A 43,550-nucleotide genomic window follows, 5' to 3' on the forward strand; every position below is an offset into this window, starting at 1 on the left:
CATGACCAGATCATCCGCCGCGCGCAGGCCATCGTCGCGATGGCGCAGGGTCAGCTCGTACTGGCCCGGCGCGTATTCGGAGATCAGCGTCTCGACCGGCAGCTTCTGCACCGCGGCGCAGTCGTAGAGCGCTTCGGTGAAGGGGGTGAGTTGGTCGAGCGCGTCCACGCTGTAGACCTGGTTTCCGCGCGGATGCTCCCCCGTCAGCGGCATTCGCGCGGCCCTCGGCTTGCCGAAGGCGTCAGGCTCCGGGTCGAGGAGATAGAACTCCAGCTCGAACGCCAGGACGGGGGACAGACCCATCGACCGGCACCGCTCGATCTGGCCAGCCAAAGCGTGGCGCGGGTCGGCCGCCATCGGCGAGCCGTCGAGCTCGTACAGGCTGACCCGGACCTCGCCGCGCCGGGGCGAGGTCCAGGGCAGTTCCACCAGGGATCCCGGAATGGGCCAGGCCGAGCGGTCGGCGTCGCCATCATCCCACACCAGCCCGGTCTCCTCGACGTCGGCGCCGGAGATGTCGAGCCCCAGGATCGACCCCGGCAGGTGGCGGCCGGAGCGGTAGAGCGGCAGGAGCTCGTGCCGCCGGATGATCTTGCCGCGCGCCACGCCGTTGGCATCGATCAGGACGAGGTCGAAGGCCGCGATATCTTCATGCCGCGCCAGGAAGGCTTCGGCTTCCTCGATCGGTGCGGCGCCGATGGGCCGGGCACCGCTCACTTGGCCACCGCCCCGGCCGCCAATCGCGACAGGATCTGCCCGAAGCAGGCGACCAGCCCAGTCACCTGTGGTTCGGAGGTCGTCGGCGCCACCAGGACCATGTTGTGGAACGGGGTCAGAAGATAGCCGCGGTTGAGCAACGCGAGATGGATCGCCTTCTGCACCACGGGAATGGCCGCGGCGCGGGCTTCGACCGCATTCCTGACGAGGCTGGGTGCGAACACGACCTCCAGCCTGGCGCCGACGCGGCTGACATGCCAGGGCAGCCCGGCGTTCCCGATCGCGGCGGAGAACCCCGCTTCGATCCGGTCTGCGAGCCTGTTCATCGTCTGGTAGGCCGCACCGGTCATGACCGTCTCCAGGCACGCCCGCAGGCACGCCAGCTGCAGCGCGCTTCCCGACAGCGTCGTGCCGATGCCGGAGTGGCCGATGCCGCTCTTGGCGGCCCGGACCGCGTCGAGCCGGCCCGCGATCGCCTCGGTCATTCCCCAGACCGCAACGGGCACGCCGCCGCCGACGGGCTTGCCGACGACCAGGATGTCGGGCTCGAGTCCATGGGTCTTCGTGTAGCCGCCGAGCCCGGTCGAGATCGTGTGGGTCTCGTCGATGTGCAGCAGCGTCCCATGGGCCCGGGTCAGCTCGCGCAGCGCCGTGTGGAATCCGGCCTGCGGCAGGATCATGCCGCAATTGGTCATGACCGGCTCGGCGACGACGCATGCGATCTCACCCGTCGCCAGCGCGGCTTCGAGGGCGGGCAGGTCGTTGAACGGGATGCAGACCGTCGTCTCGGCCAGGTCGACCGCCTGGCCCAGCAGATTCTCCCGGCCGACCGTCCGCCCGTCCTCGAGGTCCACCAGCGTCTCGTCGGCCGCGCCATGGTAGCAGCCGTCGAACACCAGGATCTTGCGCCGGCCGGTGACGGCGCGCGCGACCCGGAAGGCGAAGCGGTTGGCGTCGCTGGCCGTGGCCGTCACCTGCCACCGCGACAGGCCGAAGATCTGCGACAGCAGGCGGCCGACCACGCCCACATCCGCGGAGGGCAGCATGGTGGTGAGGCCGATCTCGGCCGTCCGCGCCAGCGCTTCGACAATGACCCCGGGCCCATGCCCGAACATGGCGCCGGTGTCGCCGAGGCAGAAGTCGACGGCAGCGTTGCCGTCGATGTCGGTCACGTCGCTGCCTTTGGCGGTGGCCAGCACCACCGGGAACGGCATGGGCCAATCGCGCATCCAGTGCAGCGGCACCTGGTTGAGGAAGCCGGACGAGGTGTCGTCGAACACGGCCTTGCTGCGGGGGTGCCGGTCGACGAAGGTCGCGGTCTCTTCGACAAGGATCCGGTGCGCGGCGGCGGATATCGCAGCGACGCTCCCGCAAGAGCCGTGCTGCGGGGTTGGCTGGCTATCGGGCACTCGGATCTCCTGTATCGCCAAATTTGTGATCACATTGTCTTGGAGGCGTGATGACTGTCAACCTCGGGCCGAGGTTATTTCGTCATGGAATGGCGGACTTGCTGAGGCGCTGTTGTGGCGGCCCTGTTGGGCGGCGGCGTTGCAGAAAAATGTGATCACAAAATGAGGATTGCCGATTTCAGTGATGGTAACTCAAGGTCTGCCGCAGCAGATGCATGGCATCCAGGATGTCGGCCCGGATCGCGACCTCGAGCGCATCCGGGTCGCGTCGCCTGATGGCCTCGAGGGCCATCTTGTGCTTGTCCACGATTTCCGACGTCTCGCTCATGTCGTAGACGCTGCGCATGAATGGGCCGAACTGCATCCAGACGCTTTCGAGCAGCGGAACGAAGACCTGCGAGCCGCCGGCGCGATAGAGCTCGAAGTGAAACCGGTAGTTCTCCATCATGTACGCGTCGGCGTTGCCCGAGCCGTAGTTCGAATTCATGCTGGCGTCGGACGCTTCCATCCTGGCGAGACGGTCCGCATCGACATGGGGAAGCGCCCAGCGGGCACAGGGCGGTTCGAGCTGAAGCCGGGCCTGCATCAGCTCCTCGAACCGCTGCCGTGTCAGGTCCGGTACGCTGACACGCCCGTTGCGCCTGACCTCGAGGGCCCGCTCGCCCGCGAGCCGGTTGATGGCTTCGCGCACCGGCATCAGCCCGACGTCGAGGCTGGCTGCGATGCCGCGCAGGCTGACGCCGGTGCCGGGCTTGAACCGGCCGGCGATCAGCTGCTCGCGGAGCGTCTGGTAGACCTGCTGCTGCTGCGTCGCGAGATCCCGCATAGGCCATGCACCGTCGATGTTCAGGTCACTTGAGCCGGATCGGTTCCATCATTGGCTAGCAGACCAGCGAGGACGCCCACAACTCTGCGGTGGATGCCGGGCTTGCGCGCCGTGCCGCACTACCGGTGCGCGGACAGGACGGCCTCCCGCGATAGGTATCCGATCCGCGAACCGTCGGCGGCCTTGACGTCGAGGCCGGGAAGATCGCCGGCCAGAATGAGGGCCAGGGCATAGTGGAGGCTGGCGGTGGGGGCGACGGAGTCGCCGGAGTCCTGCGACGCCGGCGGTGCCATGGCGCCCGCGACCTCGATCAGGCTCAGCCGCTTGATCGCCCGGTCGGGGCCGAGGAAGCTCTCGACGAAATCATCGGCGGGACGGGCCAGGATCGCCGCCGGCGTGTCGTATTGCAGCAGCCGGCCGTCGCGCATGATCGCGATCCGGTCGCCCATCTTGATGGCTTCGTCGAGATCATGGGTGACGATGACCACGGTCTTGCTGACCTTCCGCAGGATCTGCCGGAACTCGTCCTGCAGCCTGACGCGGGTGATCGGGTCGATCGCGCCGAACGGCTCGTCCATCAGCATGATGGCGGGATCGGCGGCGAGCGCGCGGGCAAAGCCGACGCGCTGGCGCTGCCCGCCGGACAGCTCGTGCGGCAGGCGGCTGCGCATGACCGCGGGGTCGAGGCCGACCAGATCGAGCAGCTCGTCGATGCGCCGGTCGGTCCTCGGCCGGTCCCAGCCCAGCAGCCGCGGCACCGTCGCGATGTTCCGCGCGATCGTCATATGGGGGAACAGCCCGACCTGCTGGATGACGTAGCCGATGCTGCGCCGCAGCGCCTTCGGGTCGGTTTGGGCGACATCGCGGCCGTTCACCAGCACGCGGCCGGAGGTCGGCGTCTCCAGCCGGTTGATCATCCGCATCGTCGTCGTCTTGCCGCAGCCGGACGGGCCAATCAGCGCGACCGTGGTGCCGGCCTCGATCTCCAGATCGAGCGTGTCGACGGCATGACGGCCGCTGCCTTCATAGGTCTTGGTGACGTGATCCAGTCGTATCATCGGCGTCTTCCGAAGGATCGTTCCAGCCAGCCGAACAGCAGCTCGGCCAGGATGGCGAGCAGGGCGATGGGCAGCGCGCCGACGAGCAGGCGCGGCATGTTCATGATGGCGATGCCGGCGTTGATGAAGTCGCCGAGGCCGCCGCCGCCGATGAACGATGCCAGCGCCGCGCCGCCGATGACCTGGATCGCGCTGGTCCGGACCCCCGCCAGGATCGAGGGGACGGCCAGCGGCAGCTCGATCTGCCACAGGATGTCGCGCCGCCCCATGCCCATGCCGTGGGCGGCATCGAGCAAAGCGGGATCGATCTCCCGGATGCCGATGATGGTGTTGAGGAGCAGCGGCGGGACCGCGAGCACGATGAGCGCGACGACCGAGGGCAAGAGGCCGATGCCGAGGAACGGCATGGCGGCCGACAGGATCGCGAGGCTCGGGATCGACCGCAGCGAACCGGCGACATTGACTGCGACGAAGGCGGCGCGCGGCGCCCTGGCGACGAGGATTCCGAGCGGAATGGCGATGACCAGGGCGATCCCGAGCGAGATGGCGCACATCAGCAGATGGCGGTTGAAGGCGCTGAAGAAGACGCCCGGATTGGCCGTGATCCAGTGGAAGGCGTCGACCAGGATCATGCCGCCGACCTGCCGCTGCGGCGGCGCAGGATCTTCTCGATCGACGCGAACAGGTAGTCGGTGGACAGCGCCAGCGCCGAGGTCAGGAGGCCGCCGGCGATGATCTTTTCCGGAAACCGCTGGTCGATGCCCTCGAAGATGATGACGCCGAGGCCGCCGGCATTGATGTAGGCGGCCACGGTGGCGATGCCGATCACCGTGACCGCGGCGATGCGGATGCCGCCGACGATGAAGGGCATGGCCAGCGGCAGCTCGACCTCCCAGATCCGGCGGACGGCGCCGTATCCCATGCCGTGCGCGGCATCGAGCACGTCACGGGGAACCGCCTGGAAGCCGAGCCCGATGTTGCGGATCAGGATCATCAGCGAATAGGCGGCGAGGCCGGTGATGGCCGGTTCCGCGCCGATCCCCATGACCGGGATGAACAGGGCGAACAGCGCCAGGCTCGGGATCGCGAACAGGATTCCGGCCATGATGACGATCACGCCGAACGTCCTTGGCCGGCGGGCGGCCCAGATGCCGACGATCAGCGAGATGACCAGCGCGATCCCGACCGAGGAGAAGACCAAAGCGAGATGCTCGAGCAGGGCTTCGAACAGCCGGTCGATGTTCTTCGGCACCCACTTCATCGGGCGGCGTCTTTCACCATGATGCCGCCAGCAGCCGGTCGGATTCCTGCGCCCGTTTCGGCAGGGAGTCGTAGGCCGCGACATCCGGCGCCGCGAAGCGCGAGAGGCCGAGCGACGCCAGGATGCTTTGCCCCTGGGCGCTGCGATGCGCCCGCAGCAGCGCTTGCCTGAGCGCCGAAACCGTCTCGGCCGGCTGCCGGCGCGAGGCGACGAGCAGGGGGATGGGGGTCGCCGGGGTCGTCGCGATGATCCGCAGCGGCGCCAGGACCTCCGGCTCATGCATCTCCAGCAGCTGCCAGGCATAGGCGTCGATCGCGCCGACATCGATCCTGCCGGTCGCGATCGCGTCGACGACACCGTTCGGATTGAGCAGCGGGCCGACGGTCGTCACCGGCGTCCTGGGCCGCGGCAAGCCGGCCAGGAAGCCCCGCGGCGCGTGATAGCCCGACTGGGAATCGCGCACCGTCCAACCCCAGCGCAGGGATGGGAGATCGGCGGGGTCGAACACCGCATGCCTGGCGGCGACGATATGGCTCGCATAGGCCGGCCAACCGCCCGCCCAAGGGGCGGTCGACACCGGCGCCGCAAGGGCAACCGGCCGCTCATCGGCAGGGAGTTGGGAGAAGGGGTAGCCGCACATGAAGGCCGCGCCCAGATCCGGCCTGGCCCAGAGCTCCGACAGGGGGGCGGGAGCGGCATGGGCGATGACCTCGAGCCGGATGCCGGACTCCTCGGACAGCCAAGCGAACAGGCCGTCCCAGAGTCCACGGACCTTCGGGCCGACATTGTACATCCGGGAGCAGGCCACGAGCGCCATGCCGGTCACGCGAACCGCAGCCGCTGGCCGATCTTCAGCGCCCGGGCCTTGTCGACCATGGCCGCGCCGAGCGCGACATCGGTGGTGCTGAGGCCGCGGTGCCAGAACAGGATGGTCTCGCCGTCGCTCTCGCGGCCGGGCTTCAGGCCGCAGACGATCTGCCCGATCTCGGCATGCAGCGTTTCCGCCGTGACCTTGCCCTCGTCGACATGGCGGCGCAGCGCCCCGAACGGCCGTCCGGGGCCGCATTGCCCCCAATCGTCGACCACGACCTTGTCCATGATGTCGGTGAGGTCGAATTCCAGCGCGCTCATCGTGCCATAGGGCACGACGAAGGCGCCTTTCCTGACCCACTCGGTCTTGAACAGCGGCGTGGGCTCCGGCAGCCGGCTGGCCTCGACCATGATGTCGGCGCCCTCGAGGCAATCCTGCCAGGTGTCGGTGACGATGATCGTCTTGCCGAGATCCCGTTCGAGGCGCTCCGCGAAGGCGTTCCGGCTTTCCGGGCGGCGGGAATGGATTCGGATCTCGGCGAAATCGAACAGGTGGTCGAGCAGGCGGACATTCCAGTACGACGTGCCGCGGGCGCCGATATGGCCGAGGACCTTGCTGTCCTTGCGGGCGAGATATTTCGCGCCGAGTGCCGTCACCGCGCCCGTGCGCATGTCGGTGATCGCCGTCGCGTCGACGATCGCCTTCGGCATGCCGGTGTCCGGATCGAACAGGTTCAGCACCGCCATTTCGGAGGGCAGGCCGAGCTTGTAGTTGTCGACGAAGTCGCCGACGACCTTGACCCCGGCGTAGTTCAGCGATTTGACATAGCCGCGCAGCACGTTGAAGTGCCCCTTGTCGGAGCTTTCGGGCACCAGGTGAACGCGCGGCTCGATCACCGTCTCGCCGCGGCCCTGCGCGTCGAGCGCCTTCTCCACCGCCGCGAGGATCTCGTCATTGCTGAGCGCGAGCGCCTTGGCATCGAGCGCGTTCAGATAGTCGATCCAGATTTCCTGCATTCCCGTTCTCCAGCGATGGCGCGCTCCGCGAAGCGGCAGGATCGGCTCCTGCCGCTTCGTCGGACCTCAGGGCAGCAGCCCCTTTTCCTTCAGGAAGGCCTCGGCGACGTCCTTGGCCTCCTCATGGTCGTTCTCGACCTTGGCGTTGAGGACCCGCATGGTGGCGTTGTCCAGATGGGACCCCAGCGAGTCCAGGATCCCGGCCACCTTCGGGTTGGCGTCCAGAACCTGCTGGCGGACCACCGGGGCGACGTAGTAGGGCGGGAACAGACCCTTGTCGTCCGCGAGCGCGACGAGATCCTGGGCGCCGATCTGCCAGTCGGTGGCGGCGCCGTTGACGACATCGACGTCCTTCTGGGAGAGCGCGTCATAGCGCAGGCCGAGCTTGGCGAACTGCTTGAATTCCTTGAAATCCGCATCGTAGACGCGCTTCAGGCCGGGCAGGCCGTCGGCCCGGTCCGGGAATTCGGCGCCACCGCCGAACACCAGCGTTGTCGAGACCTTGGCGAGGTCCGACAGGCTCTTCAGGCTGTCGGCATCGGCGGTTTCCTTGCGGACGACGATGACATAGCCGTTGTTGATGCCGGTGGGCTTCAGCCAGGTCAGGTTGAACTGCTTGGCGTAGAAGGCCTTGACCTCGTCATAGACCTTCCCGGCATCGGTGGACATCGTGCCCTTGACCACGGCGGAGAGGGCAGTGCCGGTGTATTCCGGATAGAGGTCGATCTCACCGGTGGTCAAAGCCTGATGGGCGATCAGGGTGCCGCCGAGGTTGATCTTGCGCTCCACCTCGAAGCCGGCGTGTTCCAGCAGGGCCGCATACATCTCGGCCAGGATGTACTGCTCGGTGAAGTTCTTGCTGCCGACCTTGATCGGGTCCGCCGCGGCAGGCTTGAAGGCAAGGGTGGCCATCACCGCGGCGGCGACGGCGGACAGGATCGACAGTCTCATCTTCATTCTCCCTGTTTGTTGTGCGTGAAGGGGCCCTAGGCGTTGCGGATGAGCTCCGCTATTCGTTGGAAATCGGTGCTTTGGGAGCGGTCCTCGACCAGCGGCGGCACATGCTGGCGGACCACCCGGTAGGCCTCTCCCGTGCCGGCGCCCAGCTCAGCCTCCACGCCGCGCAGCTCCGCGGCCTGGGCGGCAACGATGAGCTCGATGGCGACGAGGAAGCGCAGCCGGTCGATGATCGCTTCCGTCTTCGCCAGCACGGCGGGCGCCAGCGACGCCTGGTCCTCGACCCCGTCCGCCACCGGAATCGGCGTCAGCGAGGCCGGCAAGGCGAGGTGGCGGATCTCCGCTTCCAGGGCCGAGACCGTCTTCTGGACGGTGCCGAACCCGGTCCGGCTGCCGCCGAGCGGAGTCAGGAACCGCGGCAGCTCCGACATCCCGGCCGACATGATCTTCATCGTGCGCCAGGCGGTCGCCGCCGCACCATGCGCCATCGCCTGGCCCAGCCGCTCCCAGGCCAGCACGAAGGCGGTCATGTCGAAATTGCCATGCGACAGGATCAGCCCTTCCGGCTCCAGCACCACCGGGTTGTCGCCCGAGCTGGCGATCTCGATCTCGGTGGCCGTCCGTGCTTCGCCGATGGCGTGCAGCAGCGCGCCCCAGACCTGCGGCGCGCAGCGATAGCTCAGCGGATCCTGCACCCGCCGCGCCGCACCCTCGGCCAGCAGGGAGCTGCCGGCCAGAAGCGCGCGCAGCCGGTCCGCCGCCGCGCGCTGGCCGAAGGCCGGCCGCGCCGCCAGGGCACGGTCGTGGAGCGCCGTCACATTGGCGCGGAAGGCCTCGTAGTTGAGGGCGACGGCCGCCAGCGACCAGTCGAACAGCCGCTCGACATCCGCCAGGCAGAGGCAGGCCTTGCCGACCGACAGGCTGTTGGCAACGACGATGGCATGGCCGTCCTTCGGGGCCAGCCGGAGCGGTTCCAGCCCCGCCCGGCGCAGCGCCTCGCCGGCGGCCATCACCTCGCCGCCGAACTCCGCCTCGCCGTCGCCGAGCAGGGCGCGGCCTAGATGCGCCAGCGGCGCCAGATCGGCCGCGCCGATCGAACCCAGCGACGGCACCACCGGATGGAACCCGGCATTCAGCGCCGCGACGATGCCGGAGAACACCGGCAGCGACACCCCGGCGCCGCCGGCCGCCATGCCGGCGATGCGCACCGCCATCATGGCCCGCACCGCCTCGCGCGGCAGGGCCGGGCCGACCCCCACGGCGCGGCCCTGCGGCACGCGCCGCTGGAACGCCACCAGGTCTTCCGCCGCGAGCCGCGTGTCGACGCCGGCGCCGAGCCCGGTCGTCAGGCCGTAGACCGGCACGTCCGACGCGGCATAGCGGTCGACCACGGCGCGGGCGGCCAGGATCCTCGCCTCGACCTCGGCGGAGATCACCACGCGGGCATCGCGCCGGGCGATGGCGACGATGTCGCCGACCGTCGGCGCTGCGGTGGTGAAGGACACGATGGGGGCGGCCGCGGTCACTCGTCTCTCCCGTTCAGCAGGGCGGCCGTCCTGGCCGGGCCCGAGCGCGCTTCCAGCCGGTATTTGTCGCCGGGGTAGGACAGCAGCGCGCAGGTCACCACCGCCGCGCCGGACCAGGTGCGGCGGAAGACCCTGAGGCAGGGCTGGTCGGGCTTGCTGCCGAGCAGCTTCCGCACTTTGGCATCGGGCCGGACCGCTTCGACGAAATGCTCGAAGGCGGTGATCGGCGCCACCTTGGTCAGGTATTCGTTCGGGGTGATCCGGGTGAAGTCATTGGCCAGATAGTCCGGCGCCACGATCGGGTTGACGTAGCGCTCCTCCACCTGGATCGGCTGGTCGTCCTCCAGATGGACGATCAGCGAGTGCATCACCTCGATACCCGCCGCGAGATCCAGGGACTGCGCGATCGTCGCATCCGCCTTGATCCGATCGGCGATCAGGACCTTCGCCGTGTGGCGGCGGCCGCGGCCGGCAATCTCGTCGGCGATGTTCCGGATCTGCAGCAGGTCGATATCCTGCCGCTGCGACGAGACGAAGGTGCCGAGGCCGGTGGCGCGGGTCAGCACCCCTTCGAACATCAGCTCCCGCAGCGCCCGGTTGGCGGTCATGCGGCTGACGCCGAACGAGGCCACCAGCTCGCTTTCGGAATAGACGCGGTCGCCCGGCTTGAACGTGCCTTCGGCGATCCGCGCCAGGATCGCCTCCTTGATCCGCAGATAGTGCGGCGCCTCGCCCGCCGGCTTGGTCATGCCAGCCTCGCCGTGCCGAAGTCGAGGACGGTCACGCCGCGCGCGGGAACCCGGGCGCGGAACCCGATGTCCGGGCCCTGCCGCCAGATGTCGAATTCCAGCCCGTCGCCCGGCAGCACCGGCGCGGTGAAGCGGGCGGCGATGAAGCCGACATCAGCGATGGTTCCAGCCCCGGCTGTCCGGCCGATCGCATAGCCCGCATAGCCGAAGGTGCAGAGACCGTGCAGGATCGGGCGCGGGAAGCCGGCGCTGGCGGCATAGGCTGGGTCGGAATGCAGCGGGTTGAGGTCGCCGTTCAGCCGGTAGAGCAGGGCGGCATCGCCGGGCACGGCAATCGCGAACACGGCATCGGGCGCGCGGGCCGGAACCGGCGCCAGCGGCTCCGGCGGCGTTCCCGCCGATCCGCATCCGCCGTCGCCGCGGCAGGCATTGGTCTGGACGATGGTGGCGACGGGGGCCTCGTCCGCCAGCGTGACGATCGTCCGTTCGGCGGTCGCGAACATGCCCTTCTCGGGGCCGCGGTCGACGACAGCGAGCATGCGGTTCCGCGACAGCAGCGGGGTGTCGATCGGGACGGGCCGATGGATGGTCAGGCGGTGCTCGGCATGCACCAGGCGCTGCCAGTCGATGCCGGCGTCCTGCAGCCACGGGCCGGGATGGGCGACGACATTCGCCAGGGTCGGGGCCGGCAGGAGATTCCGCTCCTGGGTCCGCCGCAGATGGGCTTCGTCCAGCGGCTCGGTCCCATAGCCGACGGAGAGCGCGTAAAGGATGGCGTCGCGCGCCGCCACGGTTTGCCGGGCCTCGGGGGCCGGAAACTCCATGATCGCGCGGGCGGACACGGCCATGATCAGCTCGCGCTCCCGGCGGCGGGCTTGCGCGCGCCGCCAGCGAGGCGGATGCCGCCATCGACCGACAGCAACTCGCCGGTGACGAACTCCGCGCCCTCGACCAGCCAGATCACCGCGCCCGCCACATCATCCGGGGTCGCCACCCGCCCGAGCGGCGCGGTGGCGGCAAAGCGGGCGGCCAGCGCGTCATAGGCGTCGGTGCCCAAGGTCTGGCGCATCCAGCGGGTGTCGATGATTCCGGGGCAGACCGCATTGACGCGGATCTCCGGGCCGCAGATGCGGGCCAGCGCCTTGGTCAGCGCGTTCAGCGCCCCCTTGGACGCCGTATAGGCCAACGACGAGCCGCCGCCGGTGAAGGCGACATTGGAAGAGACGTTGACGATCGCGCCGCCGCCGCCCGCGCGCATCGCCGGAAGCACCGCGCGGCACATCTGATAGGCGCCGACGACATTGACGCCGAACACCTTCTGGAAATCCGCCGCCGACAGCGTCTCCAGATCGAAGGGGTCGGACGCCACGGTCGCGGCGGCGTTGTTGACCAGCGCATCCAGCCGGCCCCAGCGGTCGACGGCCTTCGCCGCCATGGCCCGGCACGCCGCATCCTCGGCGACATCCGCCTGCACCACCTCGACCTCGGCGCCGAGCGCCCGGCAGGCGGACGCGGTCTCCTCGGCCTCGTCGCGGCTGCGGCTGTAGTTGACGACGACCCTGGCGCCGCGTTCGGCGAACATCCTGGCGCAGGAGGCCCCGACGCCGGTCGCCGAGCCGGTGACGATGATGACGGCCCCATCAATGTTCATCGGGGGACTCCCTCATGGCGGATTCGCGGAACAGGCGGGCGTCCATCTCCGCCAGCCGGTCCGCGATGGCGACGCCCGGCGGCAGGCGCTCGATCACCTGCGCCTTCGCATCGATGCCCGGCGCCACCTCGGTCAGGGTCAGGCGGCCGTCGATGACATGGAACACCGCGCGCTCGGTGACGACGACCTGCCGCTGGCCCGCAGGGGCCGCGGCGGGGTCGGAGCTGACCTGCCCGACCCGTTCGACGATCTTGCAGGACCGTCCGTCGGCGGCAATCGAAAGCCTGCCGTCCGTGACCGCGATCTCGGCGCCGCCATGCGAGAACGAGCCCATATAGACGACGGCGCCCGCCGTCTGGGCGATGTTGGTGAAGCCGCCGACGCCGACGATGGTCTGGCCGAAGCGGCTGACATTGACCGCGCCGCGCACATCGACCTCGGCCATGCCGAGGAAAGCGATGTCCAGCCCGCCGCCGTCGTAGAAGTCGAACTGGGACGCCTGCGGGATGATCGCGCTCGGGTTGACCGCGGCGCCGAAGGACAGCTCCTCGGCCGGAATGCCGCCGATCACGCCGGATTCGATGGTGACGGTGTAGTCGTCGAACCCTTCTTCGCCGGCGATCCGGCCGATCCCGGCAGCAATGCCGATGCCGAGATTGATGGTGGGGCGGTCCCGGCCGAGCAGTTCCAGGAAGGCACGGCGCTGGATCACCTTGTCGACCGACAGCGGCGACGGCGCGAGGCGGCCGGCGGCCGTCCGGTGCCGGCCGGTATAGGCGATGTTGTCGGTCTCGCCGAAGCTCACCCCGTGCTCGGCGGGGTCGTCGCAGACCACCACATAGTCGACCAGCATGCCCGGGATCCGCACATCCGCCGCCGGCAGCGAGCCACGTTCGGCGATGCGCTTGACCTGGACGATGACGATGCCGCCGCAATTCCGGCCGGCCTGGGCCATGGCGAGCACATCGACAGGGAAAGCCTCGTCCTCCAGGGTGATGTTGCCGTCCTCATCCGCCGAGGTGCCGCGCAGCAGCACGCAGTCGAGCGGCATCGCCGGATACAGCAGCCACTCCCGGCCGCGCAGGCTGACCCTCTCCACCAGCTCGGCCGTCGTCCGTGCATTCAGGCGGCCGCCGCCGTGACGCGGATCCATGAACGAGCCGAGGCCGATGCGGGTGACCACGCCGGGCTGGCCGGCGGCGATGGCCCGGTACAGCTGGGCGATCACTCCTTGCGGCCAACAATAGGCGTCGATCTTGTCCTGAAGCGCCAGTTCGCCGAGGCGAGGGGTGCCGCGCCAGCCGCCGGCGATCACGCGCTCGACCAGGCCCTCATGGCCGAAATGGCCCATGCCGCGGGTCTTGCGGTCGCCGGTGCTGGCGGCGAACAGCAGCGTCAGGTCACGCGGGGCGCCTTCGGCCAGGTAGCGCCGTTCCACGGCCGCCGAAATCGCCTCGGGATGGCAACACCCGCCGAAGCCGGACGCGGCGACGGTCATGCCGCTGCGCAACAGCCCCGCCGCCTCGATGGATGTGATGACCTGCATCGCGCCGACCCATATGTCCGACAACCTGTATATACAGGCGCGGTCCGTGCCCATTTGCAAGGCACAAAAATGCATTGCTTAAAAATTCATCTATCGTGAGTCAAACGCAGCGGGCCGGCCGTCCTATCGAGGTCGGCCGGCCTGTTGCCGAAGCTGCCGCCGTCAGGCCGGCAGCTGGAACGCCCAGTTGGCGATGAGCACGATCGCCAGCCCCCCGGCGAGGGTCAGATAGGGCAGCATCCCGGCCTTTTTGGCCCCGAGATCCTGGCCGATCAGGCCGAGGTCCTCCATCGCGCCGGCCGGGAATTTGCCGCCATCGCGTACATAGTGGCGGAAGGCGAACACCGGCAGGATCAGGGCGGCGAAGGCGAAGCCGACCCACAGCGCGTTCTCATAGCCCCAGACCTTCGCGCCGGCGCCGAGGAACAGCGCGTTGACGAAGGCCAGCACCGTGTTCAGCCCGATCAGCCAGGTCGGGGCCTTCCAGGGCCGCGCGATGTGTCCGGAATCGATCCGGTGGATCCAGCCGGAGTTCAGGTTCAGGAAGTTGAAGACGATGTAGCCGACATTCGACACGGCCAGGACGAAGAAGTAGCCGCCGACATCGGATGCGATCGCCAGCAGGACGAGGTTGAAGGTGAAGTCCGTCCACATCGCTCGGGTGGGGGCGCCCTTCTCGTTCACATGCTCGAGATATTTCGGCAGCCAGCCGTCCTTGGACCCCTGGTACAGCGTGCGCGACGACCCGGCCATGGCGGTCATGATCGCCAGGAACAGGGCCAGGATCATCAGCGCGACCAGGATCTGGGTGATGATGGCGCCGGCACCGATCAGCCCGCCCAGGACCTCGGCGACGCCGGTGCCGTCGACGATCCCCGGCGCCAGCATGCCGGAATGGCCGAGCACGCCCTGGAAGGTGAAGGGGATGAGGAAGAAGAACAGGCAGCAGGCCAGGCCCGAATAGAAGATCGCCTTGAACGTGTCGGTCTTCGGGTTCCTGAGCTCGCGGGTATAGCAGACCGCCGTCTCGAAGCCGTAGGTCGACCAGGCGGCGATGTAGAGGCCGCCGAGGAACAGCGTCCAGCCGCCATTGCTCCAGGTGCCGTCCAGGCCGGAATAGGCCGCGGTCGGCGGCACCAGGCCGGTGATGTTCGCCGTCTGGATCTGGCCGCTGAAGATCGGGTAGAGGCCGATCAGCAGCAGCGGCACCAGCACGATGATGGCGAGCCATTTCTGGACGCTGGCGGTCTGGGCGATGCCGCGATGCTGGATCGCGAAGATGATCAGCATCAGGATCGCGCCGATGAAGAAGGTCGCGTTGATGTTGGCGGTGGCGAGATAGGGGATGCCGAAGCTGGCCAGCGACCAGGTGCGGATCGTCGGCGTCAGGGCGGCGACGCCGTCGGCACCGAGCAGGGCCTTGACGGCGTCGTCGGGCGTCGCGCCGGCATGCGCCGCCAGCCATTCGGCGACGCGCGGGCTGTCGGCCGTGACCGAGGCGGCATGGGCGGCGATCCAGTCGAGCACCGGCTGCGAGTCGGCGCCCGGGATCGGGAAGAAGGCGTTGAGGATGTAGCCGGCGGCGATGGCGCAGCCGAGCGACAGCACCGGCGACCAGGCGAACCAGTTGCACCACACCGACAGCGGCGCGATGAACTTCGAATAGCGCAGCCAGGCGGTCGCGCCATAGACCGAGGCGCCGCCGGACTTGTTGCCGAACATGCCGGCGACTTCCGCATAGGTGAAGGACTGCAGGAAGCCCATCACCATCGAGATGATCCAGACCACGAAGGCCAGCTTGCCGGTCGTGCCTGCGATGCCGCCGATGGAGAACAGAACGAGCGGCGGCACGCCTGCGGCCACCCAGAACGCACCCTTCCAGTCCAGGGCGCGGATCAGCTTGCCTTCGGTGCTGGTCGAGATCGCACCGTCCAACACATCTGCCATTGGTGATGCTCCCTGTCTTTGTTCAGGACGCTTCTTTCCGCGTCTTCCTGAACGTGCCTCCCTCGGCGCGCCCCGCCTGCGCCGTCGTCTTGGTGATCCGCGCTTGCCCGCGGACCCTCCCTCCAAGGCCTTTATACATAGTGAAGAACTTTTCTCCTTGGTCAATATGACTTTACTTTGAACCCGCATTTTGCAACCTTCGCTGGGTGCTCGACCGCGCCATCTCCCGCGAGGGTCCCATGCGAGATCTCGGTCCGATGACGGCCGGCGTGCGCCCAGCCTCTCCCAGCCTGGTCCTGGCCCCGGGCATCCGGGCGCTGCCGCCGGGAACCGAGCGCTATCGCGTCTGGGGCGGCGGCTCGCTGGTCGTCCGGGTCGAGCCCGGCGACCAGGTGACGGTGACCGACACCGAAGGCGGCCAGGCCTGCGAGCTGTCGTTCCTGGATGAAAGCGGGCAGTTTCTCGCCGCCGGTCTCGGCATCCCCTTCACCGGCGCCGCCGACGGCCTGAAGGCCAGCCTCGCCGCCGCCGGAGAGGGGGCGCTGCGCACCCGCGCCGCCCTGGCGCGGCGCGGTGCCGATCTCGCGGCGGCCGGCGCCGCCCGCATCTTCGGGCCGGGCTCCCGGCCGGGCGAGCAGGCGGAGTTCACCATCGCCGGAACCGGCCTGCTGATCGCGGCGGCACCGGCCGTCGCCATGCTGCCGCAGGACCAGGACACGGCGACGCCGATCGAGATCAGGGTCCGGCGCGTCCGCCCGGTCCGCGACTATGCCGCGGCCTTGCCGGAACCGATGGCCGACCCGATCGAGGACATTCGGATCCGGGCCGGGACGGCCTCCGCCTATCTCGTCCGGGCCGGCGAGTTCATCCAGGTGATCGACGTTTTCGGCCGGCAATGCACCGACTTCCAGGCCTTCTCGGCCCGCAAGGTCGACAAGGGCCTCGACCTGGCGCTGGATTCAACCGTCACCCGCACGCTGCTCGGCCGCAGCTATCCGGTGCCGGGCCTGCCGTCGAAGGCCTTCGACCGGGATTTCGAGCCGCTGGTCGAGATCGTCCAGGACACGGTCGGCCGCCACGACGCCTTCGCCACCGCCTGCAATTCCCGTTACTACGACGACATGGGCTATCCCGGGCACGTGAACTGCACCGACAACTTCAACGCCGCCCTGGCGTCCTACGGAATTGCGGCGCGCAAGGGCTGGGAGGCACTGAACTACTTCTACAACACCAATATCGACCACAACAATCAGCTCTATCTCGACGAGCCATGGTCGCGCCCGGGCGATTATGTGCTGATGCGGGCGCTGACGGATCTGGTCTGCGTCTCCTCTTCCTGCCCGGACGACATCGATGCGGCGAATGGCTGGGACCCGACCGACATCCATGTCCGGACCTTTTCCGGCCGAGAGACCTTCACACGAGCGGTGGCCATTCGCATGACGCCCGACGCCGACCCCGAACTGACGCGCGAGACCGCCTTCCATCCCCGCCTGTCCGCCCTGACGCGAGACTATGGCGAGTATCGCGGCTACTGGCTGCCGAACCGCTTCGCCGGCGAGGGGCCGGTGGCGGAATACTGGGCCTGCCGCGAAAAGGCCGCGGTGATCGACCTGTCGCCGCTGCGGAAGTTCGAGGTCACAGGCCCCGACGCGGAAGACCTGCTGCAATATTGCCTGACCCGCGACGTGCGCAAGCTGTCGACCGGCCAGGTGGTCTATTCCGCGATGTGCTACGAGCACGGCGGCATGATCGACGACGGCACGCTGTTCCGGCTCGGCGACCGGAATTTCCGCTGGATCGGCGGCGATGATTTCAGCGGCCTCTGGCTGCGGCAGCAGGCCGAGGCGAAGGGCTTCAAGGCCTGGGTCCGCTCCTCGACCGACCAGCTGCACAACATCGCCCTGCAGGGACCGGCCAGCCGCGACATCCTGAAGGACATCGTCTGGACCGCGCCGCGCCAGCCGAGGATCGCCGAGCTCGAATGGTTCCGGTTCAGCGTCGGCCGCACCGGCGGCTTCGAAGGTGCCCCGGTGGTGGTGTCGCGCACCGGCTATACTGGCGAGCTGGGCTACGAGATCTTCTGCCATCCGAAGGACGCCGGGGCGGTGTTCGATGCCGTTTGGCGGGCCGGGCAGCCTTACGGCCTCACGCCGATGGGGCTGGAGGCGCTCGACATGCTGCGGATCGAGGCCGGGCTGGTCTTCGCCAACCATGAGTTCACCGACCAGACCGACCCGTTCGAGGCGGGCATCGGCTTCACCGTGCCGCTGAAGTCCAAGACCGATGATTTCATCGGCCGCACCGCGCTGATCGAGCGCAAGGAGCATCCGCGCCATCGCCTGGTCGGCCTCGACGTGCAGGCCAATGACGCGGTCGGCCATGGCGACTGCATCCATATCGGTCGAGCCCAGATCGGCGTGGTGACCAGCGCGACCCGGTCGCCGATCCTGGGCAAGACCATCGCCCTGGCGCGGATCGACGTGACCCACGCCGCGGTTGGCACCGCGGTCGAGATCGGCAAGCTCGACGGCCATCAGAAGCGCCTGCCGGCCGTGATCGTGCCGCTGTCGCATTACGATCCGCAGAAGACCCGGCCGCGGGCGTAGCGCTGCGGGGGCCGTGACGGTGCGCGACTTTCTCCAGAGTTGAGGGAATTTCACCATGGCGATAGCGTTGCCGCCGGATGCGACACTTCGCCAGGACCCATCGATGACAGGCAAGACCAAGGATTCGGCGCGGCAGAAACCGGGGCGCGGCAAGGCGGTTTTCACCCAGGATCCGCATGCCGTGCGCGAGCCGAAGGACAACAATCTCGAGATGGCGATCGGCCATGAGGTCCGGGCCTATCGCAAGAAGCTCGGGATCACGGTGACCGATCTCGCCGCTGCCACCGGCATCTCGCTCGGCATGCTGTCGAAGATCGAGAACGGCAACATCTCGCCGTCGCTGACCACGCTGCAGTCGCTGTCGCGGGCGCTGGGCGTGCCGCTGACGGCGTTCTTCCGCGGCTATGAGGAGCCGCACAACGCGGTGTTCGTCAAATCCGGGCAGGGGGTCGAGCTCGAGCGGCGGGGCACGCGCGCCGGCCACCAGTACAACCTGCTCGGCTATATCAACGGCGGCGCCAGCGGCGTGGTCGTCGAACCCTATCTGATCACGCTGACGGCGGATTCGGACGTGTTCCCGACCTTCCAGCATGAGGGGCTGGAGTTCCTCTACATGCTGGAGGGAGAGGTGGTCTACCGCCATGGCGACCAGCTGTTTCCGATGCAGCCCGGCGACAGCCTGTTCTTCGATGCCGATGCGCCGCATGGGCCGGAGGTGCTGGTGAAGCTGCCGGCCCGCTACCTCTCGATCATCAGCTACCCGCAACGGCCGGGGAAGGGTTGACTTGCCTTAAGAGAAAAAATTATTCTTCATAATTGAGGCGGCCGAGAGCGACCTGCCGCTCGTCGTCCGAACGCAAGCGGAGGGTCCGGCCATGTGCGGGATTGTGGGTCTCTTCCTGAAGGATCGGGGGCTCGAGCCACAGCTCGGGGCGATGCTTTCGTCCATGCTGGTGACGCTGACGGACCGCGGGCCGGACAGCGCCGGGATCGCGATCTATGGCGACACCGATCACCGCCACGCCAAGCTGACCGTCCAGTCCGCCGATCCGAAGCGCGACTTCGCCGGCCTGGCGGGCGAGCTGCAGGGCGCGCTCGACGCCCCGGTGTCGATGCAGGTGAAGAGCACGCATGCCGTCATCCTGCTGCCGCAGGACAAGGTGGAGGAGGGCAGGGCGGCCGTCGCGCGGCTGCGCCCGGATGTCCGGGTGATGAGCAGCGGCGACGCGATCGAGATCTACAAGGAGGTCGGCCTGCCCCGGGACGTGCTGTCCCGCTTTGGCGTCGCCGGGATGTCCGGCACGCACGGCATCGGCCACACCCGGATGGCCACGGAATCCGCCGTCACCACCCTCGGCGCCCATCCGTTCTCGACCGGGCCCGACCAGTGCCTGGTGCACAACGGTTCGCTGTCGAACCACAACAATCTCCGCCGCACCCTGAAGCACGGTGGCATGGCGTTCGAGACCGAGAACGACACCGAGGTCGCCGCCGCCTACCTGACCGCGGAGATGGCCAAGGGCAAGAATCTCGGCCAGGCGCTGGAAGGCGCGGTCGACGACCTCGACGGCTTCTTCACCTTCGTCGTCGGCACCAAATCCGGCTTCGGGGTGGTCCGCGACGCCATCGCCTGCAAGCCCGCGATCATGGCCGAGACCGACCGGTACGTCGCCTTCGGGTCCGAATACCGGGCCCTGGTCAGCCTGCCCGGCATCGATGCCGCCCGGGTCTGGGAGCCGGAGCCGGCGACCGTCTATTTCTGGGAGCGCTAGCGGCGCCGCGCGGCCTCCACCCCTTCGTTTCATCTCAGGGCGACACGATGCCAACCTACGACCTCGCCGCGACCCCCCTTCGCGACCTCAACCAGGCCCTGCACGCCATCGCCCCGGGCGACAACGACCGGCAGTTCAGCGTCCTCAACCCGCGCGGCCACCATGCCGTCGCCGTCGGCGTCCACGCGCCGGTGACCATCGATGTCATGGGCAGCGTCGGCTACTACTGCGGCAGCATGAATGACGAGGCGACGATCACCATTCATGGCTCCGCCGGCCCGGGCGTCGCCGAGAACATGATGTCCGGCACGGTCGTGGTCAAAGGCGACGCCAGCCAGTATGCCGGGGCGACCGGCTGCGGTGGGCTGCTGGTGATCGAGGGCAACGCCTCGTCGCGCTGCGGCATCTCGATGAAGGGCATCGACATCGTCGTGCACGGCAGCATCGGCCACATGTCCGCCTTCATGGGGCAGGCCGGCAACCTGGTGGTGCTGGGGGATGCGGGCGAGGCCCTGGGCGATTCCCTCTACGAGGCGCGGATCTTCGTGCGCGGCAAGGTCAAGAGCCTCGGCGCCGACTGCGTCGAGAAGGAGATGCGGCCGGAGCATTTCGCGCTGCTGGCCGAGCTGCTGGACAAGGCCGGCGTCACCGACGCCCGGCCGCAGGAGTTCAGCCGCTATGGGTCGTCGCGCAAGCTCTACAATTTCCACGTCGACAATGCCGACGCTTATTGATCGGGGTCCGTCATGAGCTATCACAACCCGCCCACCGAACCCCGGATCTCAGCCACCTTCGACGAATACACGATGTCGGAGATCCGGCGCGCCGCCGCCACCGGCATCTATGACATCCGCGGCGGCGGCGCCAAGCGCAAGCTGCCGCATTTCGACGACCTGCTGTTCCTCGGCGCCTCGATCTCGCGCTACCCGCTCGAAGGCTATCGCGAGAAATGCGGCACCGATGTCGTGCTCGGCGCGCGCCACGCCAGGAAGCCGATCGAGCTCAAGATCCCGATCACCATCGCCGGCATGAGCTTCGGGTCGCTGTCCGGCCCGGCCAAGGAAGCGCTCGGCCGCGGCGCGACGATGGCCGGGACGTCGACCACGACTGGCGACGGCGGCATGACCGAGGAGGAGCGCGGCCATTCGGAGCGCCTGGTCTACCAGTACCTGCCGTCCCGCTACGGCATGAACCCGCGCGACCTGCGCCGCGCCGACGCCATCGAGATCGTCGTCGGCCAGGGGGCGAAGCCTGGCGGCGGCGGCATGCTGCTGGGCCAGAAGATCTCCGACCGTGTGGCGGAGATGCGCACTTTGCCGAAGGGCATCGACCAGCGCTCGGCCAGCCGTCATCCCGACTGGACCGGGCCGGACGACCTCGAGATCAAGATCCTCGAGCTGCGTGAGCTGACCGACTGGGAAAAGCCGATCTATGTGAAGGTCGGCGGTGCGCGGCCCTATTACGACACCGCGCTGGCGGTCAAGGCCGGCGCCGATGTCGTCGTGGTCGACGGCATGCAGGGCGGCACGGCGGCGACGCAGGAGGTCTTCATCGAGCATGTCGGCATGCCGACGCTGGCCTGCATCCGCCCGGCCGTGCGGGCGCTGCAGGATCTCGGCATGCACCGGAAGGTCCAGCTCATCATCTCGGGCGGCATCCGCAACGGCGCCGATGTCGCCAAGGCCCTGGCGCTCGGCGCCGATGCCGTGTCGATCGGCACCGCGGCGCTGATCGCGATCGGCGAGAACGATCCGCGCTGGGCGGCGGATTACCAGGCGCTCGGCACCACCGCCGCCGCCTACGACGATTGGCATGAGGGGCGGGACCCGGCCGGCATCACCACGCAGGATCCGGAGCTGATGAAGCGGGTCGACCCGGCCGTGGCCGGCCGCCGCCTCGCCAACTACCTCAAGGTCATGGCGCTGGAAGCCCAGACCATCGCCCGCGCCTGCGGCAAGAACCATGTGCACAACCTGGAACCCGAAGATCTCTGCGCCCTGACGGTCCCTGCCGCCGCCATGGCGCAGGTGCCGCTCGCGGGCACCGACTGGATTCCCGGCAAGGGGGGCTACTGAAAGCAGCCGGGCGAACCGGCCCGGCCAAGCCTGAAAAACCAAGATGTCTCACAGGGAAGCCAAAAGGGGACCGAGGATGACGCTGGACCTTGCTGCCTTTGCCAAAGACAGGGGCATCAAATATTTCATGATCAGCTACACCGACCTGTTCTCCGGCCAGCGCGCCAAGCTGGTGCCGGCGCAGGCGATCGCCGCGATGCAGGAGGAGGGTGCGGCCTTTGCCGGCTTTGCCACCTGGCTGGACATGTCGCCGGCCCATCCCGACCTGTTCGCCGTGCCGGACCCGTCCTCGGTCATCCAGCTGCCCTGGAAGAAGGAGGTCGCCTGGGTGGCGGCCGACTGCAGGATGGACGGCGCGTTGGTCGCCCAGGCCCCCCGCAACGTGCTGAAGCGGCTGGTCCAGGAGGCAGAGGCCGAGGGCAAGCGGGTGAAGACCGGAGTCGAGGCCGAGTTCTTCCTGATCACGCCCGATGGCAGCCGGATCTCGGACGACCGCGATACGGCGGCGAAGCCCTGCTACGACCAGCAGGCGGTGATGCGCCGCTACGACATCATCACCGAGATCTGCGACCACATGCTGGAACTCGGCTGGGGCGCCTATCAGAACGACCATGAGGATGCCAACGGCCAGTTCGAGATGAACTGGGAGTACGACGACGCACTGCAGACGGCGGACAAGCACTCCTTCTTCAAGTTCATGGTCAAGTCCATCGCCGAAAAGCACGGGCTGCGCGCCACCTTCATGCCGAAGCCGTTCAAAGGGCTGACCGGCAATGGCTGCCATTGCCACATCTCGGTCTGGGACAACAGCGGCCGGACCAACGTCTTCGCCGACAAGGCGGCCGAATTCGGGCTGTCGGCCGAGGGGCGACACTTCCTCGGCGGCATCATGAAGCACGCCTCCTCGCTGGCCGCGATCACCAATCCGACGGTCAATTCCTACAAGCGCATCAACGCCCCGCGCACGATCTCGGGCGCGACCTGGTCGCCGAACTCGGTGACCTGGACCGGCAACAACCGCACGCATATGGTCCGTGTGCCCGGACCTGGCCGGTTCGAGCTGCGCCTGCCGGACGGGGCCGCCAACCCCTATCTGCTGCAGGCCGTGATCATCGCCGCCGGCCTCGAAGGGCTGCGCCACCGCGCCGATCCCGGCCCGCATCACGACATAGACATGTACAGCGAAGGCCATCTGGTGAAGGACGCGCCGCGCCTGCCGCTGAACCTGCTCGACGCGCTGCGGGCCTATGACGCCGACGAGGGCCTGAAGCAGGCGGTCGGCCCGGAATTCTCCGCCGCCTATCTCAAGCTCAAGCACCAGGAGTGGAATGCCTACGCGTCCCACTTCACCCAGTGGGAACAGGACACCACCCTCGACATCTGAGCCGGAGGGCGACATGGCCGAGGTCATCGACGGCCGGCAGGCCGCCGCCGTCATCCTCGACAGCGTGAGGTCGGCGGCGGCGGCGCTGGAGGCGGGCAGCGGCATCAAGCCCGGGCTCGCCGTCGTCATCGTCGGCGACGATCCGGCCAGCCACGCCTATGTCAGGGCCAAGAGCCGGACGGCGACGGAGTGCGGCTTCCGATCGGTGCAGCACACGCTGCCGGCGGCGACGACGCAGGCGGAGCTCGCGGCCCTCGTCGCCGCGCTGAACGCCGACCCGTCGATCCACGGCGTCCTGGTCCAGCTGCCGCTGCCGAAGCCGCTGGAGGCGGAGCCGATCATCCAGTCGATCCGGCCGGAGAAGGACGTCGACGGCCTGCACGTCGTCAATGCCGGCAAGCTGGCGACCGGCGATCTCGCCACCGGTCTCGTCTCCTGCACGCCGGCCGGCGCCATGATCCTGGTCCGGCGCGTGCGTGGCGAGGACCTGTCGGGCCTCGGCGCCGTCGTGATCGGCCGCTCCAACCTGTTCGGCAAGCCGATGGCGCAGCTGCTCCTCGCCGCCAATGCCACGGTCACCGTCGCCCATTCTCGCACCAAAGACCTCCCGGAGGTCTGCCGCGGCGCCGACATCCTGGTCGCCGCCGTCGGCCGGCCGGAGATGGTCCGGGCCGAGTGGATCAAGCCCGGCGCGACGGTGATCGATGTCGGCATCAACCGGGTTCCGGCGCCGGAGAAGGGCGAGGGCAAGACCCGCCTCGTCGGCGATGTCGCCTTTGCCGAGGCCGCTTCGGTCGCCGGCGCGGTCACTCCCGTGCCCGGCGGCGTCGGGCCGATGACGATCGCCATGCTGATGGCCAACACGGTGATCGCGGCGCATCGTTCGGCCGGCTGGGCGCCGCCGGAATTCTGAGCCGGGATCGCCGGCCACAGGCGCAAGATCAGCTTGTCAGGGCGCGAAACGCGCGCTTATAGTCAGGAAACAAATATTCTATAGAGTGAAAACAGGGGACCGGACATGGCTCTATCGTGGCGCTTTTCGGCTCTCGCGGATCGTCATCGCGCTCTGGGGTCGAAGCTCGAGGACTGGAGCGGCATGGGCACCGCCTGGACCTACGACAAGGACATGTCGGAGGAGCATGTGGCGGTCCGCACCAAGGCCGGCCTCATGGACGTGTCGGGCCTGAAGAAGGTCCATCTGGTCGGGCCGCACGCCATCGCCGTGCTGGACTATGTCACCACCCGCAACATGGCCAAGATCACTCCCGGCCGGTCGGTCTATGGCTGCATGCTCAACGACCGCGGCCACTTCACCGAGGATTGCATCACCTACCGCACCGGCCCCAACTCCTGGATGCTGGTGCATGGCTCGGGCTCCGGCCATGAGGAGGTGGTCAAGCAGGCCGCCGGCCGCAACTGCGCCGTGCTGTTCGACGACGATATCCACGACCTGTCGCTGCAGGGTCCGCTGGCGGTCGACTATCTCGCCCGCCACGTCCCCGGCATCCGCGATCTCAAATATTTCCACCACATGCAGACGACGCTGTTCGGCGCGCCGGTGATGATCTCGCGCACCGGTTACACCGGCGAACGCGGCTACGAGATCTTCGTCCGCGGCCAGGACGCCCCGCTGGTCTGGGACACGATCCTCGAGGAAGGCAAGGGGATGGGCATCATCCCCTGCTGCTTCAGCGTCCTCGACATGCTGCGGGTCGAGAGCTACCTGCTGTTCTACCCCTACGACAATTCGCAGATATACCCCTTCGCCGATGAGGGGCCGGGGGATTCGCTGTGGGAGCTCGGCCTCGACTTCACCGTCAGCCCCGGCAAGACCGGCTTCCGCGGCGCGGAGGAGCATGCCCGCCTCAAGGGCCGCGAGCGCTTCCGCATCTTCGGCCTGCTGATCGACGCCGATCGCCCGGCCGATGCCGGCGACGAGGTCTGGGCCGACGGAAGGAAGGTCGGTGTCATCACCTGTCCCTGCTATTCGTCGCTGACCCGGAAATCCATGGCCATCGCCCGCCTCGACGTCGACAAGGCCGTGCACGGCCTGAAGCTCGAGGTGCGCGGCAAGGCGATGGAGGCCGCCGCCATCGCCCACACGCTGCCCTTCGACGACCCGGAGAAGAAGAAGCGGACGGCGGTGGGCTAGGGGCGGCCATGCTGGTCGCAGGCATCAAGAGCCGACCGGTCTACAAGGGCCTCATCCTCCAGCCCCACGCCCGGCGGCACATCTTCGCCCTCGAAGGGGAAGGGGCCCTGGCCCTGCTCGACCAGCGGGCGGCGCTGGACGGCCCGATCCTGTCCCGCAGCGAGATCCTCTACGCGCCCGGCGGCTCGCAGGGCAGGGGGCATGACCAGACCCTGCTCGGCCTCGGCGCCAGGGCGTGCTGGGCGGCGCCCACCGTCCCGACGCTGCTGTTCCGGCTGAACGGCACGCTGGCGACCGCGCGGATGGGCACGCGCCTCTACCTCGCGGGCACCGAGGGGTTCATCGGCCAGGCGATGGCCGTGGCCCTCGACCATGGCATGGATCACGCCTCGGTGCTGACCGAGCATCGCGGCTCGCTGGCCCGGCGCGTCCAATGCGTGCATTGCAAGGGCATCACCGAGGCCGTGACCACCAGCGTCTTCCCCTGCAGCCATTGCGGGTTGGCGCTGCTGGTGCGCGACCACTATTCGCGCCGGCTCGCCGCCTTCCAGGGCGTCAACGTCGATGCCGAGGAGCCGGGCAGCGCCCCGGCTCCGGAGGAGGTGTTCCGGTGAGCGGCGGCATCGAGATCCCCGTCCGCGTGGTCCGGATCACCCCGGTCGCCGAGCGGGTCAAGCGCTTCCGCTTCGAACGGGTGGACGGCGCGCCCCTGCCGCATTTCTCCGGCGGCGCCCACATCATCGTCGTCATGGACGATGACGGCCATACGCGCCGCAACGCCTATTCGCTGATGTCGCCGCCGCATGACGGATCGGGCTACGAGATCAGCGTGCTGCATGTCGAGGATTCGCGCGGCGGGTCGACCTTCATGCATGAGCGGCTGCGGGAGGGCGACGAGCTGAGGATCAGCCACCCGGTCAACCTGTTCCAGCCGGATTGGCGCGGCCGCAAGCATCTGCTGATCGCCGGCGGCATCGGCATCACGCCGTTCCTCGCCATGATGCAGCAATTCGCCCGCGAAGGCCGGGATTTCGAGCTGCACTACGCCATCCGCAGCCGCGACCGCGGCGCCTATTGGCGCGACCTGGTCGAGCGCTACGGTCCGCACCGCGTCACCATCCATTGCGACGCTGAAGGCGGGGCCGTCCCGCTCGGGCGCCTGCTCGACAGCCAGCCGCTCGGCACGCATCTCTATGTCTGCGGCCCCTCCGGGATGATCGACGGCGTGCTGAAGGCGGGGGTGGAGGCCGGCTGGCCGGCCGAGAACCTGCACTCCGAGCGCTTCCTGGGGTCGCTGCCCGGCAAGCCCTTCGCCATCCGGCTCCTGCGCTCCGGCAAGACCGTCCAGGTCGGCCGCCACGAAAGCATGCTGGAGGCGATCGAGGCGGCGGGCGTCGACGCGCCGTTCCTGTGCCGCGGCGGGGCCTGCGGCCAGTGCGAGGCCGCGGTCGTCACCTGCGACGGCACGCTGCTGCATCACGACGTCTATCTGACGGACGAGGAAAAGGCGTCCGGCCGCAAGGTCATGGTCTGCGTGTCCCGCTTCGAGGGGACCACGCTGCATCTCGACCTGTAGCCGGAGCGGGACAAGGAGGCCGGACATGGCGATCGTCTTCAGGCAGGAGACCTTCCGCGACGATTTCAGCTACCGCAACAGCCCGGAGACCATCCGCCGGTTCCCGTTCCCGTTCCACGAAGACAGCTACATGTACGCCGTCAACATGGAACCGCATGTGCGCGGCGAGACGGGCACGGTCTACGAGACCCTGATCGACGTCGACGAGCATTATGTCGCCGAGATGCGGGACCGCGAGCTGGTGCTGGCCGAGGACCCGCTGCGCTGCCAGGCCCTGCCGCATATGATGAGCGCGCAATGGGACACGCTCGAGCTGCTGATGGAGCAGCAGGCCGAAGGGTATCCCGAGCATTTCAGCCTGACCCGCAACGGCGATCGCTGGCGCTGGATCAACCGGCCGCTCGGCATCGACGACAGCTTCATCTTCGGCAACCCGTCGACGCTGCCCTATGAGCCGTTCGAATACATCACCCGGCAGGCGCAGGGCGATTTCTGCATCGTCGACCAGCGCAACGGCAATCTGTGGATGGATGCCGGCATGGTCACGACCCAGGCCGATTGGTCGCTCGATTTCGACATCGGCATGAACTTCATGGAATGGCACGGGCCGGTGCCGCTGGCGCATCAGATCGGCGTGTTCGACCGCGCCCTGAAATTCCTGCTCAACCTGCAGCAGGGCAAGCCGGTGCGCCGGTTCAACTGGACGATGACGATCAACCCGCGCCTCGACACCAGCCCCGAGAACTATCCGAAATGGGGCCCGGACCGGACCACCGTGACACCGGACAATGTCGGCGAGAAGGTGCATCTGCGGGTCGAGCTGCAGTCGCTGTGGCGGCTGCCGCGGTCGAACGCGATCCTGTTCGTCATCCGCTGCTACCTGATCAGCATGAACGAGCTGGTGACCGTGCCGAAATGGGCGCGCCGCCTGCCGCGCGTGCTGCGGACGCTGCCGCCCGAGCTGGTCGACTACAAGGGGCTGACGCGCTACCGCGAGGCCACGATCGACTGGCTCTCGACCTATGACGACGGCACCCCGACCAGCCCCGGGATCTGGCCGGATTGAAACAATGAAGACCAACGTGCCAGCAACAGGGGAATGATCCATGACCAGAGTGGCCGTTATCGGCGCCGGCCCGTCCGGCCTTGCCCAGCTGCGGGCCTTCCAGTCGGCCGCTCAGAAGGGCGCCGAGATCCCGGAGATCGTCTGCTTCGAGAAGCAGGCCGATTGGGGCGGGCTCTGGAACTACACCTGGCGCACCGGCCTGGACGAATATGGCGAGCCGGTCCATGGCAGCATGTACCGCTACCTCTGGTCCAACGGGCCGAAGGAATGCCTGGAGTTCGCCGACTATTCCTTCGAGGAGCATTTCGGCAAGCCGATCGCGTCCTACCCGCCGCGCGCCGTGCTGTGGGACTACATCAAGGGCCGGGTCGAGAAGGCGAATGTCCGCCCCTGGGTGCGCTTCAACACGCCGGTGCGCATGGTCCGGTTCGACCCCGACACGAAGATGTTCACGGTGACGGCCCACAACCGCGTCGAAGACCGCATGTATGACGAGGAATTCGATTACGTCGTCGTCGCCAGCGGCCATTTCTCGACGCCGAACGTCCCCCAATTCGAAGGTGTGAAGACGTTCAACGGCCGGGTGCTGCACGCGCACGACTTCCGCGACGCGCTCGAGTTCAAGGGCAAGGACATCCTGATCGTCGGCCGCAGCTACTCGGCCGAGGACATCGGCTCGCAGTGCTGGAAATACGGCGCGAAGTCGGTGACGACCAGCTATCGCTCCAAGCCGATGGGCTTCAAATGGCCGCAGAATTTCGAGGAGCGTCCGCTGCTGGTCCGGCTCGAGAACCGCACCGCGCATTTCCTCGACGGCTCCAGCAAGGATGTCGACGCGCTGATCCTCTGCACCGGCTACCAGCATCATTTCCCGTTCCTGCCGGATGAGCTGCGGCTGAAGACCGCCAACCGGCTGTGGAGCGACAGCCTGTACAAGGGCGTGGTCTTCGACCGGAATCCGCAGCTCTTCTACATCGGCATGCAGGACCAGTTCTACACGTTCAACATGTTCGACGTGCAGGCCTGGTGGGCGCGCGACGTCATGATAGGCCGCATCGAGCTGCCGCCGGAAGAGGAGCTGAAGGCGAATTTCGCCAGGTGGCGCGCCCGTGAGGAGACTCTCGACGGCGTCGAGCAGATGATCTGGTTCCAGGGCGACTATGTGAAGGAGCTGCTGGCCGAGACGGATTATCCGAGCTTCGACATCGAGGGCACGAACCAGACCTTCATGGAGTGGGAGCACCACAAAGCGGAAGACATCATGGGCTTCCGCAACAACGCCTACCGGTCGCTGATGACCGGCACCATGTCGCCGATGCACCACACGCCATGGCTGGAGGCGCTCGACGATTCGATGGAAGCCTATCTCGGAGGCTGAGCACCGCCTCCGCCTGAAAGGCGCGGCCCGGCCGTCGACGTGTCGAGACCGGGATCACCCGGTCCGACGCAGATACGCGGCCAGCTCCTCACCGAAGCGCCGCACCTCGCCGAACGTGTTGTAATGGACCATCGAGGCGCGCAGCGCGCCCGACGCCATCGGCAGGCCCAGCCGGTGCATCAGCCGCGGCGCATACATGTGGCCGTCGCGGATGCCGATGCCGGCGTCGGACATCGCATCGGCGATCGCCTGGGGCGAGCGGCCGGGGATGTTGAAGCAGATCGTCGGCACCCGCCCATCCACCCGGGCCTCGTCCGCGATGCCGTAGATCGTGGCGCCGCACGCCCTCAGCTGACGCAGCATCTCGCGCGAGAGTTCGGCCTCATAGGCCCGGATCGCGGCCATGGCCGCCACGATGTCGCCGCGGCGCGACCCGGTCGACGGGCCATCGAAGCCGCGGCCAAGGGCTTCGAGATAGCGCACCGAGGCGTCCATGCCGGCGACGTTCTCGTAGACGAAGGTGCCGGCCTCGACCTTGTAGGGCGGCTCGTCCGGGATGAAGTCCTCGCGGAAGGTCGGCAGCCGCTTCAGCGCGTCGAAGCGGCCCCAGAGGAAGCCCATATGCGGCGAGAAGTTCTTGTAGCCGGAGCAGACCAGGTAGTCGCAGCCCCAGGCTTGCACGTCGATCAGTCCGTGCGGTCCGTAATGGACGCCATCGACGAAGACCTCGGCCCCGACGGCCTGCGCCGCCCGCGACACCGCGGCGATGTCGACGATGGTGCCGATCGAATGGGCGGTGGCGGTGCAGGCGACCAGCCGCGTGCGCGACGACAGCAGCGGCACCAGGTCCTCGACATGCAGGGTGCCGTCCTCGCGCATGCACCACCAGGCGAACTTCGCCCCGGCGCTCTCCAGCGCCAGCCAGGTGGCGATGTTGGCGTCGTGATCCATATCGGTGACCACGATCTCGTCGCGCTCGCCCAGGGTCTGGCCGATGCCGAGGCTGACCAGCCGGATGAAGGAGGTGGCGTTCATGCCGAAGCAGATCTCGGCCGGCTGGTAGGCGTTGACCAGCAGCCCGACGCTCTCCCGCGCCTCGGCGACCGCGCGGTCGACGGCGCGGCTCTTGTCGTAGCGGCCGCCGCGCTGGACGTTGTGGTCGACCAGGTGGCGGGTGACGGCATCCAGCACGCTCTGCGGGATCTGCGCGCCGCCGGCATTGTCGAGGAAGATGAAGTCGCCGGCCTTGTCCAGCGCCGGGAACCGGGCCCGCACCGCGTCGATCGGGAAGGCCTCTGCTGGCATCTGGGTCACGATGGTCTCCGTTGATGGGGCGCGGTCAGGACCGGCCGGCGCGCCGCTTGGCGCGGGCTTCGAGATGGCCGATCAGCCGGACCAGCGGCCAGAGGAAGGCGAGATAGATGATCGCGGCGCCGATCAGCGGCGTCGGGTTGGCCATCTGGGCCTGGGCGTCGGTGGCCTGCTTCAGCAGGTCCGGCATGGCGACGACCGAGGCCAGGGCCGTGTCCTTGAACACCGACACGCAGTTGCTGGTCAGCGGCGGGATGATGACGCGGATCGCCTGCGGCAGGATCACCTTGCGCATCGCCAGCCAGAACGGCAGGCCGAGCGCGGAGGAGGCCTCGAACTGCCCGCGCGGGATGCTCTCGATGCCGGCGCGGCAGACCTCGGCGGTAAAGGCCGCCAGCACCATCGACAGGGCCAGCGTGGCGGAGACGAAGGAGGACAGCCGGATGCCGATGAAGGGCAGGGCGTAGTAGATCAGGATCAGCAGCACCAGGATCGGCAGTGCCCGGAACACGTCGATATAGCCGATCGCCAGCAGCCGCAGCGGCCGGGGGGCGTAGAGCCGGACCAGGCACACCAGCAGCCCGGCCAGCGTGCCGAGGACGATGCTGGTGCAGCCCAGCAGGATGGTGTTGCCCAGGCCCCGCAGCAGGATCGGCACGGCGCGCAGCAGCACCGGCCCGTTGAAGAAGGTGTCGATCAGTTCCATGGTCCGGACCCGGTGGCGCGCCCCCTGGCGAGACGGAAGGGCCGGGCGCGGAGCCCGGCCCGGCGTCGGCTATTGGGCCTGCGGAATCGGCCCCGACACCACCGTGCTGCTGCCGGGTTCCGGATCGACCCCGAACCATGTCTTGTGGATCGCGGCCAGGGTGCCGTCGGTCTTCATCGCACTGATCGCGTCATTCGCCTTCGCCAGCAGCGGATGGTTCTTGCGCGTCATCATGGCGAAGCGCTCGCCGGTCGGGATGCGGACCAGGATCTTCAGCGCCGGCATCTGCTTGATCGCGTATTGGAACCCGGCCAACTCGCCGGCGCCGCCATCGATGCGGCCGTTCTGCGCCTCCAGTAGAAGATCCTGCTGCGCGTTGTAGCTCTTGACCTCGGCGAAGCCGAGCGTCTCGCCATTCGCCTTGGCATAGGCCTCGCCGGTCGATCCCGCGATCACGCCGATGGTCTTGCCCTTCAGGTCGTCCAGCGAATGGATCGGCGAATCCGCCTTGCCGACGATGGTGCCGTCGCTGTCGTAGTAGGGCTGGGTGAAGGCCTGGTTCTGCAGCCGTTCACTGGTCACCGAGATCGAGGAGATGGCGAAGTCGATGCGGCCGGAGCTGGTGGCGGCGAACAGCGCTTGGAAGCCCAAATCCTGGAACTCGACATCGACGCCGATGCGCTTGGCCACCTCCTTGGCGACGTCGACCTCGAAGCCTTCGAAGGCGCCGCTGTCGGTCTTGTATTCCCAGGGCGGATTGGCCGGATAGGTCCCGACCGTGATGGTCTCGGCCAGCGCCGGCGCCGTGGCCGCAAGACTGGCCGCAACCAGGAGTCCCAGCGTTGTCCCGAGGAATTTCATCATGCGTGCCTCCTCTGCTTGCCCGCATCGCGGGCGTTCTTGGCTTTTCATCGCTGAAGAGGCTGGCGCTGCTCCGGCTGAAGACCGTCCGCTCGCTGGGCAGGCGGGCTGGGACGCCGCCTCGTTGGTCGCGCTATGGGATCATGGCGGATGCCCCGGATCAACCGGATTGTTTTAGGCCTGAAGCTTCTCCTATGCAATTCCATGTTTCTCTCTGGCAGTGTACTGGAACACTGAGCCGAGATCGTTGTGATTGCAGATATTCTGACCTAAGCTTGGCAGAACCAAAACGGGAGGTCACGATGGCAACCGATCATCTCGCCGGCCTGGCGTCTTCATTGCTCGACGGCTCGATCAGGGTGGTCGACCTCACCGCGCCGCTCGGGCCGGAGACGCCGGTCATCCAGCTGCCGCCGCAGATCGGCAAGAACACGCCGGCGGTGAAGGTCCATGAGATCTCACACTATGACGAGAACGGCCCGTTCTGGGCCTGGAACTGGCTCGAGCTGGGCGAGCACACGGGCACCCATTTCGACGCCCCGGTCCACTGGATCACCGGCCGGGACCATCCCGACAACACCACCGACCGCATCCCGCCGAAGAGCTTCGTCGCGCCGGTCAACGTCATCGACCGGTCGAAGGAGGCCGCGGCCGATCCCGACTACCTTCTCACGGTCGACAGCATCAAGGCCTGGGAGACCGAGCACGGCGCGATCGAGGCCGGGTCCTGGGTCGTGCTGCGCACTGACTGGTACAAGCGCAACGGGTCGTCCGAGACCTTCCTGAACGTTGACCAAAACGGCCCGCATTCGCCGGGTCCGACCGCGGAGGCGATCGAATACCTGCTGTCGAAGGGGATCGTCGGCTGGGGCTCCGAGACGGTCGGCACCGATGCCGGGTCGGCCGGCGGCATGACGCCGCCCTTTCCCGCCCACAACCTGCTGCACAAGGCCAACCGCTACGGCCTGGCCAGCCTCTGCCACCTCGATGAGCTGCCGCCGAAGGGGGCGGTCCTGATAGCGGCGCCGCTGAAGTTCGTCGGCGGCACCGGTTCGCCGGTGCGCGCCCTTGCGCTGGTGCCCCGGGCAGGGTAGGGGCCAGCCTCGCAAGACCGGAAGCGGATGGGAGCGCGATGACCGACAGATTTGCCGGAACGGTGCTGCGCCGGCTGGAGCAGGGCGAGACGCGCCCGACCCTGGGCGAGATCGGGCTCAACCAGTTCGCGCCCTATCTGATGAACCGGGTGATGGCGCGGTGGAACGCCAATATGTCCGATGCGCTGAAGGCGCACGACATGACGACCACCAAGATGCGGGCGCTCGCCATCCTCAGCATCTCGTCATCGATGACCATCAACGAGCTGTCGGTCTATGCGGTGACCGAGCAGTCGACCATGAGTCGGACGCTCGATGCGCTGGAGGAGCAGGGCTATATCCGCCGGCAGCCGCGCGCCGAGGACATGCGGGTCCGCGACATCGCCATCACCGAGGACGGCCGGGCGGTGTTCGACGCGGTGTGGCCCACCATGTACGGGCTGCTGATGCAGATGTTCGAGGGTGTCGACGGCGACGAATACGTCGCCTTCGTCGCCACCCTGCACAAGATCCTGCGCAACATCCGCAAGCACGACATCTGAGCCGCTGGGGCGGCGGTCACAGCGTCGCGATGGTCTTCAGGGCGCCGTCCAGGGCCGTGCCATCCTCGTCGGCCAGCGCCGCCTGCCGCAGCCGGCGCAGCCAGGCCGCGCCGTCGTCCCGGCCGACCAGCAGGGGCAGGCCTGACAGCACCCGCTCGAACTTCGACTCGCCCCGGGCATGCGTGTCGGAATAGCCCTTGACCAGCCGCCGGCATTCCAGGACCTCGACCGCGAGGTCGTAATTGGTCCGCAGCACGTCCAGCGCGGTGGCCAGCCAGGCGTCACGATGCGCCGTCTCGCGCGCATGGCGCAGCGTGCCGCGCCGGACCCGTCGCAGCGCCGACACGGCCTGGAGCCCGAGGAACCAGAAGATCGTCCCGGTGCGCACGCGCCGGCCGCGGCTGACCAGGCGGTCGAGGCGCGAGAAGAGGGCGGGCCGTGCTTCGATCCAGGCGCCGAGCGCCCTCGGCAGGGTGCCGCAGACCTCTTCCATGCGCGGATGCATGTATTCGGTGGTGGTGACGATCTGGTCCGGGCCGGCGGCCACCTCGCGGCGCACGCGCTCGAACCGGCGCGAGCGGACCTTCAGGTCGGCGACACGGATCGGGTCGTCATAGGCCATGGCGACCGCCACATGCTTGGCCGCCGCCAGGGTGAAGGCGCAGCCTCTGGCGGCGCCGTCCCGGGCCAGGTCCTCCGCATGCAGCCGGGCCAGCAGCGTCAGGTACTCGTCCGCATAGGCCGGGTCCTGGTAATCGGTCAGCCGCTTCACGCCGGCGAACAGCATAGGGTGGGAGGCGGCGGGAAACTCCTGCGCGATGCGCGCGACGAGGCGGTCGAGATCGGGGTGCCCGGCGCTGGCCGGTAGCGCCTCGAAGCGCTTCTCGGGCGTGCGGGCGACGGCCTCGGTCCCCGGCACGGCGGCCCGGTCGCAGGCGGCGCGGAAGGCGGCGACGCTAGCGTCCACGCCCCGGCCGCCGGCGCGGATCGTCGCCTCGAACGCCTCACGGGGGAACGGCAGGACCCCGGCCCCGGCCAGGGCGCCGAACATGGCGGCGGAGATCACGCTGCCGCTGCGGCCGGCCAGGGCCTCCATGTCGAAGGCGATGGTGCGCCGGGCGGCGAAGCCGGTCGCGTCGACGACCGCCGCGGGGTCGCCGGTGCCGTCGCCCGGCTTCTCCTTCTCGACCACGGCGAAGGACCGGTGGGTCGACGCGATCAGCGTGGTGCGACCGGGCGTGACCAGGCCGCGCAGCACCGCGCGCCCGGCCTCCATCAGCTCGGCGGCCAGCACCACGTCGACGTCGCCCGGCGTCGGCATCAGGGCGAAGACCGGCGCGGCATCCGGCTTCGCCGCGATCATCTCGATGTAGTAGATGGTCGCGCCGGTGCGCTGCGCCACGCCGGGGACCGAGGTCGACTGGGCGACCCAGCCGCTGCTCTCGGCCAGCGCGACGATCCAGTCGGCAAGCACCCCGCCGCCCTGGCCGCCCATGGCCAGGATGGCGATGGCCAGCGGCCGGTCCTGGGACAGCAGCGAACGGTCCGGCAGCGTGTCGGTCCCGGCGCTCATTCGGCGAAGACGACGCGGCGGCTCTCGCGGCGGCGCTGCAGCCAGCCGATCACCGCCCCGCGCAGCCGCGCCAGCAGGCGATCGGCCCGGGTCGGGTTCTGGATGATGTCGGCCCGGTAGAAGGACGGGCAGAGGATCGCGGCCTCGGACACCTCGCCGCAATTGCCGCAGCCGACGCAGGACTGGTCGATGGCGGCCACCGGATCGTCCTTCAGCGGGTCGTCAGTGTGCTTCACCGACAGCGACGGGCAGCCGGACAGCCGGATGCAGGCGTGGTCGCCGGTGCAGACATCCTCGTCGACGCCGAAGCGCTGCCGGACCACGCGCCGGCCTTCCTTCACCGCCCGGGCCAGCAGCGGCCGGATCCGCCGCTGCTTGTTCAGCATGCATTCGGAGGAGGCGACGATGATCTTCGGCCCGGGCTCGGGCGTCGTCAGCGCCTCGCGGAAGGTGTCGCGCAGGCGGCCGACGTCGTAGGTCCGGTCGATCTGCCGCACCCAGGTGGCGCCGATGCCCCGGACCGCGTCGGTGATCGCGTTGTTGGTCTTGCGCCGCGGATTGTGGGCGCGGGAGGAGGGAATGTCCTGGCCGCCGGTGGCGGCGGAATAGTAGTTGTCGACGATCAGGATGACGCCGTCATGCTTGTTGAACACGGCATTGCCGATCGAGGAGGCGAGGCCGTTGTGCCAGAAGCCGCCATCGCCCATCACCGAGATCGCGCGCTTGTCCGCCTTGACGTTGAAGGCGGACGCCGACGCCGGGCCGAGGCCGTAGCCCATCGTCGTGGCGCCGATGTTGAACGGCGGCAGGATCGAGAACAGGTGGCAGCCGATATCGGCCGAAACGTGATGCGGCCCGAGCTCCTTGTCGGTGAGCTTGAGCGCGGCGAAGATCGGTCGTTCGGGGCAGCCGGTGCAGAAGCCGGCCGGTCGCGGTGGCACCACCTCGGCCAGCGCCTTGACCCGCGGCTCGGCCAGCACCGCCGAGGCGTCCGGGGGTGGCGGCCGGTTGCCGAGCAGCGCCGGCGCATGCGCCTCGAGGAACGCCGAGAGCCCCTTCATCAGCACCGGCGCGGTGTATTCGCCGCCCATCGGCAGCACATCCTTGCCGGCGACCCGGGCCTGGATGTCGCGGCGCTTCAGGATGGTGTTGAGCGATTGCTCGATGTAGTCGGGCGAGCCCTCCTCGACCATCAGCACCGCGTGCTTCGACGTGCAGAAGGCCGCGAGCTCGTCGTCGATCAGGGGATAGGCGACGTTGAGGACATGGATCGGGACGAGGGAGCGCCCATAGATGTCGGCCAGGCCGAGCAACTGCAGCGAGCGGATCAGCGAGTTGTAGAGCCCGCCCAGGACGACGATGCCGACATCGCCCGCCGCCGGGCCGAAGGTCTCGTTCAGCCTGCGGCTCTTGATGAACTCGACCGCGGCGGGCCAGCGCTGCTCGATCTTCTCCTTCTCGTGCAGGAAGGAGGCGGGCGGCAGCACGATCCGGCCGGTGTCGCGCACCGGGTTCTCCATCGCCTGCCTCAGGGTGAAGGCTGGGCGCTTGTTGTCCCGGGCGGTGAACTGGCCATGGACATGGCAGGCGCGGATGCGGACTTGCAGCATCACCGGCGTGTGGGAGGCTTCGGAGAGCTCGAACCCGGTCTCCACGGCCTGCACGATCGACGGCAGGTTCGGGCGCGGGTCGAGCAGCCAGATCTGCGACTTCATCGCATAGGCGTGGCTGCGCTCCTGCATGATCGAGGAGCCCTCGCCGTAATCCTCGCCGATGATGACGAGGGTGCCGCCGGTGACCCCGCCCGACGCCAGGTTCGACAGCGCGTCGGCGGCGACATTGGTGCCGGCGGTGGACTTCCAGGTGACGGCGCCGCGCAGGGGATACATCACCGAGGCCGACAGCATCGCCGCGGCCGCCGCCTCGGAGGCCGAGGTCTCGAAATGGACGCCGAGCTCCTCCATCACATCCCTGGCGTCGGACAGCACGTCCATCAAGTGGGAGATCGGGGAGCCTTGATAGCCTCCGACATAGGCGACGCCGGACTGCAGCAAGGCCTTGGTGATCGCGAGGATGCCTTCGCCCCGGAAGGTTTCGCCGTCCCCGAGCTTCAGGTCCTCGACTTCCCGGGCAAATGAGCGCTCGGCCATGGCGTTCCTCCGCCGGCGACACCTCCGGCGCAAATTAATTGCAAAAGCATATTTCGCGATGGGTCATTGTTCAACACGCGATCGGCCGGAGCGGTCGGGAGGCGCGCCAGGCGGGACCGTTGACCTGGGCGAAGCGGCCCCATATTGTCTGCGCCCTTTTCGACATTCCGGGGGCCGCCATGGCCCAGATCCTGGTTCAGGGCCTGGCGAAGACCTATCGCGTGGCCGAGCGTGACCCCGGCGTGCTGGGCGCCGTGCGCGGGCTCCTGCGCCGGCGCTGGCGCAATGTCGAGGCGTTGAAGGATGTCAGCTTCACCCTGGAGCGCGGCGAGTTGCTGGGCTTCATCGGCCCCAACGGCGCCGGCAAGTCGACGACCATCAAGATCCTGTCGGGGATCCTGCGGCCCGATTCCGGCCGGGTCGAGGTCGACGGCCTGGTGCCGTACCGCGACCGCATCAAGCATGTCGGCCGCATCGGCGTCGTGTTCGGCCAGCGCACGCAGCTGTGGTGGGACCTGCCGGTGGCCGACGGCTTCGACCTGCTGCGCGACATCTATCGGGTCGATCCGCAACGCTACCGGGCGACGCGCGACGAGCTGGTCGGGATGCTGCGGCTGGAGCGCCTGCTCGACCAGCCGGTGCGGCAGCTCTCGCTCGGCCAGCGCATGCGGGCGGAGCTCGCCGCCGCCCTGCTGCACGAGCCGTCGATCCTGTTTCTCGACGAGCCGACCATCGGCCTCGACGCGCCGTCCAAGCTGGCGGTGCGGGACTTCGTCAAAAGGCTGAACCGGGAGCGCGGCGTCACCGTCCTGCTCACCACCCACGACATGCACGACATCGAAGCCCTGGCGGAGCGGGTGATCGTCATCGGCCATGGCCGGGTCCTGGCCGACAGCCCCTTCGACGCCCTTCGGGCCAATGTGCTGGCCGAGCGCCGGCTGTTCGTGGATTTCGCCGGGGAGGCACCCGACCTCGTCCTGCCCGGCGCCGAGATCCGGGTCCGCAACGGCCGGTCGGTCGAGTTCGCCTTCGATCCCCGGGTGACAGGCGCCCCGGCCCTGATCGCGGCGATCACGGCGAAGCACGCGGTCGAGGACATCCATGTCGAGCAGCCGGCGATCGAGGAGGTGATCGCCCGGTTCTACGACCTGCACGGCGCCGGCGAGGCCTGACGCATGGAAGCCCTCCGCCCCTACATCGCCGCCTTCGCCTCGCGCTTCCTGCTGATGATGCAGTACCGGGCGGCGGCCCTGGCCGGCTTCGCCACGCAGTGCTGGTTCGGCGCGGTGCGCGTCATGGTGCTGGCGGCGTTCTATCTGGGGGCGCCGGAGGCCGCGTCCCCCGCATCGCTCAGCCTCTCCCAGGCCGTGACCTACACCTGGCTGGCCCAGGGCCTGCTGGCGCTGCTGCCCTGGACGGCGGATCCCGATATCGCCGCGGCGGTGCGCACCGGCGCGATCGGCTACGACCGGCTGCGCCCGGTGGATGCCTACGCCCTGTGGTACGCCCGGACGGCCGGCTGGGTGACGGCCCGCGTCGTTCCCAGGGTGGCCCTCATGATCCTGGCCGCTGGGATCGTCCTGCCCCTGATCGGCCAGGCCGAATGGGCCTGGAGGCCGCCGCCGAGCGCCTCCGCCGCCCTGCTGTTCACCGTCTCGCTGACCCTGGCGGCGGCGCTGTCCTGCGCCGTGGTCATGCTGATCAACATCGTCGTGGTGGCGACGCTCAACGCCCGGGGCGTCAACACCCTGGCGGTGCCGGTGGTCGTCGTTTTCTCCGGCTCCCTGCTGCCCCTGCCGCTCTATCCCGACGCGATCGCCGCCGCGCTCTTCGTGCAGCCCCTGGCGGGTGTCCTCGACATCCCCAACCGGATCTATTCCGGCGCGTTGACGGGCCTCGCGGCGTGGGCCGGACTCGGGCTGCAGGTGTTCTGGACCTTCGCCCTGATCCTCGCGGGCCGGCTGTGGCTAGGCTGCGTCATGCGCCGCCTCGAGATCCAGGGAGGATAGGGGGATGAACGGCGTCACCCTGCTCGCCCGCTATTTCGCGGCGTCGATCCGCAGCCAGATGCAGTACCCGGCCTCGGCGCTGATGCTGACCGTCGGGCAGCTGGCCGCGACCGCGATCGAAATGGTCTCGATCTGGGCGTTGTTCGACCGGTTCGGCGCGGTGAAGGGCTGGAGCCTCGGCGAGGTGATGTTCTTCTATGCCCTGATCAACATCAGCTTCGCCATCGCCGACTTCATCACCCGCGGCTTCGACGTGTTCGGCACCGATTTCGTGCGCACCGGCGATTTCGACCGCCTGCTGCTCAGGCCCCGCTCGGCCGCCTTGCAGCTGGTGGGCCACGACTTCCGCATCAGCCGGTTCGGACGGTTCCTTCAGGCGGCCGTCATCCTGGCGGCGGCGACCGCCTCCCTGCAATTCGCCTGGACCCCGCAGGCCGTCGCCCTGGCCCTGTGGACGGTGGCCGGCGGCACCGCCTTCTTCGTCGCCCTCTTCGTCCTCCAGGCGGCCATGGCCTTCTGGACCATCGAAAGCCTCGAGGCCGTCAACGCCCTCACCTATGGCGGCGCCTATGCCGGCCAGTTCCCGATGGGCCTCTACGCCCGCTGGTTCCGCGGCTTCCTGACCTTCGTCGTACCGCTGGCCTGCGTGGCGTATTACCCGGTGCTTGCCATCCTGCGGCGGCCCGACCCGCTCGGGGCACCCGACTGGCTGCTGCCGATCACGCCGGCGGCGGGCTTCGTCTTCCTGGCCCTCGCGTTCCTGGCGTGGCGGCACGGCGTGTCGAAATACATGTCCACCGGCAGCTGAGTCCGGACGGTCGCGCCTTTTCACCGATCCTTGGACGGCCCGCAGGTCGCGGAAAGCCCTTGTGTTTCAGACTCGACTTTTCATGTCGACTCTGACCAGGATCGTACACGAAATTCGGAAGATCGCGTGTCAAGCGCGGCGGCTGGATCGTGTGGAGGAGCCGATGGCCTGGAAGCACAGTCCATGAGCATCGTTTCGAGCCTGGACCTGCCAGCCTTCCAGTCGGCGGACCGCGAGGCCTCGGTCTATGAGGCGATCCGCGAGGACATCATCTCGGGCCGCATTCCGGCCAATGCCCGGCTGATCGTCGCCGAACTCGCCGAGCGGCACGGCACCTCGACCAATCCGGTGCGCGAGGCGCTGCAGCAGCTCCGCGGCGAGGGCTTCGTCGTGATGATGCCCAACCGTGGCGCGCGCGTCCGGCCGATCGACCAGGATTTCATCCGCGACATCTATGAGATCGAGGTCCTGATCGAGCCGGCGCTGACGCGCTGGTTCGTCGGCATCGCCACCGAGGCCGACATCGCCGCGCTGGAGGCGCTGCACGCCGAGATGCTGCGGCTCAATTATTCGGACCCGGTGCGGCACGGGCTGCTCGACACCCAGTTCCACCACACGATGTATGAGCGCCACTACAACCGGCACGCGGTCGACCTGTGGTGGAAGCACCGCGAGATCCTGCGCGCGATCAGCCGGCGGCTGCCGATCTCGCTCGGCCGCCAGGCGACGGTGATGCGGGACCATCAGGAGGTGCTGGACGCGATCAAGGCCCAGGATGCGGATGCGGCGGCGGCCGTGATCGCCCGCCATGTCGAAGGATCCGGCCGCCACATCATCGAGCAGATGCGGGCGGCGCGCCGCATTGGCGGTTGAGCCGGTCGTGAAACTGACCTAGGCTGCCGACAAAATATAGAAGATGCGAATTGCTTGAAGGCGAGCAATATCGCTGCAGGAGGAAGAAAGCAGGAAGTCACAGGACATAGAGTTCCGGGCAGGAAACGTGTCTATGCTCGATCGATGGACTGTCGATCGGATTGTGAGATCTTTTTGACTTCGTGAGGGGTAAGGAAGCGCATCGTCGCACCGGAACGGCGCCCAAGAGGTGCAAAGCGCGACATTTGCACCATTCGACAATCACAGGGAGGAGATCTGTCTTATGGTCAGTCTGAAACGCCTCGCCGGCGTCGTGCTCGCCACGGCGGCGATGATCGCGCCGGCCGCGGCCTTCGCGCAGAGCGCCGGCCTGCCGGCCGCGCAGGAAATCACGCCCAAGGGCGCGCTGCCGGCCGTGCCCCGCAACCAGACGCTCATTCTCGGCTGGGGCGTCGCCGGCGGCACCTCGATCGGCACCACCAACCCTTGGGTGCTGCCGGGCTACACCCATCAGGAAGGCAACAACCTGCTGTTCGAGCCGCTGATGTATTTCGCCATCTTCAAGGGCGAATTCGTGCCGTGGCTCGCCGACAGCATGGAATATGCGCCGGACTTCAAGTCGCTCGAGATCAAGCTCAACAAGGACGCCAAGTGGAGCAACGGCAAGTCGGTCACGTCCAAGGACGTGGTCTACACCTTCGAAGGGCAGATGAAGTATGAGACGCTACCCTACCACGCGCATTTCGAGCAGTTCGTCGACAGCGTCAGCGCCAAGGACGACCTGACCGTCGAGGTCAAGTTCAAGCAGCCGGCGCCGCGCTTCAAGTTCGAGGTGCTGACCGAGAAGTTCGACACCGGCCTGCCGATCGTGCCGGCGGAATGGGAATCGGCGCAGCCGAACCCGACGGCGGCGGTGGGCCTCGACCAGATCCCGCATTCGGGCCCCTACGACGTCGTCGCCTGGAACGCCAATCAGAAGATCATGGACCTGCGCCCCGACTGGTGGGCGGTGAAGGCGGGGCGCATGACCGAGCCGGCGGTGAAGCGTGTCGTCATCGTCAACGTGCTGAACCAGCCGATCGACACGGTGGCGCAGCGGCTGGTCAACAACGAGTTCGATTCCTCGGTCGACATGCGGGCCCAGGTGATCGGCAACATCGTCGAGCAGAACAGGGACATCCAGTCCTGGACCGGCGCGGAATCGCCCTATGGCTATCTCGACTGGTGGCCGAACTCGCTGTGGATGAACACCCAACTCGAGCCCTACGACGACGTGCGGGTGCGCAAGGCGATCAGCTTGGCGATCGACCGCGATCGCATCGACGAGGTGCTGTATGACGGCGCCAAGATCGCGACGATCTATCCGTTCCCGCTGTATCCGAACCTGCAGAAATTCGCCGAATCCGAGGCCGTGAAGGCCGAGCAGGCGAAATACGAGCCGGGCAAGTTCGACCCCGCGGAGAGCGAGAAGCTGATGACCGAGGCCGGCTTCACCAAGAACGGTGACGGCCTCTGGGAGAAGGACGGCAAAACCTTCGACGCCACCATCCAGGCCTTCGAGACCATCCATGGCGACATCGCCCCGGTCCTGGCCGAGATGCTGCGCCAGGCGGGCTTCGACGCCAATGTCAACTTCGGCACCGATGCCTTCCAGAACATGGTCGACGGCAAGCCCGGCCTCTACCTCTTCGGCCACGGCGCCAGCCTGTACGATCCGTTCGAGGCCATGAATCTGTACCATGGCAAGTACAGCAACACGATCGGCTCGGCGGCCGGCAACAACCGCTTCTCGCGCTACAAGAACCCGGAGTTCGACAAGATCCTCGACGACATCTCGCCGCTCGACTCCAGCGATCCGAAGTTCCAGGAGGGCGCGGCCAAGGCGCTCGGCATCTACTGGCGCGATGTGATCGACGTGCCGGTGATCCAGTGGCTGCACCGGATCCCGTACAACAACCACTACTGGAAGGGCTGGCCCAGCGCCACGAACCTCGCCGGCGGCACCAACGGCGCCTTCTGGGCCCATACCGGCCTGCTGGTGATCGCAGCGCTGCAGCCGACGGGCGCGCCGTAATGGCTGGAGCCCCTTCTTTTCTAGTCCCCCCTCCCCTTGCGGGAGGGGGGCAGGGGGAGGGGT

General features: G+C 68.1%; 39 protein-coding genes (1 of these 39 only partly in view). 19 read left to right on the forward strand and 20 right to left on the reverse strand.

Going from position 1 to position 43,550, the window contains the following annotated elements; all coding sequences use genetic code 11:
• From AAHM41_RS01960 to AAHM41_RS02030, 15 genes are all read right to left on the reverse strand, one after another.
• A protein-coding gene (locus AAHM41_RS01960) for a glutamine synthetase family protein (RefSeq protein WP_342234817.1) crosses the window boundary here: on the reverse strand, nt 1–717 show its 5' portion. It extends 666 nt beyond the left edge of the window; 717 of the gene's 1,383 nt are visible here — the first part of the coding sequence; it begins with the start codon at nt 715–717; its stop codon lies beyond the left edge, outside the window.
• Nucleotides 714–2,126 (reverse strand): transaminase, encoded by a 1,413-nt coding sequence (locus AAHM41_RS01965; protein WP_342234818.1) that lies wholly within the window; start codon nt 2,124–2,126, stop codon nt 714–716. The genes AAHM41_RS01960 and AAHM41_RS01965 overlap by 4 nt, the downstream gene beginning before the upstream one ends.
• A gap of 178 nt (nt 2,127–2,304) precedes the next feature.
• Entirely contained in the window at nt 2,305–2,952 is a 648-nt protein-coding gene (locus AAHM41_RS01970) for a GntR family transcriptional regulator (protein WP_342234819.1), read from the reverse strand.
• Nucleotides 2,953–3,071: 119 nt separating this feature from the next.
• On the reverse strand, nt 3,072–4,010 hold the full coding sequence (locus tag AAHM41_RS01975) for an ABC transporter ATP-binding protein (RefSeq protein WP_342234820.1): 939 nt from the start codon (nt 4,008–4,010) through the stop codon (nt 3,072–3,074).
• Nucleotides 4,007–4,642: an ABC transporter permease gene (locus AAHM41_RS01980; protein WP_342234821.1), complete on the reverse strand. Its 636-nt coding sequence runs from the start codon at nt 4,640–4,642 to the stop codon at nt 4,007–4,009. Before AAHM41_RS01980 ends, AAHM41_RS01975 begins: the two co-directional genes overlap by 4 nt.
• On the reverse strand, nt 4,639–5,271 hold the full coding sequence (locus AAHM41_RS01985) for an ABC transporter permease (protein WP_342234822.1): 633 nt from the start codon (nt 5,269–5,271) through the stop codon (nt 4,639–4,641). Before AAHM41_RS01985 ends, AAHM41_RS01980 begins: the two co-directional genes overlap by 4 nt.
• 13 nt (nt 5,272–5,284) lie before the next feature.
• Entirely contained in the window at nt 5,285–6,088 is an 804-nt protein-coding gene (locus tag AAHM41_RS01990; protein WP_342234823.1) for a phosphate/phosphite/phosphonate ABC transporter substrate-binding protein, read from the reverse strand.
• Between the two features lie 5 nt (nt 6,089–6,093).
• The gene (locus tag AAHM41_RS01995; RefSeq protein WP_342234824.1) at nt 6,094–7,098 is read right to left on the reverse strand and encodes an ornithine cyclodeaminase family protein; all 1,005 of its coding nucleotides are present in this window, start codon (nt 7,096–7,098) and stop codon (nt 6,094–6,096) included.
• A 66-nt stretch (nt 7,099–7,164) separates the two neighbouring features.
• A complete protein-coding gene (locus AAHM41_RS02000) occupies nt 7,165–8,049 on the reverse strand; it encodes a glycine betaine ABC transporter substrate-binding protein (protein WP_342234825.1) in 885 nt (294 codons plus the stop codon).
• Nucleotides 8,050–8,084: 35 nt separating this feature from the next.
• Nucleotides 8,085–9,581, reverse strand: a complete 1,497-nt coding sequence (locus AAHM41_RS02005) for an HAL/PAL/TAL family ammonia-lyase (RefSeq protein ID WP_342234826.1) — start codon at nt 9,579–9,581, stop codon at nt 8,085–8,087.
• The gene (gene hutC, locus AAHM41_RS02010) at nt 9,578–10,330 is read right to left on the reverse strand and encodes a histidine utilization repressor (protein WP_342234827.1); all 753 of its coding nucleotides are present in this window, start codon (nt 10,328–10,330) and stop codon (nt 9,578–9,580) included. Before hutC ends, AAHM41_RS02005 begins: the two co-directional genes overlap by 4 nt.
• A complete protein-coding gene (locus AAHM41_RS02015; RefSeq protein ID WP_342234828.1) occupies nt 10,327–11,178 on the reverse strand; it encodes a MaoC family dehydratase in 852 nt (283 codons plus the stop codon). Before AAHM41_RS02015 ends, hutC begins: the two co-directional genes overlap by 4 nt.
• A gap of 2 nt (nt 11,179–11,180) precedes the next feature.
• Nucleotides 11,181–11,981 (reverse strand): SDR family NAD(P)-dependent oxidoreductase, encoded by an 801-nt coding sequence (locus tag AAHM41_RS02020; protein ID WP_342234829.1) that lies wholly within the window; start codon nt 11,979–11,981, stop codon nt 11,181–11,183.
• Nucleotides 11,971–13,581, reverse strand: a complete 1,611-nt coding sequence (locus AAHM41_RS02025) for an acyl CoA:acetate/3-ketoacid CoA transferase (protein ID WP_342234830.1) — start codon at nt 13,579–13,581, stop codon at nt 11,971–11,973. The genes AAHM41_RS02020 and AAHM41_RS02025 overlap by 11 nt, the downstream gene beginning before the upstream one ends.
• Nucleotides 13,582–13,689: 108 nt before the next feature.
• On the reverse strand, nt 13,690–15,474 hold the full coding sequence (locus AAHM41_RS02030; protein ID WP_342234831.1) for an APC family permease: 1,785 nt from the start codon (nt 15,472–15,474) through the stop codon (nt 13,690–13,692).
• A 239-nt stretch (nt 15,475–15,713) separates the two neighbouring features.
• On the opposite strand from AAHM41_RS02030, the gene AAHM41_RS02035 reads away from it, so the two are divergent.
• The 12 genes from AAHM41_RS02035 (at nt 15,714) to AAHM41_RS02090 (ending at nt 29,486) form a co-directional block, all read left to right on the forward strand.
• Complete coding sequence (locus AAHM41_RS02035; protein WP_342234832.1) at nt 15,714–18,083, forward strand: DUF1989 domain-containing protein; 2,370 nt, start codon at nt 15,714–15,716, stop codon at nt 18,081–18,083.
• 103 nt (nt 18,084–18,186) lie between these two features.
• Entirely contained in the window at nt 18,187–18,867 is a 681-nt protein-coding gene (locus tag AAHM41_RS02040) for a helix-turn-helix domain-containing protein (RefSeq protein WP_342234833.1), read from the forward strand.
• Between the two features lie 91 nt (nt 18,868–18,958).
• Nucleotides 18,959–19,855 carry a class II glutamine amidotransferase gene (locus tag AAHM41_RS02045; RefSeq protein ID WP_342234834.1) on the forward strand — a complete coding sequence of 299 codons (897 nt, stop codon included), beginning with the start codon at nt 18,959–18,961 and terminating at the stop codon, nt 19,853–19,855.
• A gap of 47 nt (nt 19,856–19,902) precedes the next feature.
• Entirely contained in the window at nt 19,903–20,589 is a 687-nt protein-coding gene (locus AAHM41_RS02050) for a GXGXG domain-containing protein (protein WP_342234835.1), read from the forward strand.
• 12 nt (nt 20,590–20,601) lie between these two features.
• The gene (locus AAHM41_RS02055; RefSeq protein WP_342234836.1) at nt 20,602–21,930 is read left to right on the forward strand and encodes an FMN-binding glutamate synthase family protein; all 1,329 of its coding nucleotides are present in this window, start codon (nt 20,602–20,604) and stop codon (nt 21,928–21,930) included.
• A 76-nt stretch (nt 21,931–22,006) separates the two neighbouring features.
• Nucleotides 22,007–23,314: a type III glutamate--ammonia ligase gene (glnT, locus tag AAHM41_RS02060; RefSeq protein WP_342234837.1), complete on the forward strand. Its 1,308-nt coding sequence runs from the start codon at nt 22,007–22,009 to the stop codon at nt 23,312–23,314.
• A 13-nt stretch (nt 23,315–23,327) separates the two neighbouring features.
• The gene (gene folD / locus AAHM41_RS02065) at nt 23,328–24,227 is read left to right on the forward strand and encodes a bifunctional methylenetetrahydrofolate dehydrogenase/methenyltetrahydrofolate cyclohydrolase FolD (protein ID WP_342234838.1); all 900 of its coding nucleotides are present in this window, start codon (nt 23,328–23,330) and stop codon (nt 24,225–24,227) included.
• A 105-nt stretch (nt 24,228–24,332) separates the two neighbouring features.
• A complete protein-coding gene (locus AAHM41_RS02070; protein ID WP_342234839.1) occupies nt 24,333–25,466 on the forward strand; it encodes an aminomethyltransferase family protein in 1,134 nt (377 codons plus the stop codon).
• Nucleotides 25,467–25,474: 8 nt separating this feature from the next.
• Nucleotides 25,475–26,080 (forward strand): dimethylamine monooxygenase subunit DmmA family protein, encoded by a 606-nt coding sequence (locus AAHM41_RS02075; RefSeq protein ID WP_342234840.1) that lies wholly within the window; start codon nt 25,475–25,477, stop codon nt 26,078–26,080.
• Nucleotides 26,077–27,042, forward strand: coding sequence for a PDR/VanB family oxidoreductase (locus AAHM41_RS02080; RefSeq protein WP_342234841.1), 966 nt, complete (start codon nt 26,077–26,079; stop codon nt 27,040–27,042). The genes AAHM41_RS02075 and AAHM41_RS02080 overlap by 4 nt, the downstream gene beginning before the upstream one ends.
• A 25-nt stretch (nt 27,043–27,067) precedes the next feature.
• A complete protein-coding gene (locus tag AAHM41_RS02085; protein WP_342234842.1) occupies nt 27,068–28,108 on the forward strand; it encodes a heme-dependent oxidative N-demethylase family protein in 1,041 nt (346 codons plus the stop codon).
• A gap of 40 nt (nt 28,109–28,148) precedes the next feature.
• Nucleotides 28,149–29,486, forward strand: a complete 1,338-nt coding sequence (locus AAHM41_RS02090) for an NAD(P)/FAD-dependent oxidoreductase (protein ID WP_342234843.1) — start codon at nt 28,149–28,151, stop codon at nt 29,484–29,486.
• 54 nt (nt 29,487–29,540) lie between these two features.
• Here AAHM41_RS02090 and AAHM41_RS02095 read toward each other — a convergent pair whose 3' ends face one another.
• The 3 genes from AAHM41_RS02095 to AAHM41_RS02105 all read right to left on the reverse strand — a co-directional run bounded on the left by AAHM41_RS02095 (nt 29,541) and on the right by AAHM41_RS02105 (nt 32,367).
• Nucleotides 29,541–30,791, reverse strand: coding sequence for a cysteine desulfurase-like protein (locus AAHM41_RS02095; protein ID WP_342234855.1), 1,251 nt, complete (start codon nt 30,789–30,791; stop codon nt 29,541–29,543).
• Nucleotides 30,792–30,825: 34 nt separating this feature from the next.
• Complete coding sequence (locus AAHM41_RS02100) at nt 30,826–31,503, reverse strand: amino acid ABC transporter permease (protein WP_342234844.1); 678 nt, start codon at nt 31,501–31,503, stop codon at nt 30,826–30,828.
• A gap of 69 nt (nt 31,504–31,572) precedes the next feature.
• Nucleotides 31,573–32,367: an ABC transporter substrate-binding protein gene (locus tag AAHM41_RS02105; RefSeq protein WP_342234845.1), complete on the reverse strand. Its 795-nt coding sequence runs from the start codon at nt 32,365–32,367 to the stop codon at nt 31,573–31,575.
• A 299-nt stretch (nt 32,368–32,666) separates the two neighbouring features.
• Between AAHM41_RS02105 and AAHM41_RS02110 the strand changes: the two genes are divergently transcribed.
• The gene (locus AAHM41_RS02110; protein ID WP_342234846.1) at nt 32,667–33,458 is read left to right on the forward strand and encodes a cyclase family protein; all 792 of its coding nucleotides are present in this window, start codon (nt 32,667–32,669) and stop codon (nt 33,456–33,458) included.
• A gap of 38 nt (nt 33,459–33,496) precedes the next feature.
• Nucleotides 33,497–34,000, forward strand: a complete 504-nt coding sequence (locus tag AAHM41_RS02115; RefSeq protein WP_342234847.1) for a MarR family winged helix-turn-helix transcriptional regulator — start codon at nt 33,497–33,499, stop codon at nt 33,998–34,000.
• Nucleotides 34,001–34,016: 16 nt separating this feature from the next.
• On the opposite strand, the gene AAHM41_RS02120 is transcribed toward AAHM41_RS02115, so the two are convergent.
• Both AAHM41_RS02120 and AAHM41_RS02125 read right to left on the reverse strand, forming a co-directional pair.
• A complete protein-coding gene (locus AAHM41_RS02120; protein WP_342234848.1) occupies nt 34,017–35,573 on the reverse strand; it encodes an indolepyruvate oxidoreductase subunit beta family protein in 1,557 nt (518 codons plus the stop codon).
• The gene (locus AAHM41_RS02125) at nt 35,570–37,723 is read right to left on the reverse strand and encodes an indolepyruvate ferredoxin oxidoreductase subunit alpha (protein ID WP_342234849.1); all 2,154 of its coding nucleotides are present in this window, start codon (nt 37,721–37,723) and stop codon (nt 35,570–35,572) included. Before AAHM41_RS02125 ends, AAHM41_RS02120 begins: the two co-directional genes overlap by 4 nt.
• Before the next feature lie 179 nt (nt 37,724–37,902).
• Between AAHM41_RS02125 and AAHM41_RS02130 the strand changes: the two genes are divergently transcribed.
• From AAHM41_RS02130 to AAHM41_RS02150, 5 genes are all read left to right on the forward strand, one after another.
• Complete coding sequence (locus AAHM41_RS02130) at nt 37,903–38,895, forward strand: ABC transporter ATP-binding protein (RefSeq protein WP_342234850.1); 993 nt, start codon at nt 37,903–37,905, stop codon at nt 38,893–38,895.
• A gap of 3 nt (nt 38,896–38,898) precedes the next feature.
• Nucleotides 38,899–39,732, forward strand: coding sequence for an ABC transporter permease (locus tag AAHM41_RS02135; RefSeq protein WP_342234851.1), 834 nt, complete (start codon nt 38,899–38,901; stop codon nt 39,730–39,732).
• A gap of 4 nt (nt 39,733–39,736) precedes the next feature.
• On the forward strand, nt 39,737–40,540 hold the full coding sequence (locus AAHM41_RS02140; RefSeq protein ID WP_342234852.1) for an ABC transporter permease: 804 nt from the start codon (nt 39,737–39,739) through the stop codon (nt 40,538–40,540).
• Nucleotides 40,541–40,723: 183 nt separating this feature from the next.
• Nucleotides 40,724–41,413, forward strand: a complete 690-nt coding sequence (locus AAHM41_RS02145) for a GntR family transcriptional regulator (RefSeq protein WP_342234853.1) — start codon at nt 40,724–40,726, stop codon at nt 41,411–41,413.
• A 283-nt stretch (nt 41,414–41,696) separates the two neighbouring features.
• Nucleotides 41,697–43,487: an ABC transporter substrate-binding protein gene (locus tag AAHM41_RS02150; RefSeq protein ID WP_342234854.1), complete on the forward strand. Its 1,791-nt coding sequence runs from the start codon at nt 41,697–41,699 to the stop codon at nt 43,485–43,487.
• Nucleotides 43,488–43,550 lie beyond the last annotated feature (63 nt).

Source organism: Inquilinus sp. OTU3971, from assembly GCF_038440215.1.

Bases quoted from the DNA above. Each gene is read 5' to 3' on its own strand.
- AAHM41_RS01970 (WP_342234819.1), bottom strand. From the start codon at position 2,952: ATGCGGGATCTCGCGACGCAGCAGCAGCAGGTCTACCAGACGCTCCGC.
- AAHM41_RS01975 (WP_342234820.1), bottom strand. From the start codon at position 4,010: ATGATACGACTGGATCACGTCACCAAGACCTATGAAGGCAGCGGCCGT.
- AAHM41_RS01980 (WP_342234821.1), bottom strand. From the start codon at position 4,642: ATGATCCTGGTCGACGCCTTCCACTGGATCACGGCCAATCCGGGCGTC.
- AAHM41_RS01985 (WP_342234822.1), bottom strand. From the start codon at position 5,271: ATGAAGTGGGTGCCGAAGAACATCGACCGGCTGTTCGAAGCCCTGCTC.
- AAHM41_RS01990 (WP_342234823.1), bottom strand. From the start codon at position 6,088: ATGGCGCTCGTGGCCTGCTCCCGGATGTACAATGTCGGCCCGAAGGTC.
- AAHM41_RS01995 (WP_342234824.1), bottom strand. From the start codon at position 7,098: ATGCAGGAAATCTGGATCGACTATCTGAACGCGCTCGATGCCAAGGCG.
- AAHM41_RS02000 (WP_342234825.1), bottom strand. From the start codon at position 8,049: ATGAGACTGTCGATCCTGTCCGCCGTCGCCGCCGCGGTGATGGCCACC.
- hutC (WP_342234827.1), bottom strand. From the start codon at position 10,330: ATGACCAAGCCGGCGGGCGAGGCGCCGCACTATCTGCGGATCAAGGAG.
- AAHM41_RS02015 (WP_342234828.1), bottom strand. From the start codon at position 11,178: ATGGCCGTGTCCGCCCGCGCGATCATGGAGTTTCCGGCCCCCGAGGCC.
- AAHM41_RS02020 (WP_342234829.1), bottom strand. From the start codon at position 11,981: ATGAACATTGATGGGGCCGTCATCATCGTCACCGGCTCGGCGACCGGC.
- AAHM41_RS02025 (WP_342234830.1), bottom strand. From the start codon at position 13,581: ATGGGCACGGACCGCGCCTGTATATACAGGTTGTCGGACATATGGGTC.
- AAHM41_RS02030 (WP_342234831.1), bottom strand. From the start codon at position 15,474: ATGGCAGATGTGTTGGACGGTGCGATCTCGACCAGCACCGAAGGCAAG.
- AAHM41_RS02035 (WP_342234832.1), top strand. From the start codon at position 15,714: ATGCGAGATCTCGGTCCGATGACGGCCGGCGTGCGCCCAGCCTCTCCC.
- AAHM41_RS02040 (WP_342234833.1), top strand. From the start codon at position 18,187: ATGACAGGCAAGACCAAGGATTCGGCGCGGCAGAAACCGGGGCGCGGC.
- AAHM41_RS02045 (WP_342234834.1), top strand. From the start codon at position 18,959: ATGTGCGGGATTGTGGGTCTCTTCCTGAAGGATCGGGGGCTCGAGCCA.
- AAHM41_RS02050 (WP_342234835.1), top strand. From the start codon at position 19,903: ATGCCAACCTACGACCTCGCCGCGACCCCCCTTCGCGACCTCAACCAG.
- AAHM41_RS02055 (WP_342234836.1), top strand. From the start codon at position 20,602: ATGAGCTATCACAACCCGCCCACCGAACCCCGGATCTCAGCCACCTTC.
- glnT (WP_342234837.1), top strand. From the start codon at position 22,007: ATGACGCTGGACCTTGCTGCCTTTGCCAAAGACAGGGGCATCAAATAT.
- folD (WP_342234838.1), top strand. From the start codon at position 23,328: ATGGCCGAGGTCATCGACGGCCGGCAGGCCGCCGCCGTCATCCTCGAC.
- AAHM41_RS02070 (WP_342234839.1), top strand. From the start codon at position 24,333: ATGGCTCTATCGTGGCGCTTTTCGGCTCTCGCGGATCGTCATCGCGCT.
- AAHM41_RS02075 (WP_342234840.1), top strand. From the start codon at position 25,475: ATGCTGGTCGCAGGCATCAAGAGCCGACCGGTCTACAAGGGCCTCATC.
- AAHM41_RS02085 (WP_342234842.1), top strand. From the start codon at position 27,068: ATGGCGATCGTCTTCAGGCAGGAGACCTTCCGCGACGATTTCAGCTAC.
- AAHM41_RS02090 (WP_342234843.1), top strand. From the start codon at position 28,149: ATGACCAGAGTGGCCGTTATCGGCGCCGGCCCGTCCGGCCTTGCCCAG.
- AAHM41_RS02095 (WP_342234855.1), bottom strand. From the start codon at position 30,791: ATGCCAGCAGAGGCCTTCCCGATCGACGCGGTGCGGGCCCGGTTCCCG.
- AAHM41_RS02100 (WP_342234844.1), bottom strand. From the start codon at position 31,503: ATGGAACTGATCGACACCTTCTTCAACGGGCCGGTGCTGCTGCGCGCC.
- AAHM41_RS02105 (WP_342234845.1), bottom strand. From the start codon at position 32,367: ATGATGAAATTCCTCGGGACAACGCTGGGACTCCTGGTTGCGGCCAGT.
- AAHM41_RS02110 (WP_342234846.1), top strand. From the start codon at position 32,667: ATGGCAACCGATCATCTCGCCGGCCTGGCGTCTTCATTGCTCGACGGC.
- AAHM41_RS02115 (WP_342234847.1), top strand. From the start codon at position 33,497: ATGACCGACAGATTTGCCGGAACGGTGCTGCGCCGGCTGGAGCAGGGC.
- AAHM41_RS02120 (WP_342234848.1), bottom strand. From the start codon at position 35,573: ATGAGCGCCGGGACCGACACGCTGCCGGACCGTTCGCTGCTGTCCCAG.
- AAHM41_RS02125 (WP_342234849.1), bottom strand. From the start codon at position 37,723: ATGGCCGAGCGCTCATTTGCCCGGGAAGTCGAGGACCTGAAGCTCGGG.
- AAHM41_RS02130 (WP_342234850.1), top strand. From the start codon at position 37,903: ATGGCCCAGATCCTGGTTCAGGGCCTGGCGAAGACCTATCGCGTGGCC.
- AAHM41_RS02135 (WP_342234851.1), top strand. From the start codon at position 38,899: ATGGAAGCCCTCCGCCCCTACATCGCCGCCTTCGCCTCGCGCTTCCTG.
- AAHM41_RS02140 (WP_342234852.1), top strand. From the start codon at position 39,737: ATGAACGGCGTCACCCTGCTCGCCCGCTATTTCGCGGCGTCGATCCGC.
- AAHM41_RS02145 (WP_342234853.1), top strand. From the start codon at position 40,724: ATGAGCATCGTTTCGAGCCTGGACCTGCCAGCCTTCCAGTCGGCGGAC.
- AAHM41_RS02150 (WP_342234854.1), top strand. From the start codon at position 41,697: ATGGTCAGTCTGAAACGCCTCGCCGGCGTCGTGCTCGCCACGGCGGCG.